The sequence below is a fragment of the Metabacillus bambusae genome, from assembly GCF_017497975.1.
Classification (GTDB): Bacteria; Bacillota; Bacilli; order Bacillales; family Bacillaceae; genus Metabacillus; species Metabacillus bambusae.
Genome location: NZ_JAGDEL010000021.1, coordinates 57,672 through 115,342, shown reverse-complemented (window position 1 = coordinate 115,342; position 57,671 = coordinate 57,672). Strand labels below are relative to the sequence as shown.

The window sequence follows — 57,671 nt, the reverse complement described above, 5'->3', positions numbered from 1 at the left end:
TACTGTCTTTCGTACAAACCTCTAAGGCTGGACGATATCCGTCGTTTTTACCTGTTTTAATAGTTTGTAGCATTAACCACGCGCTTTTCATTGCGTTGTCTGGACTGTAGTTAGCAGGAAAATGTAGCTCTCCATTCTCCTGAAATTGTTTCACCTTAGCTGCAACTACATCTACTGTGTCCTTCTTTACCATTGCTAATTGGTTTTGATTACTCATTAGATAGCCTCCTTATTCAATTGTCCTGGATACTCGACTCTAAGCTTCTTATCAGCCTCTGAAACAATTAAGCTAATAACCTGTGAATCAATGTCTATAAGAGAAGTAACAGCCTCACTGTTATCAACAAAGATCGGTGCAGATACCTTGTAATGCTCTGAAAGAGTATTAATAATATCTAGTCCGACATTGATACGTGCCGCATTGTTTAATCCACCAGAGTAAGGAACACCATTAAATGTTGTTTCACATATCTCTTCAAGACCACCGTTGATATTCGTTTTAAACAGATTGAATCGAGCATATTTGAACTTAGAATTAATTTTTCCCTCGAGCAAATTTACCTTTGTACGAATAAATTCCTCTGTAAGGAAAAGCTGTTGTTCGATCTCTTCAAATTCTTTAGCAAGCTCTTTTTCTTGATCTTTGAGCTCTAATACACGTTTTTCGACCATTTGAACCTGAGCAAACTTTGCTTTATCTTGTTCCAATTTTGCAATTTCTGTTTTAAAGCCGTTGATCGATTGCTTTACCGTCTCAGCTGCAGTAAATGAAGATTGTTGTAATTCACTAATTGATTGTTTAATTACTTCAATTTGCTTTTGCTTAGTCTGATATTCAGGTGATTGTGTGACATCAGATACAGTTGATTTGGTTGCTTCATAATCTTGTTGTACCTTTTGAAGTTCAAGTTCTTTTTCAGCGAATTCTTTATTACGCATTTCAAGAGCAACTTCTCGAGACTCGATTTCAGATTTAACATTTTTAAGCTCATCTGCCATTTGCTTACCTTGGGATTGAATACTCTCTAATTTCTTACTTTTTTCAAGGTTAAAACGGCTAATTGATTCCTCAATTTGTTCAGTTGGTAAGTCTTGTCCACATGTAGGGCATGAAGTTTGATGTTGTTCAAATGTCTCAGTGTTTACCTTTCCCCATTTACTTCTAAGATCAGATACCTGAGATTCTTTTGAGTTGGCCATATTACGAAATGAATCAAGTTCTCTTTGTTGAAGCTGGCTATTATGCTTTAAAGAGTCTAGCTGACCCTTAACCTCATATACTTGCTTTTGTATTTCATTAGTCTTGCTATAATTTGCTTGTTGATGCTCATTTTTTATATCAAGCAATTCCATTTCAGCTTCACGTAATTGCTTTTGTTTCTCGGTTACTTCTGAACCGTTTTGAATACCAAGCAATTCTTGTTCTTTATCATTCTCTTGATTTTTAAGGAAAGTAATCTCATCATGAATTTCCTGTTCATTTAGTTCTGATATATCTGGTATTGTTCGTTGAACCTCATCGATTCTGATTGGAATACGGTCAAGTTCTTTATTGATCTCGGCACGTTTAGCAGCAATGACTTTTCTATGATCCTCGATGCTTCGATTACCTAAGATATTAGGAAGCTTAGACAATTTCACATTACTAGCAATTACTTCAGCATCTGTTATATCACCACAGATTTCTAAAAGGATTTCACGACGTTTTTGCCAATGTAATTGTTCATTGAAGTAGGATGGTGAAGTTAATAATTTAAAAATATCTTCTTCAACTAGATCTGCTACCTTATCAGCAAATTCCTTTTTCTTAGCTGGTACTCCATCGATGTAATAATTTGTAGTGTGGCCACTAAATTCTGATTGTGCAGCTCCACGTTTCTTGGTCCATTTCTCAGCAAATACTTTTCGTATAGCTAATTGCTTATCATCGATTAGAAATATTCCTTCAACCTCATGCTCTAGACCATGAAGGCTTTTACCGTTACTAAGTGTTTTGATTTGAAAATCTTTACGATTTTGGCTGTCTTTATCAAACAAGAGCCAAATGAATGCATCGAATAATGTGGTTTTTCCAGTGGCATTATCACCGTAAACTTTTACATTTTCTCCTTGTAAATCTAATGTAAAGCTTGGAACTCCTTTGAAGTTTTTAAGTTCTAGCTTCCATAATTTAATTTGTTGCATGCTATTTACCTCCGTTTTGTAAGTTTTTTAATGAAGCGAGCAGATTAAATTGCTCTTTAGACCTGAATTGGAATACTGGTATACCACTAGGTTTAATAGTGATCTGTCCACCAACTAGGGATAAACGACGTTGATCAGATTCATTGAATGGTACTTCGATCATTTTCCTTCAACCTCCATTTGAATTATTTAGAGGAATCCATTAGAATAAATGTAAGTTTTCATATTCATGGATTCCCAAAAGCTCACTCTACCCAGTGGGCTTTTTTGATGCTCATTCGCATCATTCAGCCTTAGCAGGGAAGCACCAGGGGGACGATGAACCTCCGTTGCTAAGACTCAATGACGAGAACGAGAGTTCTTGCCATCACTCGAAATGAGTGGTAAAATAAATTTATTCAAACATTAATTTTGGCAGTGGGCTTCGGAAGAGCTTGCTGCTATTTTTTTTGTTCATTTCTTTCTCTTGCACCTAACATAAAACCGAACATCAAAGCGACTAAAACAAGTACTGACATTCCTAAAAACAAAGTCTGATCATTAATCATTGCTTCACAAACCTCCTTTGGATTAGCTTCAACTTATGTTGGGTCCACATTTTCATCCAGGAAATACCGTATTCCTTACAAAGTACTGCAACGTAATGTGTTAATGCTGTTATTGCATCGATACATTCTTGAATAGCTGTTTCGATTGCCTTGATATCTCTTTGATCAATACTCTGTGGGTTAACGGTTATTTTTTTATTTGCTTCTGAAACAGCTTCTAATGCCTCTTTTAATTCTTCTTTTGTTTTTAACGAGACACTCGTTCTATGTAGATCAACTGCTTCACCATTTAACTTTGCAATCCCCCAACTTGTGTATTCGTGTGCTGCCTGTATGGCTGGAAAAGGATTGTTGTGTTTTTCTGCATAGTACTTAGTGAGTTCTGGTTGTACCTGGTACCGACCGTTTTCTTGTTGTGATATGGATTCACGGGAACCGAAATAATCATCAAAAGTAATTTCTAATTGAGTGCTTCCAATCTCTTCTCTAGCTGATTTAACTTCTTGTGCAGCTCTACCAATTTTCATATTTACGCACCCCCCTTCTACCACCTAGATAGGTATAATTTGCTAATCTATTAATATGAGTTAAGAAACCTTAGAGTTTTCTTTTCTAATACGATCGAATATGTAGGCTTGACCTTTTGGTGTAACTCGCATCGTTAACCAAGCATGAGTCCCTCCTGCATTTTCTTTTACGCCTTGTGAAATTTCGAAGTATCCGCGATCAAGGTATTCTTGGTAAGGTTCATTTTTATTAGCGAAAATAAGCTTCCACTCTCTTAATTTTTGATAGAGTCGTCTTTCACCAATAACAATTCCTTGCTTAGTTGCAAGTTTTGCTACTTCTCTGACAAGAAGTGCTTTTTCACTGGCCATACATGTTATTGCGTAATTTACTAAAGGCTGTTGTTTCTCTAATTTTGTTTCTGCAAGCATCCTAGCTTCTTGTTCCTGTTTAAGGTTGGTAGCCAGTCGGATTAGGAAGTCAGGACTTGTAATTGCTTTTTCTATTGTTTGTGGGGTCATGTAAGCTCCATGCTTTCTAATAGAAGGAAGTACGTCTTGCTTAACCCATTTTTTGAACATTTTCGCTTCCGTCTTTCGACTCGCGAAGATTAATTCATATAGGCCTGATTCATTGATGATATTTGCTTGGCCCTGACGACCTAGATTGAATCTAGCCCGTTCATTTTCTTCTAACCTTTTTAGTGCATCAGAAGGATTTTTGATGTCTAGAATGTCGCATATGTCTTTTGCTACAAACCAAGGTTCATCATTTTGAATTACCATTCTTAATTCTTGACCTTGGAAATCAAAAATACGTTGTAATTCGTTCATTTGATCAGCTCCTTAACAGCTCGTCCCTCAAAAAGAGGTAAAGCCAAAAATATTACTTAACTCTTATCTGTATCTTTTTGTTTTGGGTGAAATACGGCTCCAGAGCTTTTTTGAAAGCTTCCTCGATTTTCATCGTGCCGTATGTTTCTTTTCCAATTTTTAGAGGACTTTCTTTCTTGCTCATGGTTATCACCTCAACTAAAACTATGCAAAGTGGACAGTAGGACTGACCTAAAGATTGTGTTTATACAGTAAATTAAGAAGTTCTTGAGCAGCTTCTTCTTTTGAGTAATCAGCATCACTATTCAAATCATTAGCGATTCTTAAGATATCGGTTCTTAATTCTGATTGACGGAGTAATTCATCGATGTTGTTCACGACGTACCTACTGGCAGGATTTTCCTCTTCCGTGTCGAACGTTGTTGTTGAATGGAAGGAGGTGTGAAAATGAATGAAAAATCCTTTGAAATGATCTCTGACCATGCATTTCGAAAAGTTTCTCCAAAATATGAAGAAGAAATCAAAGTTGACACTTCAAAAATAGTTTCAGATGCAGACTTCTTCAATTATGTCGATAAACGAATTGAATCTGCGCGTGCTCACAACGAGCGTTATACCGATGAACTTGTAAAAGGAATAATCAGCTTTTACGAAAACAAGATGCAAGATTAATAAGCTACACCATGTTGTCGCTTTCTTTTCTGAGATTTAGCTACCATTAATTCAGCTGCTCTTTGTCAATCGATTTCAGGTTTGGACGTCGTTGCCGCGGCGACCTGCTTTTCTAAATCAGCAACACGTTTTTCAAGTTCGATTACTTTTTGTTCTAGGTTCACTTTGATCACCTCCTAATGTTAAATCACCTTGATACGTTTTGTATCAATAGATACCTGAAAAAGATCGGGAAAAAGTTTTCTGTCCTGAACACCGTATAGTTGTTCAAACTTTAACATCGTTTCCCTACCTGGATTACGTAGACCCTTTTCGATTTTCCTTACATATACTTCAGATATATCAAGCATTTCAGCGACTTGCTTTTGTGTAAATTTTCTTTTAAGTCGTTCATCGACAAGCCTTTGTCTCAATTGCACTCACCCCACTTTTGATACGTTTTGTATCACCTTATGACTTGATTATAAATGATACGTTTTGTATCGTCAACTATTTTTTGATACATTTTTTATCATTTATTTATTTAGATACAATTTGTATCTATAATGTAACTATAAAACTGTTACTAGGAAGGGATTCCCCTATGCTTGGAGAAAGATTAAAAAAACTTCGAGGAAAAGTTCCTCAAGAAGAAGCAGCTAAAAAAATTGGTATTTCAAGAGCTCGTTTATCCCATTATGAAACTGGAAGAAGCGAGCCTGATTCAGAGATGCTAGGTAAATTAGCTGACTTTTATAATGTAACGACAGACTATTTGATTACTGGAAAAGAAGGTTCTTCTATCAAATACGATATTAAAGATGAAATCCTTATATCTCCAGACGATTTGAAAGTTTTGGAAGAAATCAAGAAACATCCAACTCTCTTCCATGACCTTTCAACTAATCCACAAAAGAAAATTAAACAACTTATTAAAATGTGGGAATTTATCAAAAAAGACCTTGAGGATGATGATGAAGACGATGATATTATTGAGGATTAGTAAGTAATTCTCAATAATTTTTTACATACATTATAGTAAATATTAACTAATACTATTTAAGTAAAGATTAACTATTTATTTTTAAGGGGATGCTATTTTGAAAATCGAAGAGGGAAAAAGGAATTTTGACCTACAAAAATTACTGAAATCCAAAGTAACTTGGGTCATTGCTGGTGCAATTGCAATCATCTTTATATCATATAATGTCGGTTATAGTTTAGCTAAGGTACCTTTAAGTGAAAAGAAAGTTACGTATGATGAGTTGTTAAATGAGATCGAAGGTAAAGAAGAAGAACTACAAGAAAAAAAAGCTAAGGTTGAAGAACAGCGTCAAAAACTCTTAGGACTAATTGAGGAAACAACTAAAAATGAAGCGATTCTTGCCGAAGCTAAGGATTTTGAAACAAATAAAACTAAATTAGAAGATGAGATTAATAGTCTAAGTGACCAAGTGAATACAAAGAAAAGTGAAATTGAAACTTTAAATACTGATATCAAATCTAAGGAAACTGAGCTAGCAAGTGTAACTGGTCAAATTAAAGAAAAAGAAGATGCGCCTAAGCAATTAAGTGCAGGAAATTTCATTGTTGGTACTGATATACCTACAAGTAGGTATAAAGCAGTTCCTGTTGGTAATAGTGGGAATTTTGTTGTTTATAGTTCATACGGTGATTTGAAGGTCAACACAATTCTTGGTGGTGATTATGGTGAAAAAGAATATGTATTCTTTGCAGAAGAAGGAGATCAAATTGAACTAGCGGCACCAGCAAAGTTTATTCCTATTGAATAATAGTACCAGTCGCCCTCTAAGGCGATTTGTTTAGACCCTGGACTGTGAATTATTTGCAATTAAGTAAGTGGACACCTAATTCATAAAACGATTTTACTATTGAAAGCAGTGAATCTAATGCAACTAAGTCAATTACTACCTATAGAGACAACTGATATGTGGGAAGAACGAGCTAATAAAGTCCTATCCCACTTTCCTTTCAAATATGCAGATGAAATAGATATGTATGAAATTTGCAGAAGATTTGGTATTAAGATTAAACCGTTGGACAAGCACTATTTCGATGATGACGACTGGAACGAGTTGTATCACGGTGACCTAAAGGCATTTACTGTGCCTAAACCAAAGGGCCGACGTGGTACCATCTACCTTCGTCCTGGTCTTGATCATATCGAAAAACGGATAATCTTAGCCGAAGAGTTTTGTCATTGCTATTCTCATCATATTTCACAGGTTGCTGCTGACGGTGCTCTTGTTGCTAAAACGGAAGCCCAGGCTAAAAGGATGTCAGCTTATCTTCTCATGCCATCTCGTTTCATTGAAAACATTTATGCTGCAGCTGCAGAAGAAGCTGTTTTCATTTCGGACATTGCCGATCATTTCGTCGTTACTGAAGAGTTTGCTCGCTATAGGTTGGAATTGATTTATCATCACCGCGTTGATGGGGTTGGTCCGGTAAGGAATAAGGTTGGGAGTATTGAATGGTTGGAATAAGGAGAATATTATGGAAATTTTTTCACTTTTATCAAAATTAGATATTAAAATTCTTTCTATCCTTTTAGCATTTATATTATTAATTTATTTATCTTCTTTCATTAAATCAACAAAGATAGAAAAATTACTTATTAAAAAGGAACTCGCATTATTAAGTAATATATCAGTATTTCTTCTTAGTTTCACCAGTTTTTTTATCGGATCATTCTTAGTAAGTTTGGATAATGATTTAATTTCTGGATTTAGCCTTTTTGTTATATGTATTGGCCTAATTGGAGCAGCCCTTGTATTAATACTTAATGTAAAACAACTAAGGATTTTGTACCTTAGTTTCATTATAAGTTTTCCTTTTAAATTTATAGGTATTTTGTTGGTAGGAGTAAGCTTTCTCTTAATCTATGGATATATTCTTTTTTTAGTTATCTTATCATCAACATATATTGCTGAATTTTTTCAGGTGCTTGAAATTAAACCAATAAAAATAATTCAAGGTACTGAGAAATTTCCAACACTGAATCTCATTCAGATTTCTATGTTTATTTTCCCACTTTTTATGTCATTCTATTGGTTGGTATATTTATCTGTATTTAAGCTCTCCCTAAAGGTTTTTCATGAAGAAATCAAAATTAATATTGTACTTAAAGATGGTACGAAAATAAATAATTGGTATTTCTATAGAACAACATACGGAAATAACATTTTAATTGGTGAAGAACCTGATGTTACTTCTGAAAAAAAGGCAATAATTCCAAAGGAGAATATTAATTTCATTCAATTTACTTCTAACCGAAGATTACTTGGTGTAAATAGTGACGATGTAAAATCAAATAATTCGATATAGAAATAGGAGTTAATTATGTTAGAGCATATAAATGTAAAACAATTTAGAAAGTTCAGAGATCTATATATTGAAATCCCATCAAGATTAACATTAATTTCTGGTGCAAATGGTATCGGTAAGTCCACATTGCTAGGTTTAATAGCTAATGGTTCTGGAACGAAAGTTTTTAAGACACTAGGTAATAAAGATTTTCACCCAGAATTTAAAGATTATTTTATTTTAAGTAAGGATGAACATAAAGATACTAGGAAATCCGAAGACTTTTATGAAGTTACACTTAAATACCTATATAAAGATACCGAAGTCTTTAAAAGAGTTCGTACTTCACATCCCAATGAAAAACATCTAAAACTTGTTCCTAGGACTGTAAATTTTGATGGGATTCAAAATGAAGCAATTGCTAAAGATATCAAGCAAAAAACTGGTATTTCTGAATCGGCTAGAATACCATTACCAACTTATTTTGTAAGCGTAAGTAGATTATTCCCCTTCGGTGAATCACAATCTACAAACGATGATCTTACTAAGGTATCAAACAGGAAGAATATACATGATCAAAATGAACTGATTAAAAGTTATATTGATATGTATAATAAAGTTTTACCACGTTCAATTAATAGAGACTCAAATGAACTCTACGAAACTTCTAAGCCCAAAATTAATTACTCAGGATTTTATGTTAAACCAAACTTTTCTAATATCTTAACTCAGTCCATTGGACAAGACAGTTTAAGTGGGATTATTAATGCACTATTGTCGTTCCAAAACATTTCTTCAAATCCAGATTATATTGGGGGTATTCTTTGTATTGACGAATTAGATGCGTCGCTTCATCCCGACGCACAAAGAAAACTGCTAAGATTACTTAAGGAACAAGCTGACAAATTAAATTTACAAATTATATTTACTAGTCACTCGCTTACTATTATTAAAGAAATGTTGAAACTTGAACAAAGAGATTCAGATAAATATTCTGTTTTATATTTTAAAAATAACCTAAGGCCCTTTTATAGAGGTGGAGACACATATAGTTCTATAAAAGCTGACCTTTTTTCAGAGATTCATTATTCAATGCCAAAAGTAAAGGTTTATTTAGAAGACGATGAAGCTGAATTTGCATTAAAACAAATAATTAAAATATACCAAGAAGTTAAACAGGACACTCAAGATATTCTTTCAAAATGTGAACTAATCTCATCACAAATCGGTTGTAGTACTCTAATTAACCTCCCTGAAAAAGACAGCTACTTTAGAGATACTATAATTGTTTTAGACGGTGATGCCAAGTATAATAAGCAGCCTGAGGTAGGTAGATTTTTAGAAACAGAACCCACAGGTTTTAATGTATTAAATAATATCCATAAAAATGTATTATTTTTACCTGATGAATTTAGCCCTGAAGCAACTTTATTTAGGGCTCTATATAAGATGGCTAAATACGAAGAAGAACATTACGATTTTTGGTATTCAGTTGAAAATAATGTGAATTTGGGTAATTATCATGCACAAAATATCTTAAATGAACTTGATGAAATGATCATAAATAATCAATTAAACAGAGATAGATTTAAACAATGGTTTAAGTCACATAGGTCTTTCTTTGAGCAATCAGGCATCTATAATTATTACTATTTTGAAATTAGGGCTTCCACTGAAATTAAGGCCTTTGTTGAGACATTTATAAACCAAGTAGATATAAAATTAGCGCAATTAAAAAGTCGAGGTTTTTAACTGGCCAAAAAACACTCTTCTATTCTATAATCATTTAATAGGAGTGATGATTATGTCCAATTATTCTCCACTTAGATATCCAGGTGGTAAATATAAGACTTATAGATATATAAAACCATTAATATTAAAAAATAAATGTACAACATATATTGAACCATTTGCTGGAGGGGCAGCTGTAGCACTTAGCTTATTAATTGAAGGTATAGTCCGCAGAGTTATAATAAATGACTATGACAGATCAATATACGCTCTCTGGTATTCTATACTTAATTACCCTGATGAGCTTATACAACTAATAATAAATACAGATATTACAATGGATGAATGGTACCAACAAAAAGAGATACAAAACAATAAGTTAAATGCTCCTATTTTAGAATTGGGATTTTCTACATTATTCTTGAACCGTACAAATAGATCAGGAATTATAAAAGCTGGTGTAATCGGCGGTAAAAACCAAAACAGTGAATATCAGATGGACTGTAGATTCCCAAAAAACAAGCTTATAAATAAAATAAAATTAATTTCTCATCATAAAGATCAGATTGAGATTCATAATTTAGATGCATTAGACTTTATTGATAATATTATTAAAAGAACGAGGAATTCATTTACATTTTTTGATCCTCCATATTTTAAACAAGGTCCTAACCTATACACGAATTTTTATAAATTTAAAGATCACATGGAATTATCAGAAAAGATTCAAAAAGAATTAAAAAATAGAAAATGGATAGTTACATATGATCACGAAATTGAAATAAAACAAATGTATAAAAAATTGCCATATATTGAATATTATTTAAATTATACTGCTCAAAATAAAACTAAAGGTATTGAATACATGTTTTACTCTAAGTGTACGAACATAGGTGAGCCTGACAATTATTTAAATACTTTTTATCCCTTATTTGATTTAGCACATTAAAAGGATGACACTAATTAACTAGTGTCATCCTTTTGCATTAGGTATACATCGCATTCGAGATATGGTTCCGAACCGTTTTTTCGCTTATGAAGAGCTCGCTAGCAATCTCCTTTGTTGTCTTATCTTGAACTAACAATTCGAATACTTCTCTCTCTCTTTTCGTGAGTAATGGCTTTGATTGAAACTCTTTCTCTTTCAAGTATTGTAACCCTCCTTGCTAAGGTGAGAGCTGATCAAACAGATGGGTATATATTTAGTCAACATATACTATGTGTTACCGAGGGCCACTGTGACAGAAAGATGAAGGAAAAGATCGAAAACAACGTCTATTTTTTACAAATTTTCTGGTTCTTCTAATTGGAGCATTCTCTTTTTTTCCTCTTCAGACCATGGAACACTTTTGCCCGAATGCTTTGAAATCTGTACGACAGTTCCTCGCCCTACAAAAAGACTCTCCCTGTTTTGATTTATTCCTAAGTAATGCAAATCAACAGATGATGTTCCAATTCGATTTATTTTCACACATAAAGTGATTTCTTCATCAAAAAATCCTTGTTGTATGAAATCACATTGTATATCGGCAACAACCGGAATTTTTTCTCCATTTGAACTCATCCAGGCTTGCATTATGCCAATTTTTTTAAAAAATTCGATCCTCCCATCTTCAAAGTATGTAAAAGGAGCCGTATTGTTCATATGTCCAAACATATCTGTTTCAGAAAATCTTATTTTTATTCGATGGGAAAAAGAAAAACTGTTTCTGTACGATTCGTCAAAACGGTCAATATATGAAATACTTTTCAAAATGTTCCTTCCTTTCACAACACATATTTCTAATGCCAATAAATATTGTTTATCGTTCAGCTAGCCAATAATGATAATGCCTTACCTTACAGAAAAAGGACTGACTTAAAAAGTCAGTCCTTTTTCATATAAAACAATTAACCTTGGTCACTACCAAAGAAATTACGGAATGATTGTATCGCTGTATCACGATTCAATGCTGCGATTGATGTTGTCAAAGGAATCCCCTTTGGACATGACTGTACGCAGTTTTGTGAATTTCCACAGTTCGCTAAACCACCATCACCCATAATTGCCTCAAGGCGCTCTGATTTATTCATCTCACCAGTTGGATGAGCATTAAACAAACGGACTTGTGATAAAGGAGCAGGACCAATGAAATTAGATTTACTATTTACATTTGGGCAAGCCTCTAAGCACACACCACATGTCATACATTTTGATAATTCATATGCCCATTGACGTTTTTTCTCAGGCATACGTGGTCCAGGACCTAAATCGTACGTACCATCAACCGGAATCCAAGCTTTAACCTTCTTAAGCGAATCAAACATGCGCTTCCGATCAACTTGTAGATCACGTACTACAGGGAATGTACGCATTGGTTCTAGGCGGATTGGCTGTTCAAGCTGATCAACTAGTGCTGAACAAGATTGACGGGGCTTTCCGTTGATTACCATTGAACAAGCTCCACATACTTCCTCCAAGCAGTTCATATCCCAGTTGATAGGAGTTGTTTCTTTCCCTTGAGCATTTACAGGATTTCTACGAATTTCCATAAGCGCTGAGATAACGTTCATATTCGGGCGATATGGAATTTCAAATTTTTCCTGATAAGGCGCTGCTTCTGGTGATTCTTGACGGGTTATAATAAATTGAACTACTTTATTCTCGCTCATTTTTTATCCCCCTCTTTGCTTTTTGAATAATCACGTTTACGTGGTTTAATTAATGATACGTCAACATCATCATAGTTAAATTCAGGAGCTGTACGATCTCCAGTATGTGTAGCCATGGTTGTTTTTAAGAAGTCCTCATCATTACGCTCAGGGAATTCTGGCTTATAATGTGCGCCACGACTTTCGTTACGATTGTAGGCACCAAGTGTTATAACACGTGATAATTGAAGCATGTTTTTCAATTGACGAGTGAATGCTGCACCCTGATTGCTCCACTTAGCTGTGTCGTTAATATTAATTTTATCGAAGCGTTCGATGAGCTCTTGTAATTTCTCATCAGTTTTAAGTAGCTTATCATTGTGTCTAACAACAGTAACATTATCTGTCATCCATTCTCCTAATTCCTTATGAAGAACGTAAGCATTTTCATTACCATCTAAGTTCATGATATTATTCCACTTTTCTTCTTCTCGCTTCACGTGTCCATCAAATACAGATGATGAAAGATCCTCTGCACTCTTTTCAAGACCTTTAATATACTTCACTGCATTAGGACCTGCAACCATACCACCATAAACTGCTGATAGTAATGAGTTTGCACCTAAACGGTTTGCTCCGTGCATAGAGTAATCACACTCACCAGCTGCAAATAATCCAGGGATATTTGTCATTTGGTCATAATCAACCCATAATCCACCCATAGAATAGTGCACAGCAGGGAAAATTTTCATCGGAACTTTACGCGGATCTTCACCCATGAATTTTTCATAGATTTCAATAATACCACCTAGTTTAATATCAAGCTCTTTTGGATCTTTATGAGATAAATCTAGATACACCATGTTTTCGCCGTTTATACCTAGCTTCTGTTCCACACAAACGTCGAAGATTTCACGTGTTGCAATATCACGTGGAACTAGATTACCATATGCAGGATATTTTTCTTCAAGGAAATACCATGGTTTTCCATCTTTATACGTCCAAACTCGTCCACCTTCTCCACGCGCTGATTCACTCATAAGTCGGAGCTTATCATCACCAGGGATTGCCGTTGGATGAATTTGAATAAATTCACCATTAGCATAGGTAACACCTTGTTGATAGACAATGGATGCAGCAGAACCAGTGTTAATGATTGAATTCGTTGATTTACCAAAAATAATACCAGGTCCACCTGTTGCCATAATAACAGCATCAGCACGGAATGATTCAATTTGCATAGAAGTAAGGTTTTGACCTGTGATTCCACGGCAAACACCGTCGTCATCAATTACAGCACCTAAAAACTCCCAGCCTTCATATTTTGTAACAAGACCAGCAACTTCGTAGCGTCTAACCTGTTCGTCTAGTGCATATAGTAACTGCTGTCCAGTTGTTGCACCAGCAAATGCTGTCCGATGGTACTGAGTGCCACCAAAACGTCTGAAATCTAGTAATCCTTCTGGAGTACGGTTAAACATAACACCCAATCGGTCAAATAGGTGAATGATTGAAGGAGCTGCATCTGCCAATGCTTTAACTGGCGGTTGATTCGCTAAGAAGTCTCCACCGTATACAGTGTCATCAAAATGCTCCCAAGGTGAATCTCCTTCACCTTTTGTATTTACAGCACCGTTAATTCCACCCTGTGCACATACAGAATGTGAACGTTTTACAGGTACTAATGAAAATAAATCTACTTGAACGCCAGCTTCAGCGGCTTTCATAGTAGCCATCAAACCGGCTAATCCGCCTCCGACAACGATAATTTTACTTTTACTCATTAAGCCCACTCCTTTTAATAGCTATTGCTGGATTAGACGAATGCAAATATTGCCCGAACTCCTACGATTGATAACGCTAAAAAGATCGCAAGCGTTACATAGGTAGAAATCACTTGTGAGCGTGGAGTAACGGTAATTCCCCAGCTAACCGCAAATGACCATAATCCGTTAGCAAAATGGAATACGGTTGAAATAACTCCAATTAAATAGAATGCTAGCATAAAAGGACTGCTTAAAATTGAAGCCATCATGTCATAGTTTACCTGTGCCCCAAGTGCAGCTGCTATTCTCGTTTCCCAAACGTGCCAAGCAATAAAAATGAATGTAATTATACCTGTTACACGCTGTAGCATAAATAGCCAGTTACGAAGGAAACCATAATTACTTACATTGTTTTTAGCTGTAAAAGCAATGTAAACTCCGTAAATAGCATGGTATAAAATTGGTAGAAAGATAATTACCACTTCTAATACATAGCGAAAAGGAAGCATCTCCATAAAATGAGCTGCCTTGTTAAATGCCTCTGCACCTCTTGTTGCAAAGTGATTGACAACAAGATGCTGAATTAAAAAGAGGCCTACAGGAATTACCCCCAATAATGAGTGCAGTCTACGATTCACAAACTCTCTGTTTCCAGCCATTAAACTTACCCCCTAGTTTCAATATTGCGCCCAGTTTTTTTAACTCAACTTTTTCATTTTTCACCTAATTATCTTTTCCTGATAAAGTTAAACTTTAATCAATAGAGGTCACCATTGATTGTATGTAAAACATAATGGGCTTTAAAAGGCAGACAAAAATTAATTTCTGCCACCTTACTCAAGATAAAATGTGACAAATACATTTTACTCCCATAACGTATGAGCGTCAAGAAAACGTGTTCATAAATTTTAATTTTTCGACAAATCCTACTTTCCTTTAATTTTATTTTATCAATATAGTGCCAAATTCAACATTACCTTTTATTTATTTAACTATCATTACTGATAAATATGAATATTAATAACACATTGCCCCTACTATTTATTAAAATTTAACCCTCTTTTACTTAATATTACATGTTTTTCACTACACTTCTTGTTATATAATAAACCATAGAAAGAGGGGAATACCGTGAATAAACAATTAGTACTCGTTAATATCGAAGAATTAAAGGATATCCAAGCACCAGCATTCGGTTTAGAAATACTAAGAGAGGTCTTGATCCCAGATATTCTTGGGTCTGATCATCCTCAAATGCTGTATTGGGCTGGAAAAGGATTAGCTCGTAGATACCCTGTTGAATCTATTGAAGAAATTTCCACATTTTTTGAAGCTGCCGGATGGGGAAATCTCACTTTACTACAGAACAAAAAGAATGAGATGGAATTCGAGCTAGGTGGAGAGCTCATTTCAATCAGACTAAAAAAGACAAATGAATGTACCTTTCAGTTAGAAGCTGGTTTTATTGCTGAACAGCTACAATCGATGAACAAGTACATAACCGAAACATACGAACAAGTAAAAAAACGCGCTAATAAAGTGGTTTTTACAGCGCAATGGGACCAAAAAGACCAAATACTAGATGAACCTTCTCTAGGAAAACGCCGTGCACGGAAAAGTTAAAACTACGAAGGGTGACTCAATCCATTTAGTCACCCTTCGTAGTTTTTTATTATTATACCTTTGTAACCTCTTTAGAAAGTTCGAATGCACTGTGAAGAATATCAACCGCGGTCACCATATCCTCGGCGGATAAAACTGTTGAAACTTTTATTTCAGATGTGCTAACCATTTTAACTTCGATTCCTTCGTTAGCTAATACTTCGAACATTTCTGCAGCAACACCTGGGTTTGACACCATACCAGAACCTACAATGGATACTTTTGCTAGACCAGATTCAGATTCAATTTTTTCATAATTCAACACAGACTTATGTTGCTCAAGGATTGAAATTGTTTCCTCAAGATCACCTGTTTTGACAGAAAATGAGATCGATGTTTTATTATCACTTGTTGTACTTTGAATGATTATATCAACATTTAAGCCCTGCTTAGCTAATGTTGAGAAAATAGTAGAAAGTGTCGTCAATTCATTTCTTAGCCCTAAAACTGAGACTCTTGTTACTTGATCTTCAAATGCAATCCCTCTCACAACTAAGTTTTGCTCCATTTTTGTTTCCTCCTCAATGATCGTACCTCGTTCATTTTCCATGCTTGAACGAACTTCTAACGGAATGCTGTAATTTTTCGCAAATTCTACTGCACGTGGATGTAAAACACCTGCTCCTAAATTAGCTAGCTCTAGCATTTCATCATAAGAAATTGCTTCAAGCTTACGAGCGCCTTTTATATATCTTGGATCTGTTGTATACACACCAGTTACATCGGTATATATATCACATTTATCAGCTTTTAAGGCTGCTGCAAGAGCAACTGCTGTCGTATCTGAGCCACCTCTGCCAAGAGTTGTTATTTGTTGGTCGTCTGAAAAGCCCTGAAAGCCTGCAACAACGACAATTTTACCATCACTTAATTCTTTCTTTATAGAGTCAGGGTTTATATTTGTAATTCTAGCGTTGCCGTGTCTTGCTTCTGTTTGAATTCCTGCTTGCCAACCAGTAAATGAAATAGCATCGTGTCCCTTTTCCTTTAATGCCATCGCTAACAATGATATTGTCACTTGTTCACCGGTTGTAAGAAGCATATCCATCTCCCGCTTACTAGGTTTATCAGTAATTTGTCCTGCTAGACCAACAAGCTGATCGGTTGACTTCCCCATTGCTGACACAACGACAACTATTTGATTCCCGTTTTCTTTTTCTTGAATGACACGGTTTGCTACATTTAGAATTCTTTCAACAGTACCTACTGATGTACCACCAAATTTTTGAACGATAATACCCAAATTAATCTCACCCTTCTGTTAATTTTCAATGATCGAACCTTGTCTGCTAGAAGGTTAGAGCAACTATTCAATTAGTAACTTTTGTGCTTTGCAAGATGTTTCGTACTGATTGGATAGCTTCGAATGCAAATAAAAAAGCAATGAGACGAAAAACATCCCATTGCTTACTAAACGAAAAAAAAATTCGTTTCTTACAATGAGATAGCTCTCCAAGAAATAGATTTCTTGACAATTTTACATCTCTTAAATGTAAAACCAGCAACTAAAGCAAATGGTGCTTTACTCACTTCGGCGAACATTCCTTTCACCAGCTATCATTGGAGACCATACTCCTCAAACAGGCTACTCTTAAAGTTCGCACCTCTACCATCATTTAACAAACTAACGATCAATTATGAAATTATTTAAAATTTTACCAAACTTTTAAGAAAAGCGCAAGAGACTTATTCAGTTCAGACAAATAAGCTACATATATTGCCTTCACTATTACTCGAGTAGTAATCACCAAATAGAGAACATGTACTTTAAAATTAATAAATTTTAATTTTTTAAGTGATCAAAGATTTGCTTGGCAATATTTTCAGGCATGCCTGCTTCTCTAAATTGTTCAACACTAGCTTCTTTCATCTTCTTTAATGACCCGAAGTGTTTAAGAAGCGATTTCTTTCTTTGAGCACCTACACCAGGAATATCATCTAAAATCGATTGGAGTGCATTTTTACCACGTAATTGACGATGGAAGGTAATCGCAAAACGATGGACCTCATCCTGAATTCTTTGTAAAAGATAAAATTCCTGACTATTTCTCTCAAGTTGGATAAATGCAGGGGGGGAACCGATTATTAGTTCAGAGGTTCGATGTTTATCATCCTTTACAAGACCTGCAACAGGAATATCTAATGCTAATTCATTTTCCAATACATCTTGGGCAGCAGCTAAATGTCCTTTTCCTCCATCAATGATTACTAAATCTGGTAATGGAAGGTCATCCTTCAGAACGCGACTATAACGTCTTCTAACCACTTCTCTCATCGATTCATAGTCATCAGGACCTTGAACACTTTTAATTTTATATTTACGGTAATGTTTTTTTGCAGGTTTTCCATCTTCAAACACAACCATTGCAGATACAGGGTCTGTACCTTGGATATTTGAGTTATCAAAGGCTTCTATACGAAGTGGTGTTTGAATCCCAAGCTTATCTCCAAGATTTTCAACAGCTTTTATTGTTCTTTCTTCGTCCCTTTCGATCAATGAAAATTTTTCATTTAACGCGATTTTTGCGTTTTTATGTGCTAATAAAATTAAATCTTTCTTTTTGCCACGTTTAGGTTGAAGAGTAGTTACGTCTAAAAGCTTTTCAACTAAATCAAACTCAATGCTATCAGGTAATAAAATTTCTTTTGGTACAAAATGATTTGCTTTTGAATAAAATTGTCCTAAAAACGTTAAAAATTCCTGTTCGGGGCTATCGTAAATTGGAAACATTGATACATCTCTTTCGATTAGCTTTCCTTGGCGAATAAAAAAGACTTGTACACACATCCAACCTTTATCATATGCATATCCAAATACGTCACGATCGACATGGTCATTTAATGTCATTTTTTGCTTTTCCATGGTAGCTTCAATATGGAGAATCTGATCTCGAAATTCTTTTGCACGCTCAAATTCTAATTCCTCTGATGCTTTCATCATTCTATCAGATAGTTCTTCTTTTATCTTTTTATATCCACCATTTAAAAACTTTGTAATTTCCTCTACCATGTGACGATTCGTTTCGACTGATACATCATTTACACATGGTGCTAGGCATTGTCCCATGTGATAATAAAGACACACTCGATCAGGTAATGTGGAACATTTTCTAAGCGGATATAATCGATCCAGGAGCTTAATTGTTTCACGAGCAGATTGAACATTAGGGTATGGTCCAAAGTATTTGCCTTTGTCCTTTTTAACCTGTCTTGTAACGAGTAAACGTGGATGACGCTCGCTCGTAATTTTAATAAATGGATAAGTTTTATCATCCTTTAACATCACATTATATTTTGGATCATACTTTTTAATAAGATTTAATTCTAGTATTAATGCTTCTAAGTTGGACGATGTCACGATATATTCAAAATCAACAATTTCATTTACTAATCGTAATGTTTTTCCGTCATGCGAACCTGTAAAATAGGATCGTACTCTTGTTTTTAATACCTTCGCCTTACCTACATAAATTACTATCCCTTGGCGATCCTTCATAATATAGCAACCAGGCTGATCAGGAAGAAGTGCAAGCTTTTCCTTTATTTGATCCTTCATAGCAAACACTCCTTACTAAATGTTAAAAGTTAAAGTTACTCTCTTAAATAGGCAGTAATCCCCCACATTAATGAGTAGCATTAAAATAGCGGATTACTGTCCATTATAAACTAAACTAATTTTACCATGTCTCCATACTTTCGTCCCATGTTAAATAGTCGTATTACATACAATCATTTCCTGAGCAATTAGTGTTTCATAATTTAGAAAGTGAATAATTAGTAAAACTTAGCTTATCACCTTAGGAGAAACAATACATTCTAATAAATGGATACTTTAAGGGTATAAAAAAAGGACTGACAAAAGTCAATCCAAAATTTTATACATGTTTGTTTAATACTTCAGCAAGTGCTTCTTTTGGTTGATATCCTACAGCTTTATCAACAACTTCACCATCTTTAAGTACGAGTAATGTTGGGATACTCATAACGCCGAATTTACCAGCAGTTTCTTGGTTTTCGTCAACGTCAACTTTAACAATTTTAACTTTGTCGCCCATATCTGAATCAAGTTCTTCTAGAACTGGAGCTATCATTTTACAAGGTCCGCACCATGGTGCCCAAAAATCGACTAGTACGACACCTTCGTTTGTTTCATTTGAAAATGTTTGATCTGTTACATTTGTTATTGCCATTGTAATTCCTCCTAATTTGTAGGGTTAAATATGTTTAAAGTATAGCACTCACTTTTAAAGTAAGCTAACAATATGCTTCACTAATACTTTTCCCAATGTTTCTATAACAAAACATGGTTTGTTTTCTCATGAAAATTTTAGCTATGTAATGGATATTAAAAAGAAAAAGCACGCATGTTCAGCGTGCTTTAGAAATTAAGCATGTATTTTTAGCTTTTTAAACTCCTCCGTTAAAAGTGGTACTACCTCAAATAGGTCACCTACGATACCGTAGTCAGCAACTTTAAAAATATTTGCTTCAGGATCTTTATTAATTGCAACAATAACTTTAGAGTTTGACATACCAGCTAAGTGTTGGATTGCTCCTGAGATACCACATGCAATGTATAAATCTGGTGTTACAACCTTACCTGTTTGGCCGATTTGTAACGAATAATCACAGTATTCCGCATCACAAGCCCCACGGGATGCTCCAACCGCACCACCTAAAACATTTGCTAATTCTTTTAGAGGTTCAAAGCCATTTTCACTTTTCACCCCACGGCCACCAGCAATAACAACCTTGGCTTCTGATAAATCAACTCCTTCAGAAGCTTTCCGTACAACTTCCTTTACGATTGTCCGTAAATCTTTAATTGTTACGGATAATGCGGTTATATCTCCACTTCTTGCTTCATCTTTTGCTAGTGGAGTAATATTATTAGGTCGAATCGTGGCAAAAATAATTCCTCCAGTAACAATTTTTTTCTCAAATGCTTTTCCTGAATAGATTGGACGAGTAAATACAACATTTCCACCTGTCACTTCAATTGCCGTGGTATCAGAAATTAATCCTGAGTTTAATTTTGCGGCAATTTTAGGAGATAAATCTTTCCCAAGTGCGGTGTGACCAAACACGATTCCTTCTGGTCTTTCTTCTTGAATAACAGCCAATACTGCTTGGGAGTATCCATCTGGTGTATATATGTTAAGCTTTGCATCCTCTACCGTCACAACTCGATCTGCACCATAATGAATCAATTGTGATGATAATGAACTGATGTTCTCACCCACTAATACCGCAACAACTTCTCCCCCTTCAGAAATTGTTTTTCCTGCTGCAATTGCTTCAAATGAAACATTACGTAAAGCTTGATCACGAACCTCACCTAATACAAGTACTTTTCTAGCCATGATTATTTCCCCCTGTTCAAATAATTGTCCGCTTTCTCCCAGTTAAACAACCTTTGCTTCGTTCCGAAGAAGTGAAACTAATTCTTTAACCTGATCATCAAGATCTCCTTGCAACACTTTTCCGGCCTCTTTTTTCGGAGGTAAGTAGATTTCAATTGTTTTCGTTTTTGCTTCTACATCATCTTCATCTAAATCAAGATCATCTAATTCAAGCTCATCAAGTGGTTTTTTCTTAGCTTTCATAATACCTGGTAATGAAGGATAACGCGGTTCATTTAAGCCCTGTTGCGCTGTGACCAATAACGGTAAAGTTGCTTCAATAACCTCTGAATCCCCTTCAACATCACGAACAATTGTTGCTTTAGCACCATCAATATCAAGTTTTGTAATCGTTGTCACATAAGCAATATCTAATAATTCCGCTAGACGAGGTCCTACCTGCCCTGATCCACCATCAATTGCCACATTTCCACCTATGATGATGTCTACATCTTGCTCCTTAAAATATTCTGCCAGTATTTTAGAAGTAGTATATTGATCTCCATCTTCTAAATCATCTTCCGTATTAATTAATACTGCTTTATCACAGCCCATTGCTAAAGCGGTACGTAATTCTTTTTCAGACTCTTCCCCACCAATTGTGACAACGGTAACCTCTCCGCCATTTTTATCACGTAATTGAATTGCTTCTTCAATTGCATATTCATCATAAGGATTAATGATAAATTCTGCACCGTCCTCATTAATTTGACCATTTTGAATAGCGATTTTTTCTTCCGTATCAAATGTTCTTTTCATCATTACAAAGATATTCATTTCCCATTCCCCCATGTTTCGCTAAGTATTTTTATTATGAAGGTAAGCTGTTAAACAAACTTAACTCAGTTATTTGTATAAAAATAATTGAGTACCAAAAAAATGTCTGTTCCACCTATCTTTCTCAATTTCCCCTTCATTTTTGATAGTGGAGTAAGTACGGACTTATTTGCCTGTAAAAGTTGGCTTTCTTTTTTCGATAAATGCTGAAATCCCCTCTTTTGCATCAGCACTTTCAAAAATCTCACCAAACCATCCTGCCTCCTGCTGAATACCAGCCTCATAAGCCGGTGTCTTTGCGGCATTTAGAAGTGAAATAACAGCTTTTACAGTAAGTGGACTTTTTTGTGCAAACTTAGCTGCTAGCTTTCTCGCTTCCTCTATTATCGATTCTTCCGGATACGAGTGGTTTGCTAGTCCGAGCTGCACTGCTTCTGCCCCTGAGATCGGTTCACTTGTTAGCATCATTTCTAATGCACGCCCTGTTCCAACATACTTTGGTAATCTTTGTGTCCCACCAAAACCAGGAATAATACCAAGCTGTAATTCAGGTAAACCCAATTTTGCGTCCTCTGTAACAAGCCTAAGATGGCAAGACATCGCAAGTTCTAAGCCGCCACCTAATGCAGCACCATGAATAGCAGCAATAACGGGCTTATTAAATGTTTCAATTCGCTCAAACAATTGCTGCCCCCGCTCAGCTAATGAAGAAAATTCTTTGCTTGAAGGAACACCAACGAATTCCTTAATATCTGCCCCTGCTGAGAAAAATCTTCCTTCACCATGTAAAACAATCACTCTGACATCCTCATCTGTTTCCAGTTGATCAAGTAAGGTTGAAAGCTCCTTTAAAACATTTGAAGATAATGCGTTTGCTGGTGCATGATTAATTGAAATATCAGCGATGAAATTTTCCTTCTTAAGCGTTAAAAAGTCCATTTAATTACCCCCTCGTAACATTTTTTCTCTATGAAGGAAACGGGAAGACCCGCTTTGCCTAGTTTTATTAATAAGATTAGTATTAAAAATGACCAGGAAAGCAAAACTGTACAATGAGCTTGCTTCACCCCTAGCATTCATACACCTAAGGGTTTGATATAATGTATGTTTAGATATCGGTGAAAAAGTACTTTCGTAAGTAAAGGTTTTTTCTCCTCTATTCGAAAAAGTTTACTTTTACCTATAGTCTTTCATTAGATTTAGTAAATCCATAAACAAATAAATCATGAACCTGTTTTGCTTGTTTTGTTAAGTCGTATTTTTGATCATTCATTACCCATGTTGTGACGGTTTCATCAATAGTTCCAAAAATCATTTGTCTTGCTAGACGTTGATCTAAGCTTTCTCTAAATTCTCCGGTTTCCTTGCCTGCTGTGATAATTTTATCAACTACATTGAAATAACCTTTTAACACTTCGTTAATTCTTAGACGTAATTCTTTATTCGATTGTCTAAGCTCTAGCTGTGTAACAATGGCTAAATGATGATCTTCAGCAAGCAATGAAAAATGTGTCTCAATTAATGTAAATAACTTTTCTGCAGCTGTTTCCACAGAGCGGATTTCTTCTTCTATTTTTTCAATGAAGACTCCCATTTTTTCTTGAAAAAGCGAAACAAGTATATCTTCTTTGTTTTTGAAGTATAAATAGATTGTCCCATCGGCAACACCCGCTTGTTTTGCAATCTTTGAAACCTGTGCTTGATGATAGCCATTTTCAGCAATTACAATAACTGCTGCATCTATTATTTGTTTATATTTTGGTTTTTTCTGTTTCAATGTCGACTCCCCTTCTGAGAATGAATGAATAGTCATTCATGTTTCAATCTTAATTTTTCCTCTTCATTATGTCAAGCCTCATTTCATCATTTTTCTTCTTTTTCATTGTAAGACTAGAGGTGGACTCAATAGGAGTCCACCTGCCAACTCTTTGCTTAAAATTAATAAGGACAAAAATATCATTTCGCATCTTTCAATTTTTCCTTTTCTTCCTCTATTAATGCACGTCTCAAAATTTTTCCTACCGCTGTTTTTGGTAACTCATCTCTAAACTCATAAATACGAGGTACTTTGTACGCTGCTAGGTGCTTCCGTGCATATTCATTAAATTCCTCTATTGTTGCATCTTGATGCTCCTTTAACACAATATAAGCCTTTACCGTTTCACCTCGATAAGGATCTGGAATACCTGCAACAACGACTTCTTGAACTTTTTCATGTTCATATAGGACTTCTTCTATTTCACGTGGATAAATATTATATCCACCAGCAATGATCATATCCTTTTTACGATCGACAACGTAGAAAAACCCTTCATCATCCATATAACCAATATCACCTGTAAGCAACCAACCATTTTTAAGGATAGCTTCGGTTTCCTCTTTATTATTCCAGTATCCCTTCATTACTTGAGGTCCACGAATGATTATTTCCCCTAACTCATTTGTATCAGCGACACCGCCATTTTCATACGAAAATATCGCTGCATCAGTATTTGGCCATGGAACACCAATACTACCAGTTTTTCTTTTATCCCATAAAAAGTTTGCATGTGTTACCGGAGAAGCTTCTGACAAACCGTATCCTTCTACTAGACGTCCACCTGTCACTCTCTCAAATTGCTCTTGGACTTCAACTGGAAGTGGTGCTGAACCACTAATACAGCAATCAATTGATGAAAGATCATATTTTTGAATGTCAGGATGATTTAATAAAGCTATATAAATGGTTGGAGCACCTGGAAAAAGAGTAGGTTTTAATTTCACAATCGTTTTTAATGTATCTGTTGCATCAAATTTCGGTAAGAGAATCATTTTAAATGCCTGCATTACAGATAAATTCATTACTATTGTCATTCCATAAACATGGAAAAATGGAACGATTCCTAATAATGATTCTTCTCCTCTTCTACATTTATACAACCAGGATGCACACATTTGTGTATTCGCAACAATATTTTTATGCGAGAGCATGACTCCCTTCGGAAAGCCCGTTGTCCCTCCCGTATATTGAAGTAAGGCAATATCCTCTGAGGGGTTAATATCCGGTAAATCTATATTTGGCTCAGCTAAAGACATAATCTGCTTAAATAAATGTGTATCACCTTGATGCTCAACTTTTACAACTATTTGATTTTGCTTCTTTTGCACAAAAGGGTATAAAAGATTTTTAGGAAATGGTAAAAAATCTTTTATACTTGTAACAATTATATGCTTTAATTTTGTTAACGCTTTCATTTTAGAAGCTTTCGGATATAGTAAATCAAGGGTTAGCATAAATGTAGACTTACTATCCTTTAACTGATATTCAAGTTCTCTCTCCATATAAAGTGGATTTGTTTGAACTACGATCCCTCCTGCAAATAGCACACCATAATATGAAATAACAGCTTGTGGACAGTTTGGTAACATAATGGACACACGATCGCCTTTTTGTAAGCCAAGCGATTGTAAATAGTTAGCTAGCTTGAGGGATTGATTATAAAGTTCAGAATAAGAAAGTTCTTTCCCCAGGAAATGAATGGCTGTTTTTGTTGGGAATTCATCTGCGGCCTGCTGTAAATATTCGTATAGCGGTTTTTCATCAATGGTTATTTCGTGAGGGACTTCTGTTGGATAATGATGTAGCCAAGGTTTTTGAATTTCCATCTTCTTCTCCTCCTACTTAGACTATACTTTTTAGAATGAACCAGCTATATGGATGTGCGACACTCTGTTTTTTTAGAGGGGGGTAGACTAGAAATCTATAAATAGGAATGTATTCATTTGGAGTATTTGTTCGGAGTCACTCTTCCCCTATACCTTCATATAAGAAAGTATAGCAGATTTTCTTATTTTCAGAAATATAAAATATTTTCAAATAATATTTGACAAGCCTTTATGTATTAAAAAGTGATATTTCCTTATATAAACTGGGTGAAATTTGCAAACGAAAAAAGTCTGACAAATTACATGCCAGACTACATAAGTTTATTTATATTTACAATTTAGCTTTTGGATGCTTTTTTCGAATGGTATATTAAAAAAACACTAAATAAATAATCCCGATCAAAATAAACAACCCACATAACCCAAACAAAACTTTAGCTAAAGTCTCCAACTCACACTCTCCTTATATCCCTGCTCCAATGACAAACGATAAACCCACTGATATAACTAGTGAGATAAAGCCAACCGCACGATTGTCCTTTTGTATTTCTTCATCAATTCTGAACTTTGGTGTCATAAACTCATAAATAAAGTAGCCTAAAAGCAGGAGAATAAACCCAAAAAGTCCAGATCCCATCATTTCCAATAAGCTATCATGTTGGTTAATTGAAAATCTAAAAATATTTGCAATACCAAAGATTTTTCCGCCTGTTGCCATTGCTACAGCCATATTTCCATTTTGAATTTCTTCCCAATTTTTATATCTTGTCACAAGTTCAAATATCGTTAAAAACACAATAATACAAAGTACTACAACACTATAGTAAGCAGCAATTTGGACTAATTCATTTTCCCAGAATCCTTTCATCACATCTTCTCCCCGCTATTTGAGTTCGACAATGGTTACTCCAGACCCACCTTCACCTGCTTCTCCAAATCGGGTGTTTTTAACACTTCGATGGCTTTTGAGTAATTCTTTTACACCTGTCCTAAGAGCTCCTGTACCTTTACCATGAATAATAGATACTCTAGGGTAACCAGCTAATACAGCATCGTCTAGGTATTTTTCTACTCTAAGTAGTGCATTTTCAAAGCGTTCACCACGTAAATCTAATTCAAGAGAAACATGATAATCCTTTCCTTTCACTGTTGCTAAAGGTCTTTCATGCACCTCTTGTTTTGGTCTCTTTATATATTGAAGATCTTTTTCTTTTACTTTCATTTTCATGATGCCCATTTGAACCTGCCACTCATTATCACTTACTTTTTCAATTAAATGACCTTTTTGGTCAAAGCTTATCACTTTTACTTCATCCCCAGGTAAAAAGGATTGCTTTGCTGGTTCTCTCTTTTCAACTTTTTTGCTTTTCTCAAATGCTGGAATTACATCCTCCAAGCGTTTTCTTGCATCAATGAGCTCATGCTCTTTTACTTGTGCATTGTGATCTTTTCTTAACTTCCTTAATTCATGGATAATCTTTTCTGCTTCTTGGCGTGCTTCCTCAACCTTTTCTTCAGCTTTGCGTTCTGCTTTTTCATACAAAGCATCACGTTCCTGATTAAACTCAATAATTTGTTGTTGGAGCTCTTTATGAAGCTGTTCAGCTTCCTTGCGAATTTTTTCCGCTTCGATCAACTCATGCTCAGCTGATTTTTTACTAGTTTCTAATGAAGCAATCATCGTATCTACCTCATTACGTTCATCACTCATTTGCGCCCTTGCCATATTTATGACATGTTCTTGCAAGCCCAGTCTCTTTGAAATTTCAAATGCATTACTCCGACCAGGTACACCAATTAATAGCTTATAAGTAGGACTTAATGTTGTAATATCAAACTCAACGCTTGCATTGATAACACCAGTTCGATTATATCCATATGCCTTAAGCTCAGGATAATGAGTGGTCGCAACAACCCGTGCTCCTCTGTTATATACTTCATCAAGGATTGAAATAGCTAGTGCTGCACCTTCCTGAGGATCGGTACCTGCTCCAAGTTCATCAAAAAGCACTAAGCTTTTTTCATCAACCTTATCAAGAATATCAACAATATTAACCATATGCGATGAAAACGTACTCAAGCTCTGCTCGATTGATTGTTCATCACCAATATCAGCATAAACAGCATCGAACACAGCGATTTCAGAACCATCAAGAACTGGAATTTGCAAGCCAGCCTGTGCCATTAATGTACATAGACCCAACGTTTTTAACGCAACTGTTTTACCACCTGTATTTGGACCTGTGATCACGATTGTTGTAAAGTCTGTTCCAAGCTCAATATCGTTTGGAACAACCTCATCTTCGGGTAAAAGTGGATGCCGTGCCTTAAACATTCGTACAACACCCTTGTTATTGACAGCAGGCTTAATTCCTTTAATTTGTTTTGCATATCTTGCCTTCGTAAACATGAAATCCATTTCTGCTAAGCAATAAACATTTTGTAAAATATCTTGACTATTCTCAGCAACCTCTTCAGATAAAAGCCTTAAAATCCGTTCAATTTCAACCTTTTCCTTAACTTTTGCTTGTTGTAGGATGTTATTCATATCAACGATCACCTGTGGTTCAATAAAAAGTGTAGCACCTGAGCTTGATTGATCATGTACAATTCCCCCATATGAACCACGATATTCCTGTTTAACTGGTAAAACAAAGCGATCATTTCTTATCGTAATAATGGCATCAGAAAGCATTTTTGTAGCAGAAGATGAACGAATCATTGATTCCAACTTATCTCTAACTCTTGCTTCTGTTGTGCGAAGCTGCTGACGAATGCCCTTTAATGTGTCACTTGCACTATCTAAAACATAACCATTATCATCGATACATTGTGAGATGCTTTTTTCAAGGTCTATTAAAAGAACAATTTTTTCAGCAAGCTGTGGTAAGTGGTGTAATTCAATATCTTCTTCAACCATTTTTTCAATAAAGCGTTTCATATTTCGCCCAGCATAAAGTGTTCCGGCCACTTCGATTAATTCAGAAGCACTTAGTAAACCTCCGATTTTTGCACGCTTAACGGTTGCTCTAACATCCACTAATCCACCAAGTGGTGCATTGCCTTTTAAGCGTAACACCTTTGAAGCCTCATCTGTCTGCTCTTGAGCTGTTATCACTTCTTCATAATGACTTGAGGGTATTAACGCTTTTGCTTTTTCTTTCCCTAATGAGGAAGATGCATGCTTAACAAGCTGCACTTTAACTTTTTCAAATTCTAATACATGAAATACTTTCTGCTGCAAACCTTAAACCTCCTAATTAGAAAAGCGCAAGCGCCTTGTTCAGCCCCGGGCAATAAGACGCAATTGAATAGAAGACGTTCTTTGTCTTCAATTCATTTGTGGCTTATGACCTGGAGGGGCTAGGCGCTGGAGCTAGACACCAAAACTAAGTATAAAATTTTATGCTTTCTTAACTGTTTAGAAAAGCGCAAACGCCTTGATCATGCAAATCGTTTTCTAACTGAATTATTCTTTATGATGCCTATTTAAAAATGCTCGTAGCTTATCAATTTCCCAAGTATTTATCACATTGTCACTTTCAATCCAGCCTTTTTTCGCAGTCGATACGCCAATTATCATATGCTCAAGCATTTCTTTATTATGCGCGTCTGTATTGATAACAAGCTTTACACCTGCTTCTTGTGCCTTTCTGACATGTTCAGCACTTAAATCTAGTCGATTAGGATTGGCATTTAACTCTAAGGCAGTATCGGTTTCTTTTGCTAATTGTATTAGCATATCCACATCTACATCATAGCCCTTTCGCTTTCCAATTAGACGACCTGTTGGATGAGCAATAATGTCAACATGCTGATTTTCCAATGCGGTTTTTAAACGATTCATAATCACTTCTTGTGACCCAGAAAAGCTTGAATGAATCGATGCAATAACAAGATCCATCTCACTTAATAGCTCATCATCATAATCTAATGTAGCATCTGGCAAAATATCCATCTCTACTCCTGCAAGGATGGTAATATCATCATATTCATCATTTAACGCATGAATTTCTGCTCGCTGTGCTCGTAACCGCTCGGGTGTTAATCCATTTGCTACCTTTAAGTATTGAGAGTGATCTGTAATCGCAATATAGCTATAACCTTTTTTGCGACACTCCTCTACCATTTCCCGAATTGTAAAAGCACCATCACTCCAGGTTGAGTGCATATGCAAATCACCTTTTATATCGTCTAATCGTATGAGCTTCATTTTATTATTGAATACATCTACCTCTGAACCATCCTCGCGTATCTCTGGATCATAATGTGGGAGATTAAAATACTCATAAAATTCAGCTTCAGTTGCAAACGTTTTGATTTCGTTCGTTTCAGTATTTTCCACACCGTATTCACTTATTTTTTCCCCTCGCTCTTTCGCCAGCTGTCTCATTCTAACATTATGATCCTTAGAACCGGTAAAATGATGTAGGGTGGTTGCAAATTCAGCAGGCTTTACTAAGCGAAAGTCCACACTCACTTCATAGTCATAGCTTAATTGGACCGAAACCTTTGTATCACCACTTGCAATAACATCAGTTAAAAAAGGCATCGCTAAAAGCTGATCTCTAACCATTTCTGGCTCATTTGTCGAAATGATGAAATCTAAGTCCTTAATCGTTTCTTTCATCCTGCGAAGACTACCAGCTTTTGAAAACTTTTCTATGCCTTTACACTGCTCTAAGTATGCCTCTATTTCTTCTGCTATTGGAAGCATGAACGCTAATGAAAGACGCTCAGGACGACTCCCCATTTCTGCAATCGCTGCTAAAATCTTTTCTTCAGATTTTTTCCCAAAGCCAGCTAATGCTTGAATTTTATTTTCCTCGCAAGCCTGTTTCAATGCTTCAACACTATCTATATGTAATTCCTTGTATAGCTTAGCAATTTTTTTTCCACCTAAACCAGGTAGTTTTAACATTGGTAATAGTCCAGCTGGTACCTCTTCATTTAGTTCATCCAGCATTTCTGACTTTCCGGTTTCTACATATTCCTTTATAACTGCTGATGTCCCTTTGCCGATACCAGAAATCTTTGTAAAATCATCAATTAAAGCTAAACTTCTGTCATCAGTCTCTAATGCATTCGCTGCTTTTCGAAACGCTGATATTTTAAACGGATTTTCTCCCTTTAGTTCCATTAGTATTGCTATATTCTCCAATAAACGAATTACGTCCTTTTTATGAATATCCATTTTTTCACCTCTACTATTAATTGCATGTTAATAAAAATGATACAAATAATTAAACGAAAAGTACAATTTTTTAAAAGCATTCATAAAGTAAAGGCTCTGTTAAAGCTCACTGTTGATTTTAGCACTTTGTTGATTGGAGCGGAGGGTGTGAGACTCCTGTGGGAGCGCGAGTCTAAGGGAGACTTACGCAGGTGCAAAGCACCGAGGAGGCTCCCGGACAGCCCGCGGAAACGAACGCCTGCAGCGGAAATCAACAACAACCAAGTTTAACAGGGCCAAAGTAAAAGAAAAAAACTTCTCTAAGTAAGCAGAGAAGTTATGACATGTACTGAATCCATAGTTCATTTACTTTATTAGAAAAATACGGAGTATGATTTACAATTAGATCAGCAAGCATTGATTGGTCTAATACTACCTGAAGTTGTTGTATTGGAATAAGTGCTCCTATAAATAGGAAAATAAATAACAACAGGTATGATTCTAGAAAACCTAAAATTGACCCTGCCCATCTATTTAATTGTTTTAAAATTGGTAATAAAGCAACAAAATCTAACATAGAACCAATTATTTGCATAACTATCTTTGTACCTATAAATAATATAACGAACGCAACTGCACGATAATATGCACCCTCTAAATTATCACCGTTTATCAATGAAAGGATTGCCGGACCCTCATTTGTCACAGGATACGGAACCCATAGCTTTAATTTCGGTGCAAGATCATCGAAATACTGGTATGCTACAATATATGCGACGATAAATCCCGTCAAATGAACAAATTGCAGGATAAAACCGCGTTTTAGGCCAACTAGTATTCCGAATAATAGAATAATAAATAATACTAAATCTAGCATTTGTATGCTTCAATCCTTTTCTATGATTTGTTTCTCTAGTTTTTCATAATCTTCTTTTAACTTTAAATAGTCATGAACTATATTTACTGCTGTTAATACAGCAAGTTTATTTATATCAAGAGAAGGGTTCTTACTATTAATCTCTCGCATTTTATCATCAACAATTGAAGCAACTGCACGAATATGACTTGTGCTCTCTGTACCTACAATTGAAAATCGTTGACCATATATATCTACTATCGTTTTCGATTTAGGGCGATTTGACAACGATAAATCCTCCATTTCTTGCAAATCCTATTCACTATCATAACATGAGACTAAAGGATATGGGAAGAAGTTCAATTTTTACAAACACTTTGTATAAATATGTAAAGCGAAAGGATGTCTCCATTGGCAAATTCAGTAATTAAGGTAAATTTAGCTACTATAAAACAAATGGAAGCTCATTATGTAGCTAATAAAACGGACAAAATACCACCTGGTGCCGTTTTTTCTGCAAAAGCAAACGGCTGTACCATTACAGCTTATAAATCTGGAAAGGTTTTATTTCAAGGTGGGACAGCAGAAGCTGAGGCTTCAAGATGGGGAACTCGAACTCAAACTATGAAGAAACCTGCACTATCTTCTTCTAGCAAAACTCCAACCGAATTTAAACCACCTACCAATATTTCAAGTTTATCGATTATTGGTTCTGATGAAGTTGGGACCGGCGACTTTTTTGGTCCAATTACAGTTGTTGCTGCTTATGTTAAAAAAGAACAAATCCCTTTACTACAAGAGCTCGGAGTTAAAGATTCTAAAAATCTTAAAGATCCGCAAATTATAGCGATTGCTAAGGATCTAATTAATACAATTCCATACAGCCTACTCGTGCTTCATAACGAAAAATACAATGAGCTTCAACAGCAAGGCATGACACAGGGAAAAATGAAAGCCTTATTACATAATCAAGCGATCAACAAACTCCTTGAGAAAATAGCTCCTGAAAAACCTGATGGATTATTAATTGATCAATTTGTTGATCCACTCATTTATTTTAAACACCTGCAGGGAAAAAAAGTTGTAAAAGAGAACATTTATTTCTCAACAAAAGCTGAAGGCGTACACTTGGCAGTTGCCGCTGCATCGATTATTGCAAGATATTCCTTTGTAAAAGAATTTGAGCGTTTATCTGAAAAAGTCGGAGTTACGATTCCAAAAGGAGCAGGAGCACAGGTTGATGTAGCAGCTGCTAAGATTATAAAAAAAAGCGGAAGTCAGTTTTTATCTACTATCACTAAAAAACATTTTGCTAATACTGAAAAAGCAATGAAGTTAGCGAAAAAATAAGAACAAAAGCGCAAGCGCCTTGTTCAGCCTCGGGCAAATAAGATGATTTAGAATAGAAGGCGTTCTTTGCCTTCAATTCTAAATTAGCTTATGACCTCGAGGGGCTAGGCGCTGGAGCTGGATGTCAAAGCGCTTATCCGCAGTACAAGAATTTTATTATTTCCTTAGTAAGAACAAAAGGGTAAGCACAGGTTATGTGCTTACCCTTTTTTCAATACTTTTACCCACGTAGTGTTGCTCCAACTTTCTCTTCTACTGCCTTTAACACTTTATCATGCGCTTTTGTTACATCTTCATCTGTTAGCGTGCGCTCAGGGTCGAAATAGCGTAGGGAGAATGCGACAGATTTCTTGCCTTCTTCAAGACGATCACCTTCATATAGATCAAAAACAGATACACTTTTTAGCATTTTACCACCTGCTTCAGCAATAATCTGTTCAATCTCTCCTGCAACAACATCCTTATTAACAACAAGAGCGATGTCTCTTGTGATTGAAGGGTAACGAGGAATGACTTCAAAACGTGTTTCAGCTACGTCAACTGTTAAAAGATCTACTAGAGATAGCTCAAATACATATGTTTCGGTTAAATCTAATTGTTTTTGAACAGTTGGATGTACCTGACCAATGAACCCAACAAGCTTTTCACCTAAGAATAGCTCAGCAGTTCGTCCTGGATGCATCCCTTCACGTTTTGCTTGTTTATATTGGATTTGTTTTGTTAAACCAAGAAGATCAACAAGTCCATCAACAATTCCTTTTACAACATAGAAATCTACAGGTTTCTTTTCTGCTTGCCATGAATGTGAATGCCATAATCCTGTAACAGCAGCAGATAAACGTTCTTTCTCAAGCGGTTGAAGATCTTTACCTTGCGTGAGGAAGACTGATCCAATTTCATAAAGTGACACTTGATCGATTTGTCTTGCTAGGTTGTATTTTAACGTATCTAATAAATGAGGAAGGAGGCTTAAACGTAAAACACTGCGTTCTTCGCTCATTGGTAACGCAAGCTTTGTTAGTTCAGAAACTTCAAGTGCATACTTTGCTGCTTTCTCTTCACTTGTTAATGAATAGGTGATTGCTTGATTTAAACCAGCACCTTCTAAGTAACGACGGACTTTACGACGCTTTTCTTGATAATCTGTTAGTTTACCTGGAAATGCTTGCCCGACAGGTAAAGTTGTTGGAATGTTGTCATAACCATAAAGTCTTGCTACTTCTTCTACTAAATCCTCTTCAATTGTAATATCACCACGACGAGTAGGAACAGTTACAGTGATTGTTGAATTATCAAGCTCTACACCGAATTGCAGACGCTCAAATATCGTCTTCATTTCTTCAGCTGAGATATTCATTCCAAGTACACGATTTACTTTCTCAACAGTTGTTTGAACTACAACTGGTTCGAATGTTGCAGATTGTACCGCAACAGTACCTTCTAACACCTCTCCACCTGCATATAGGGAGATTAACTCAGCCGCACGCTCAGCTGCTGGAAGAACACGATTTGGATCAACACCCTTTTCATAGCGAGCACTTGCTTCACTTCTTAGTCCGTGTTCTTTTGATGCAGTACGGATTGTTTGCCCGTTAAATAATGCAGATTCTAGTAAAACAGTTTTTGTATCAGATTGTACTTCAGAATTCGCTCCACCCATAACACCGGCAAGAGCAACTGGCTTGGTTCCATTTGTTATCACTAAATGCTCTGCAGTTAATGTGCGCTCTTGGTCATCTAATGTCACAATCTTCTCACCATCTTTTGCACGACGGACAAGAATTTCCTTTGAGCCTAAGCGGTCATAATCAAATGCATGCAATGGCTGACCATATTCTAACAATACAAAGTTTGTAATATCGACTACATTATTATGAGGACGAATACCTGCAGCCATTAATCGTGTTTGCATCCATAATGGTGATGGTGCAATTGTTACATTTTTAATAACCTTTGCTGTATATACTGGGTTATCTTCTGTTGCTTCAACTTTTACTGTCACTGCATTCGATGCTTTATCCGCTGTGCTTTCATAAGAAATCTCAGGGTATTTTACATCACGGTTTAATATGGCAGCAACCTCATGTGCTACGCCAAGCATACTTAGTGCATCTGCACGGTTTGGTGTTAAGCCTAATTCAAGGACAGCATCATCAAGGTTTAGTTGACCAAGTGCGTCAACACCAACTTCTACATCACTAGGGAAGACAAAAATACCCTCAGAGTATTCTTTCGCTACTAACTTTGATTCAAAGCCAAGCTCCTGTAATGAGCAAATCATCCCATTTGATACTTCTCCTCGAAGCTTTGCTTTTTTTATTTTAAAATTCCCTGGTAAAACAGCACCTACAGTTGCAACAGCAACCTTTTGTCCTTTATCAACATTCTTTGCACCACATATAATTTGAACAATTTCACCGTTTCCTAGATCCACTTGACATTTATTCAGTTTATCAGCATCTGGATGCTGCTCTTTTTCAACGACATGACCGATAACAACACCCTTCATGCCCTCGTTTAAAACGTCAACACCCTCTACTTCAATTCCACTCCGTGTAATCTTTTCAGCTAATTCATCAGGAGTGATTCCTGTTAAATCAACATATTCTGCTAACCATTTATATGAAACAAACATGTTAAAAGCCTCCCTATTAAGCTCGTTTAAATTGTTTTAAGAAACGTACATCATCTGTATAGAAGTGACGGATATCGTCAATACCGTACTTTAACATCGCAATTCGCTCTGGTCCCATACCGAATGCAAAGCCACTATATTTCTTTGAATCAAATCCAGCCATTTCCAATACATTTGGATGTACCATCCCAGCACCTAATATTTCGATCCAGCCAGTACCTTTACAAACATTACAGCCTTTTCCGCCACAAGAGAAACAAGAAACATCAACCTCAACAGATGGCTCTGTGAATGGGAAGAAGCTTGGACGCAAACGAATTTCACGCTCTTCACCGAACATTTTTTTCGCAAAAACTTCTAGTGTACCTTTCAGGTCGCTCATGCTAATATTTTCATCTACAACAAGACCTTCAATTTGGGTAAATTGATGGGAGTGTGTAGCATCATCATTATCACGACGATACACCTTACCAGGACAAATAATTTTTACAGGTCCTTTACCTTCATGTTTTTGCATCGTTCTTGCCTGAACAGGAGATGTATGTGTACGTAAAAGCAATTCTTCTGTAATATAGAAAGAATCCTGCATATCACGGGCTGGATGCCCTTTAGGAAGGTTTAAAGCCTCAAAGTTAAAATAATCTGTTTCTACTTCAGGACCTTCAGCAATTTGATACCCCATACCAAGGAATAGATCTTCGATTTCTTCGACTACAGCAGTTAAGGGATGATGATTTCCAACTCTTACTGGGCTACCTGGTAATGTAACATCAATTGTCTCTTTTGCTAGCTTTTGTTCAACAGCTAGTTGCTCTAAATGTTCCTGTTTACCTGAAATTGAAGTAGCGATCGTTTCACGTACTTCATTTGCAAGTGCTCCCATGACAGGCCGTTCTTCTGCTGAAAGCTTCCCCATTCCTCGTAAAACCTCTGTAATCGGGCCTTTTTTTCCTAAGTAAGCGACACGAATATCGTTTAATGCTTTTAAATCCTGCGCTTGTTCTACCTTTTCAAGCGCTTCTTGTTGAAGCTGTTTTAATTGCTCCTGCATTTTAATTCCTCCTTTATTTAAAAAGCTTTTAACAGTTTTTTGCAAAATAAAAAACCCGCCCCTAAAAGGGACGAGTTTGAATTCGCGTTACCACCCTTGTTAACTGTATAGACAAAATCCACATACAGCTCACTTCATTTCCATAACGGTAAGAACCGGAGCACCTTTACGTTCTAGAGGTCAGATGTGGGAGGTTAAAGGTTGGAAAAACCTTTCCCGCTCTTTACTCTTTGCCCTATTACGGTCCAAGTGTCAACTCAAGAGGTGAATTCATTTACTTCAATCCTAAAAATGCTTGCAGTCTAAGGGCATTTTTTCCCTGGATGGACGAACTGTAAATTACTAGTCTCTGTCATCGTTTCATTCATATGTAATTTCTATCTTATTATAATCAAAACGAAAAGTTCCCGCAACCTATCCTTTTAAATGATAAAGAAGGATTCCTGTTGCAATCGCAACATTTAATGATTCTGCTTCTCCATATATCGGAATATACAAATTCTTACTCGTTTTTTTCAATAATTCATTGTTAACACCACTACCCTCGTTGCCAATAATAAGACAAAATTGCTCAGATGGTGAAGCTTCACGATAGCTTACTCCATTTTGCAGGGAAGTCCCATAGGTTGGAATCTGCTTTTCGTTGTAAATTTCTAGCCACTCCAGTAAATTCCCTTTTACAATTGGTAGATGAAAAATTGATCCTTGACTAGAACGAATGCACTTTGAATTGTAGTGATCAACTGTACCTTCACCTAAAATAATTCCGTCAATGCCAGCAGCATCTGCCGTGCGAATAATGGTTCCTAAATTACCTGGGTCTTGAACACTATCAACAAGAAGAATTCTTTTCCAAGCCTCTGCTGAATGTTGTGATTGGAATTCACAAATTGCCGCAACACCTTGAGGAGCTTCCGTATCACTTATTGCTTTCATTATTTCCTTTGTGATAAGTGTTATATTCAGTTGATCGACATTCCAATGTGTAGGAAGTGTTACATCTTCTGAAACAATAAGATCTTTTATAATTTCTTTTGTTTTTAATGCTTCCTCGACTAAATGTAAACCTTCAATGATATACGTTCCTGTTGCTTCACGTTCTTTTTTAGTATGTAGTTTTCGCCATTGCTTTACTTTTTGATTTTTAACTGATTCTATACGATCCACAGTAAATCTCCTTTTACTAACTTTCCTTATACAATCATACATAATTCTTTGCTGATTAACAAACGTTAATCATAAGCTGTTAAAAAGAACAAAGGAGTGTGTGTAAATGAACTTAAATTTACGTCATGCAGTCATTTCAAACGTTACTGGAAATAGCCAAGATCAATTAGAGGATACAATTGTTGATGCGATTCAAAGTGGTGAAGAAAAAATGCTTCCAGGCCTTGGAGTTCTTTTTGAGGTTATTTGGCAAAATGCCAATGAACAAGATAAGCAAGAGATGTTAACAACGTTAGAGCAAGGATTAAAGAAATAAGAACAAAAGCGAAAGCGCCTTGATCAGCCCCGACAAGCATAAGATGATTTAGAATAGAAGGCGTTCTTTGCCTTCAATTCTAAATTAGCTTATGACCTCGAGGGGCTAGGCGCTGGAGCTGGATGTCGTGCGCTTATGTTCAATAATTTTATAATTCCTAAGCGATAAAAAATGCTGGGTTAAATTCCCCAGCATTTTTTCATTTTTATTCAAATGTAATTTTATCTACTGTTTCACGATCCAAGCGTTTTATTACTTCTGTTATCAATTTAACCGCGTTTTCATAATCATCACGATGAAGCATAGCTGCATGTGAATGAATGTAACGAGTAGCAATTGTAATCGAAAGTGCTGGTACACCATTTGCAGAAATGTGAATAGCCCCTGAATCTGTCCCTCCGCCAGCAATGGCATCAAATTGATAGGGAATATCTAGTTCGTCTGCTGTATCTGTTACTAAATCGCGTAAACCTTTATGTGATACCATCGATGCATCATAAAGGATTATTTGTGGACCATCGCCCATTTTACTTGCCGCTTCTTTTTCAGAAATACCAGGAGTATCTCCAGCGATACCGACGTCCACCCCAAATGCAATATCTGGCTGAATAAGGTTAGCAGATGTACGTGCCCCACGTAAACCAACTTCCTCTTGAACTGTACCTACTCCATACACAACGTTTGGATGATCTGTTCCACGTAATTGTTTAAGGACGTCAATCGCAATCGCACAGCCAATTCGATTATCCCAGGCTTTTGCAAGTAGCATTTTTTCATTTTTCATAACGGTAAATTCAAAATAAGGAACAACTTGATCACCTGGCATTACACCAAATTCCTTTGCCTCTTCTCGGCTTGATGCACCAATATCAATAAACATATCCTTAATATCAACTGGTTTTTTACGAGCTTCTGCAGGAAGAATATGTGGCGGCTTGGAACCAATGATTCCTGTCACGTCACCTTTTTTCGTTACAATTGTTACTCGCTGAGCCAACATGACCTGTGACCACCAGCCACCTACTGTTTGAAAACGAAGAAACCCTTTGTCATCAATTTGCGTGACCATAAAACCAACTTCATCTAAATGGCCTGCAATCATAATTTTAGGACCGTTTTCATTACCAACCTTTTTTGCAACCAAGCTACCTAAATTATCTGTAAACACTTCATCAGAATAATCTTTTATGTATTTTTTCATGACGTCACGAACTTCACGCTCATTACCAGGAATCCCTCTTGCATCTGTTAAATCCTTAAGCATTGTTAATGTTTCATCTAGCTTTGTCATTAATTAGCCTCCTTCAATTAACAATATCTTCATTATTATACAATAAAGGCTAAATGAAACGAAATAATGACAGTCAAAGGAATTTAATAACCTTGTTGCTGTCTTTCATGATTAACTTCATTTTTAGAAATATACGCCTTTTCTACCTGCTCATTTGAAAAGCCTAGAATCTTACCTAAGTACAAATATTCCTCAAACATTTTTTTGTACTGACTAATGGATTGGTTATTTTTAAATGCAGTTATTGTCTCATAAACGATTAAAAATTGCTCTGTCAAACTACGTTCATCCTGCTTGTCCTCTATGCTCAATGCTGTGTTAACCTTGATTTCTATTCCTAGTGATAGGATAAAATGGACACCGTCTACATATTCTTCTAATATGACATCAATCGCTGCAGGTGGCTTCAAACTCCAGAACTTAAAGCATCTTGTCTCATTAGCAAGCTCCCCTACTTCTACTAATAGGGCAAGAATTTTCCTTTCAATTAGAGCTTCATTTTGTAGCTGGTGCTGTGATTCAATTTTAGTATCTAATTGTTGCTGCATTTTAAATAAATTTATTAGATTCATACAATTATGCCTCCGTTCCTAAGATTTGTACTAAAAAAGTATAACAAATTTTAAAAAACTTGAAACCTTTTTCTATTCTGAGTCGTATATAAGGAAAATTGCCCTCAGGAGGGGTTTTACCATGATTGTGTTGTTATTGCGAATACTATTAATTGCGCTCATTCTTTTTCTCGTTTACACAGGATTTAAATATTTATTTAATCCTAAACGAAAGCTTGAGTTAGCAAATGAACAAAAACAATTTTACCTCTTAGATGATAAAGAAAATGTTCGTAAAAACTTTTTATTAACCTATAAGGGCGTTTTATTTGAGGGTGAAAAATATTTAGGCACTACGACCAATGCATTTGAGGTTGTTTCTATTTTCATATGGGCAAAGTCTACAAGCAAATTACAAGGATTAACCTTAGAGGATTTTTCTCATATCGAAGATCAAGTTAAGAAACAATACCCATATGCTAAGATTGATTGGAAGAGTCCAATTAAAGAGCTATTAATTAAGAAACGAGAACATTAAGAAAAGCGCAAGTGCCTTGCGCTGGAGCTAGACAACAAAACTAAGTACAAAAAACGAATACTATCTGTCTCTTAAGGTAGAAAAGCAAAAGGTACAGCGAGTTGCTGTACCTTTTGCTTTTGTACGCACTATCATTCATACCTTTTCTCTCACAAAGAAATCATTCCATTTAATCAAAACCTGCTTTTCTCTGAAAAAATAGACAAGTACAACTAGCATGACTAAAATGACTGCCAAAATTATAGGTGATAATGATTGAATGGCAGCACCTAAAAATGTAAAACATAGGGCAGAAGGAATATGAGTCAAAAATGAAAGCTTCGTGTAACCTCGAAAAGTTTTTGTTTTGTCTAAAATACATAACGAAATAAGTGAAAAATTAACAAATGGAATCATACGCAGGATAATGATCTGACCAATTGATAAATTTGTATATGTTCCTAACCATTTGACCTTCATTTTCACAAATCGTTGCAATAAAGTCGGAAATCCTTTTGAAAATAAATAAAAAATGATACTTGAACCTGTAAGACCGATCACCGAAAATATGGATCCTAATTCAGCTCCAAATAATACTCCACCAGCAATACAAACAACCGCTATAGGAATCAACAGAAATTGCCTAAAAAGATGGAACAAAATAAAGAAAAAAGGTGCAAAATATCCAGTTGTTTGTATAGCTGTCAACACAGATGATGTTGCGAGTTCAATCGTCATCACCACTTTCTTGTTGTCATCTCCCGAGGTTAGTAGTGTTCGATTACATTTTACGAGAATTTATTCACTTTATGCTAATTGATTTATAAAATAGATAAAAAGAATTAGCTGCAAAATAGCAATGACTGGAAATCCAATTTTAAACGAAGTATGCTTTGTTTTATGACGATATACTCTCATTCCAGCAAAACCACCTAGTGCACCACCGACAATTGCTAACCACCACAATGTTGCTTCTTTAATTCTCCATTCTCCTCGCTTAGCTCGAATTTTATCAACTCTCATCAAAATAAAACTAATTACATTTAATAAAAGACAATAGATGATTATGTATTTCACAATTTCGCTCTCCTATTCATGAATACTGTAGATGATACATTATATTTACTATATCATGTATCTAACAAAAAAAGAGCTGACCCATTAATGAGTCAACCCTTTCGAACGTTCAATTATTTGTTAAGTTGTGCTTTAGCAGCGTCTGCTAATTGAGCAAATGCTTTTTCGTCAGCAATAGCTAAATCAGCAAGCATTTTACGGTTTACTTCGATACCAGCAAGCTTTAAACCATGCATTAAACGGCTGTAAGAAAGACCATTTACGCGTGCAGCTGCATTAATACGAGTAATCCAAAGCTTACGGAAGTCGCGTTTTTTCTGACGACGGTCACGGTAAGCATACATTAATGATTTCATTACTTGTTGATTTGCAACTTTGTATAATGTATGTTTAGATCCGAAATAACCTTTAGCTAATTTTAATACCTTTTTACGACGTTTACGTGAAACGATACCGCCTTTTACTCTTGGCATGTAAATTCCCTCCTATATTACGGTGTTTCCGATTATTTGATGTTGTCTAATAAATGACGAATACGTTTGAAATCGCCTTTGCTTACTACAGTTGATTTACGTAATTTACGTTTTGCTTTTGTAGATTTGTTAGCGAATAAGTGACTAGTGTAAGCATGTGAACGTTTAAGTTTACCAGATCCGGTCTTTTTGAAACGCTTTGCAGCTCCACGGTGAGTTTTCATTTTTGGCATAAGGTATTCCTCCTTAAGTAATTATTGCTTTTCATTTTTCGGCGCTAAAACTAGGAACATGCTACGTCCATCCATTTTAGGATGTGATTCAATTGTACTTAAATCAGCACACTCGCTTGAGAATCGATCAAGCACCTTTTGACCAATTCCTTTATGTGTAATTGCACGTCCTTTAAAGCGGATAGAAGCTTTTACTTTATCGCCTTTTTCTAAGAACTTGCGTGCATTTCGAAGCTTAGTGTTAAAGTCATGCTCATCAATTGTTGGGCTCAAACGAACCTCTTTTAAATTGATGATCTTTTGATTTTTACGCGCCTCTTTGTCTTTCTTTTGCTGTTCAAAACGGAATTTTCCGTAATCCATGATGCGGCATACAGGAGGCTTTGCATTTGGTGCTACTAAAACTAAATCAAGATTAGCTCTTGTAGCAATTTCTAAAGCCTCTTGACGAGATTTAATTCCAAGCTGATCTCCATTGGCACCGATCAGTCGAACCTCACGTGCGCGGATTCCGTCATTTACCATCATATCTTTGCTAATAATTAGCCACCTCCAAGGTTTATTAAAACTGAATAGTAGTTTTTCAAATCCGAATTTTTGTAGAACTGGTTTTTTTATTTTCTAAAAATAAAAAAGTGTGGATGTCTCAGACACCCACACTACGATTGTATACATAAATGATCATCGTAACCTGCCAACTACAAACGGATGTGTCAATCAGGTGAGAAGCGGGTGCCTCTACTTGTTTAAATAAAAGACTATTCAATTACCTTGTATATTATAACATCTTAACAAAGATATTGCAAGTAAGATATATATGTTTTAACAACATATGTTATTCTATCAAATGCTTTACTTTGTTGCAACAGTTTTTTTACATAAAAGCGAAAATGAACCTACCCTGCTACGACAAGCTCAAGTCGTTCATGTATTGAAGAGTTAGCTAGAAGGACTAAACTATTCATATTAATTAAGAATAGTTTAGTCCTTGAACAGAGATCTATCGGATTACTTCTTGCTTAATATCCTGTAGAAACTGATCAAACGAAACAGTTTCTGATTTTTGTTCACCATATTTACGGACATTTACTGCTTTTTCTGCTATCTCATTATCACCTACTACAAGCATATAAGGAATTTTTTGCATTTGTGACTCACGGATTTTATATCCGATTTTCTCATCACGCGCATCTAGTTCAACTCGTAAACCGGCATCTTGCAACTGTTCTTGTATCTGCTTTGCATAATCAAGATGAATTGCAGGTGAAACAGGAATCACTTGAACCTGTACTGGTGCTAACCAAGTTGGAAATGCTCCTTTATACTCTTCAATTAAAAAGGCTACAAAACGTTCCATCGTTGAAACGACACCACGGTGGATAACAACCGGTCGATGCTGTTTACCATCTTCACCAACATAAGATAAGTTAAAACGTTCAGGAAGTAAGAAATCCAATTGAACAGTTGAAAGTGTTTCATCTTTTCCAAGTGCTGTTCTAACCTGAACATCAAGCTTAGGACCGTAAAACGCAGCTTCACCTTCTGCTTCAAAATAGTCATGACCTAGTTCATCCATTGCATCTTTTAACATGCTCTGAGCTTTTTCCCACATGCTGTCATCATCAAAATACTTTTCTTTGTCCTCTGGATCACGATAAGACAATCTAAACGAATACTTATCAATACCGAAGTCTTTATAAACAGCTTCAATTAATCGGACAACTCGAATGAATTCTTCCTTAATTTGATCAGGACGAACGAAAATATGTGCATCATTTAAAGTCATTCCACGTACACGCTGCAGGCCAGTTAATGCTCCTGACATTTCATATCGGTGCATCAGACCAAGCTCTGCAATTCGTATTGGTAACTCACGATAGCTGTGAATATCATTTTTGTACACCATCATATGATGTGGGCAGTTCATTGGACGAAGAACTAAATCTTCATTATCCATTTCCATTTTAGGAAACATATCCTCTTGGTAGTGCTCCCAGTGACCAGATGTTTTATATAGTTCTACACTACCCAAAACAGGAGTATATACGTGTTGATAGCCCAAACGCTCTTCTTTATCAACAATATAGCGCTCAACGATACGACGTATTGTTGCACCTTTTGGCAACCAAAGCGGTAAACCTTGACCCACCTTTTGAGAGGAAGTAAACAAACCTAATTCCTTCCCTAATTTACGATGATCACGTTCTTTCGCTTCTTCAAGAATTCGAAGATGCTCATCTAAATCACTCTTCTTGAAGAAAGCTGTTCCATAAATACGTTGAAGCATCTTATTGTTGCTATCCCCACGCCAGTAAGCACCTGCAACACTTAGTAGCTTAAATTCTTTAATTTTACCTGTTGATGGCAAATGCACCCCACGGCATAAATCAAAAAATTCGCCTTGTTCATAAATGGAAACAGCTTCACCCTCAGGAATTACGTCAAGAAGCTCTAACTTTAACGGATCCTGTAACTCCTCAAAACGGCGTTTTGCTTCTTCTCGACTAACTTCTGTACGAACGATTTCGATATTTTCATTCACAATTTTTTTCATTTCTTTTTCGATAGCTGGTAAATCTTCAGGTGTGATTGCAAGTTCCATATCAATATCATAATAAAAACCATTTTCAATAACTGGCCCAATTCCAAGCTTAATTGACTGATCTTTATATAGGCGCTTTATTGCTTGTGCCATTAAATGTGCTGTTGAATGGCGCATAATTTCTAATGCTTCATTACTATCCTGAGTCACAATTTCAATCGTACCATCCTTAAGTATCGGTGTACGTAAATCAATTAATTGTCCATCGAGCTTCCCAGCAAGAGATTTCTTTTTTAAACCAGGGCTAATGGATGCCGCAATATCCTCAGTAGTAGTTCCTTTTCCAAACTCCTTCACAGCTCCGTCTGGAAACGCAATTTTTATAACGTCTGACATCCTTGTTCACTCCTTATATAAAAGCGGAAACGCCTGGTTCAGGCGTTGGAGCTAGACACGGCACTAAGAAGTCCGTCGCTTATTGTCACTAAATTTGCTCCAAAATAAATAAACTCGTCCCCTAAAAAAGGGACGAGTTAAACTCTAGTCAATGGATCGTGGTTCCACCCTTATTCCCAATACCTACAAATCCGATTATTACAAATAAATAATCGCACAAAAAATTACTCTTTCACACATTTCAATATGTACCTTTGTGAAAGACTGTAGGTTTGGCTTAACATCGATAACGGGAAGTCCGTCAGTTATTACTAAGAGTACTTTTCACAACTGAAGTTTAAAGGTGGTAAGATTGATTTTCGTGTTAGGAAGGTTTCAGCACTCCTTCCCTCTCTGGAAACCGTAAAAACAAGCTCATGTCCTTATCATTACTGATACTTTTGCAATTAATCGTATTATAATGTGTTTTTTTGTGAAAATCAAGATTGGTTTTCGTACAAAATCACTTATTGATGTGTCGCAAATTGAAAATCACTAAGCTTATGTATGTTCACTCTTTCTTGAAAAACATTTTGAAACGTTTGAACCATTCCATCAAATGGATCATTAGTGTAAAGGTAGATCCATTTTGGAGCAATTGATACAAGCGGTGCTAAGAGCTTAGAATCAATATACATCTGATGTTTATTAACAAAGGTATGATCTATATAGGACTTTAACTCCTGTTCAGAAACTTCTTGTTTGTCTGGAGTATAAACAAAATATCCATTATCATGGACGATTGAAATACTATCCATCCGACTTTCTCTCTTTAAGAGAAAGTCACGTAAACTCTGAATGAAATTTTGATATTCTTGTTCAAGTTTATATTCCTCAATCGCTATCTCAACATAATCTCTTAATCTTGCAGTATATTCATGCAAACGAAACTTCTGAAAGGAAGTAAACGAAAAATACAAATCAGGACGTAAAAACCTTTCAAGAGCATCTTCTAAAATAACATGACGTGGTAATAAATGTTGAACTCTAGGTATTTCTGTTCGTTCTCCCTCAATAATCGAATGTGCGATATGTATAATTTGTTGCTGTTCCTCTTCCTCTAGAAAAAAATAATTCTCCTCTAGTAAAGTTAACATAATTTGGTGCTCTTTATGATCAATAACAAATTGAACTAGCCCAGGGATGACTAACTTTTCTAAGGTAATATCCCATGATTTCGGGATGATTTTTATACATTGTTGATTTATTAAATATAGTTCTGTTTCATATTCTTTACATAAAGTACGAAAAATCGAAAAGATCCATTTTGCCTCTTTCGGAGACCCAAATAAAATCTCAAGCATGTTTGTCCCCCCTATTTGCCAATACCTGATTCTATGTATATGGGGGAACACTACTAAATAGAAGTAAAGTAAACAAGAATATGGGACTGTAACCCAATTGAAAAACTTTAAAGACAAACTATTTATAAACACATAAATTTGATCTAAAGATAGTTCAAGGAATTTCTTGCCCCTTTTCTTAATATAAGGCTGTTTTCGCAAACTTTGTTGATATTTACCAAGTAATGCGGTGTAGTTGATTTCCTCTCAAATCAACCTTTATCAGTTTTCGTTTTAAAAGCAACAATCTATTAGAAAAGAGCCTAATATAAAAAAGTACCTCACCTAATTGTAGGCACAGGTACTCAAACAGAAACTATCCTCGTCTATTTCGTCCAATTAACTCAATAGGTATGGCCATATGTTTAATCCGCTCCATAATTCTCGCTGCTTTAACTGGCTCTTCTTCACCACGTTGCGAAAAGGCTAGATGGTGTTGAAGCTGTTTCAGATTAAAATTTGACGAAAAAAACGTTGGTAAGTTTTCAAGCATTCGAAATTGTAAAATCGTCCCTAGTATATCGTCTCTCATCCAACTTGACATCGATTCCGCCCCAATATCATCTAGCATTAAGACTGGTATCTTTTTAACAACATCTAATTTTTCATCTAAAGATGAATTTTGAAATGAACCTTTCAGCTCTCTCATAAATTCTGGTACATACACAAGCATGGATGATATTTTATGAGCTGCAAGTTCATTTGCAATCGCACCTAAAATATATGTTTTACCGACACCGAAAGATCCATATAAATATAAGCCTTTTGGACGTTTACCATTATTGTATTGTTCAACAAAATCCTGAGCTAAACTTATTGCCTTAAAGCGGCTCGCTTCATCCATTTCAACATCAATTTGATCAAACTGAGCTTCTAAAATATCCTTTGGTATATACATGCTTTTAATAAGTGACTCATGTTTTTTCCGTTCATCATGCGCTTCCTTCGTTGGACATTTGTCATATTGAAGATCAATGATTCGTCCTTGAATCACTAAGCGTGGATGATAACCCTCCAGAAGATTTTTGCATTCTGATAAGGATGGACATTGCTCACAGTTTTTACTTTGATTCATAAACTCAAAAAGCTTTCCAAGACTTCTTTCAACCATACCATCTTCAATCTCTGAAGCGTGATTTGTTATAAAGGCTTGTATTTCAGGGTGATTTAACACCTGTTTTTTTAAGTCGTTAAATCTATCGTTAAAGTCAGGTCTGCTTGTAAGATTCTTAAAAGAATTCTTCATGTGCTCCATTTATTTTCACCCCCATTTAGGTTGAACTAGTCATTTGTTTTATTATCCTTGTATTTTTTTATTCGATCAAATAATTTCTTTTTTTCCAACTCAAATTGTTCACGATCAAGTTTTAATTGACCATCTGTTTGCTTTTGTTCATCATTGTTTTGCTCAATGTTTTCATCTTCATTTAACCATGAAGGCAGCATTTCTTTACGAATAGGAGCCTTTTTATAGGTTGATGCTTTTTTCGTTGTTTTTTCCTCAGCCCATTGTTGGTATTGTCTGTGTTCGTGCTTCGCTAGTTCCATTGCAGCCTTCACTGTCGAGATTTGTTTTCTTATCCAATGACTTGCAATCTTTTGTACATAGGCTCTAGTAAGCTTCATATCCGTTTTTAACATAACATAATAAATAAGTACATTCACGACTCCTGGCTCAAGCTTTTGCTGAAGCATTACTTCTTCGATAATTTGTAAATCACCAGCACTTGGTGGAACCCCTCCAGAAACATCAGTTAAAAACTGTCTTGGAGAGATGGTTTCTAATTGATAAATAAGTTCTTCTTCTTGTGTAAGTTGTTTTTTCTCTGTGACTGTTCGCAAAGGAAGTGGTTGAATCTTATCTAGCAATCCAGGTAATTCATCACCATGTTGAAATTGATACCAATCTCTTGCAGATTTCCTGAGTAGCTCGATGTCAATATTATCATCCTGATCAATACTGTTCATTAAGACATTTTTCATATCTATAGCATTTATTCCGTACAAATAAGAAAGCTTTTTTATTACTTCGCGTACAGTGGGCGTAATCGCCTTTGTTGGAATAATTGCATCAGAAAGTCCTGTAATGAATAAGTCGAAGTCAAATACATCATCCGATAAATCCATCGTTGCACGTTTATTCGTTTGCATATACTCCCGATTAGAACCTAATGATAAATCTCCTAATGTTTCATGATTTACTCTGGCAATCATATCAGCGGATTGTCCAGAATCAAAGATATCATTAAAAGACCTCGTAATGTCCTTCATCCCTTCATCCATTTGCTGATCTGAAAAAAATCGTTTTAATTGTAAAAATTTATTTTTACCTACTCGATTGTAGAGATAAATATTTAACACACCATCTTGAAAAAACTCATCAGGTCGGAGTGGCGCTTGTAGTTCATATACATATCGTTTAAACTCGTCTGTTTCAATAACAAAGGTTTTTAATAACCCAAGTCCTTCAAGTTTTAAACGTTCTCGGTAAATATCACGTAAATTACTTTGCATGATCGTCAGTAAACTATGATGTGTCGTTTCCTCACCCCATAATCGACTTTGCTCTAGCTCTCCCCATAATGTCATATATAGGCTAAAGCATTTAGTACCAATTAACGGCTGATATAGTAAAGTTAAGATTTTTCTATCTAAGTCCTGTAGAACAGAGCGGCTTTTTACCGTATAACGATCAATTGCAAGTAATTCCTTCCAATGCTGCTGATCCATCCCCTTCAAACCTTCCATTTAAAAATGCGGAAGCGCCTTGCTCAGGAGGCGCTGTAACTGGACACTAAATCTAATGCACATTTTTTATAGCATTTGAGATACTGCCATTTCACTGAAAAAAGAGCTTGAAGAAATGTTTCTTCATTAGCTCTCTTTTACATACTTATCGTACTTTTTTTATTAAATCAGTTAATTCTTCAATAAAAACATTAATATCTTTGAATTGACGATAAACAGACGCAAATCGAACATAAGCTACCTCATCAATTCTGGCAAGCCTGTCCATCACCATTTCCCCTACAAGCTCGCTATTTACTTCTGAGACTCCTTGATTTCTTAGTTCTTTTTCGATTTCATGAACAATATCCTCTAATTTTTGCAAGGGTACGGGGCGCTTTTCACAGGCCTTGATTAGTCCTCTTAATATTTTATCCCGACTAAACTCTTCCCTTGTCCCTTCTTTTTTCACAACAATTAAAGGGAATTCCTCAACCTTTTCAAACGTAGTAAAACGGTATTGACATTCCTCACATTCACGACGTCTTCTTATCGATCTGAGGTCATCTACAGGTCTTGAGTCAAGAACCCTTGTACCATTATGCTGACACGAAGGACATTTCATATAACCAACTCCAATCAAAACGTCAAATTCATATGAATAAGGGTATTTATCACGTTCTTAACGGGCTGTAATACTCCTTGCCCATTTAATGAATACTCACTTTATCTTCCACTTTTTCCTGTACCAACTAACGTTTCTTTCTCATCAAGCTTTTTATAAAGTTGAAGGATAATTTTTTTACTGAACCCAAAGTCTGTTGGTAAAAAAGTATTAGTTGTTGCTGTAAAATCTACGGCTGTTTCATATGGACGAACAGAAATAACAGTTACGATTAAAAAACCTTTTCTCGGTTTGTCAATCGTTACACTCATTTCACCACGTTCTTCTGAAATCGAAGTTACCGTCATACCAGGTGTTTGTTCAATCAATGAATTTACTGATTGTAAAGCATTTTTATATGTAGTTTTATAATAATGACTTTTCAAATCCGGATTATAATGTTTTTCACGTGTTTCTTGATGTGTACTAAAGAAATCTTTTAACTTATTTATAAAACTCATGCGCTCTATTCCCCTTTTGTTTATATTTTATCGGAAAGTGTCCAATGTTATTCTAACTCTATCATACTGAAAATTCCCGATAATAAAAAGAGGTGCGGATTAAATAATCAGCACCTCGGGTTATTTGTTTAATATTAAAGAGCTTTTGCTTGAGCTTGTTTTACTTGTACTGGTCCCATTCCTCTTGGAATTTCTATATTTTCACGAGTTTGTGCACCTAATGATTCTGCAATGTGATCTGCAGCAATATTAGGATCTAAATCACCGCACGTGTAAACATCAATACTTGCATAGCCATGCTCTGGAAAGCTGTGGATCGTTAAATGTGATTCTGAAATGATGACTACACCACTTACTCCTTGAGGAGCAAATTTGTGAAAAGCAACCTCTCTAATTTCAGCACCTGATTTTAACGCAGCATTTACGAATGTTTTTTCAATGTAATCCATATCATTTAACTTATCAAAATCGCAACCCCATAATTCTTGGATTACGTGTCTACCCATTGTTTCCATATTCATGGATCCCCCTTTAACTATTTTTTCACATGAATTCTTCGCTCAAGTGCTATATAACAACTACCACGGGGGAAAGTTAGTCCAGAGAGGTCCTAACCCTTTAAGTAGCCTTAACACCACGGCTTTTATAAGAAGTTCACGAAAAATAGTATACTTTGTTTATTTATGTTTTGCAACAAACTTTTTCAAAAAAGTTTGTTAATAGTTAAAGGGTGGAGTTTTAATGGGGTGATACACGATTTATTATTTCCTTTGCATTATTAATATCCCTAATAATAACGTTACATTTATACCTCTAATAAATTTGTCATTTTTTCAGCAACAAACTTCGCTAATTCTGTTACTCTACATGAATAACCCCATTCATTATCATACCAAGCTAACACCTTTACTTTATGACTTCCAATTACCATCGTAGATAATCCATCAATTATTGCAGAATAAGGGTTTGTATTAAAATCGATTGATACTAATGGTTCAGTTGTATAATCGAGTATGCCACTTAAAGAGCTATTAGCAGCTAGTTTAAACGCCATATTAATTTCTTCAACAGTTACCTTCTCCTCTACATCAACTACTAGATCCACTAACGATACATTTGGGGTTGGAACTCGTAATGCCATGCCGTGTAATTTCCCCTTTAGATGTGGCAATACCAATGATAACGCCTTTGCTGCGCCTGTAGTTGTTGGAATAATCGACTGGCCACAAGCTCTAGCTCTACGCAAATCCTTATGTGGATTATCTATGTTTTTTTGATCATTTGTATAGGCATGAACAGTTGTCATTAAGCCATTTTTAATTCGAAATGATTCGTCAAGAACTTTGATAACAGGTGCAAGGCAATTTGTTGTACATGAGGCATTTGAAATAATCGTATGGTTTTCAGGATCATATTGCTGCTCATTTACCCCCATAACAATTGTGACATCCTCATTTTTACCAGGTGCTGTTAGTATTACTTTTTTCGCTCCAGCTTCGATGTGTAACATCGCTTTTTCTTTTTGATTAAACTTTCCTGTTGCCTCAATAACAATATCAATCTCTAAACATTTCCAAGGTAACTCTTTAGGGTCACGTTCATTTATAAGTAAAACTTTGTTTCCGTTTACAATTAAATGATCATCTTGTGCAATCACTTCACCATCAAATTTACCGTGATTTGTGTCATATTTAATCAAATGCGCTAGTGTTTCGGCAGGATAACTTGCATTTATCGCCTTTATATTCAGATCTTCATTAATCGCTTTACGAAATACCATTCTCCCAATACGACCAAAACCATTTATCGCAATATTGGCTCTCATCATATTTCCCCTCTCGTTTTATATATGTCATACTAATTGTTTATTTATTTTAATTTAGTATAACACATTTATTTTCAATTGCGATATATATTATTACATTTTTTAAATTTAGGCTTGTTTCATTTATATTTATGACATTTGAAAAACTTGGCTTGTAACCAAGTTTTTTCGATAGCAGAACAAAAGCGCAAGCGCCTTGAACAGCCTCAGGCAAATAAGACGCTTAAGAATAGAAGGTGTTATTTACCTTCAATTCTTAAGTGGCTGTAGACCCAAGATGGGCTAGGCGCTGGAGCTGGATGCCAAGCGCTTATCCACAGTACTAGAATTTTATAATTTCCTAGACAACAAAAAAAGAGACCAATTTAATTAGTCTCCTGATTTCTTATCAACTTACTGATCAACCCGTGTACTTGTGCTCTCGTCTCTTCTATTGAACCCTGATTATGAATGGTTTCATCAGCAAGCTTAACTTTTTCCTTTAGAGGAAGCTGTGAGCCTATTCTCATCTTAGCTTCCTCTTCACTATAACTATTTCTTTTCATTAATCGCTTCAATTGAGTTTCTTCATCAACATACACTACTATTGTTTTATCCACCATATACGTTAATTTACTTTCAAATAATAAAGGAATATCTAACACAACTATTTTTGCTTGATGTGCTTTTTCTTCCTCAGTTTGTTTTAACATTTCCTCTCGAACAGCAGGATGGACAATTTGATTTAATTGCTGACGTTTATTTTCCTCAGAAAAAATTAGCGCTCCCAGCTTTTCGCGATTAATTGTTTTATCTTCATGTAAAATATCCTGGCCAAACGTTTTAACAATTTGCTCATATGCAGGCTTTCCGATCTCAACTACCTCTCTGGCAATTCGGTCAGCGTCTATCACTCGGATTCCTTGTTTGCGTATCATATTCGATACTGTACTTTTTCCACTAGCAATTCCACCTGTTAAACCAATTACGACTGTCACAATGACTTGCCCCCATTATTTATCTTAAGGTCATAAAACCCCTCTGATGGATGTGTTACATTATAGTTTCCATATCCCTATCATAATTAGAATGATCCCCGGTAGGCAAGAAAATTTATCCATCCAAGCAAATTTCGAAAAAATATTCCCTGATTTAATCCCAACAAAAACAAATAATGAGCTCATGCAAGCTACTAAAATACTCATAATAACTGGCGAGTATCCTAATAAAGCAGCACCAATCCCAGCACCAAATGCATCTAATGATAATGCAACACCGAGTAAAAATGCTTCCACTCCAGTGATCGTTCCTGACTTATCAATATCTGCTGACATGGGTTTTCTAAGGATATTGATGACAATTCCAAGAGTTTTTATCTCAAAGTTAATTAATGTTTTTTCCGACTCCATCTCATCCTCAGTCGTTTCCTTTTCAGGTCTAAAAAATTGATATAACACCCATGCACCTATTAGGACCAAAATAAATCCACCAAGCTTTTCTGTCACATACATCGGAAAAATTCTAGTCAGCAAATCACCAACTATCATTGCAACTAACAATGTTGCTGCAGAACAGCAAGCAATAATAAATATTGACTTAAAAGGGATTCTCATTTTTCTCATACCATACGTAAAACCTACAGAAAAGCTATCTAAGCTTACTGCGAGCGCTAATAATAATAGTGATGCAAATTGAAACATAAAAGCCTAGCCCCTTCCTTCTGATTGCTAACATAGTGTATGATAGTCGCCTAGTTAATGTTAAAGATCGATGAAAAATTTTATTTTAGTTTTGCTGACTCCTTGTATTCTCGATACAGCTTCGGAAAGTAAATCACTGGATTTTAAATTATTGGAAAGCTTAGGGACTTCGAAAAGTAATAAATATTGAGGAAACAGAACGATAGCTTTGATGTTGACTTACGAATATGGAGTGTGAAGTTCACTTCTACTAAAGCTCTGAAGTTGGATGTCAGAGTGTTATCCACAGTACAATAATTTTATTTTTCTAAACAAAAAAAAGGTAAAAAACACATAAAGTGCTCTTTACCTTTTGCATTACTTTTGACATTTTTCACAAAAATGTGTTCCTCTTCCACCAACAACTGTTTTTGTTAAAATTGTTCCACATTTTTTACAAGGTTCATTTGTTCTTCCATAAACAAATAATTGAAGTTGGAACATGCCGATTTCACCTTGAGTATTTACATAGGATCGGACAGTGCTTCCTCCTTTTTCGACAGCTTCTCCAAGTGTTGCAATGATTTCTTTATGTAAAAGCTTGCATTCTTCTAATTTTATTTGATTAGCAATGCGCTCTGGGTTTATCCCAGCCCGAAATAATGCTTCATCAACATATATATTTCCAAGACCAACCACAACGGTTTGATCTAATAATGCAGCTTTAACTTTGCGTGTCGTTTTGTTTAAACGTTCACGTAAATAATCTACTGTAAAGCTTTTAGAAAAAGGTTCAGGTCCTAGCTGAGAAAGTGGAAGCTCATTATCTTCTTCACCCTTTGAAAATAAGTGCATAGTACCAAACTTTCTTACATCTCGGTAGCGTAATTCTGTGCCATCTACAAAGGAAAAAATAACATGTGTATGCTGATCATACTCCTCTTCTGGATTATACAATCCAAATCGACCTTCCATTCGTAGATGAGAGACAAGCACATAATCGTCAAGGATAAATTTTAAAAATTTCCCTCTACGGTTTACATCTTGGATTGTTTGTCCAACTAAGGCATCCTGAAATTGTTCACTTTCTTCAGGTTTTTTAATTATTTTTGGCCAATGAATCGTTACCTTTTGTATCTTTTTTTCTTGTACTAGCTGAAGCAATGTACGACGTACAGTTTCAACCTCTGGTAGCTCTGGCATTCCATCACTTCCTTTTTATTCGGTTTAACGGTAGCTCTAATTAAAGTGGCCTCCAAAGCAGGCCACTTAATAGGGGTTATTCTTTATATGGTTTATTTCGCATCATACCAAGAAGCACCATAAGAGTAATCCACCTTTAATGGAACATTTAACTCTACAGCATTCTCCATGACTTCAGGGACAATTTTTTCAAGAATTGAAATTTCCTCTTTTGGTGCCTCAAAAATAAGTTCATCGTGTACTTGTAATAATAATTTCGCTTGAACATTTTCTTGTTTTAATCGATCAGCCATATCGATCATTGCCTTCTTAATAATATCTGCAGCACTTCCCTGAATTGGAGTATTCATCGCTGTACGTTCTGCAAAGCTCCGTAAATTAAAGTTACGGCTTGTGATTTCTGGAATGTATCTTCTTCTATGAAGAAGAGTTTTCACATAGCCTTTTTCCCGGGCATCAGCGACAATGTCATCCATATATTCTTGAACACCAACAAAAGTCTCCAAATAACGTTTAATAAATTCTCCTGCTTCCTTACGAGTGATTCCTAGGTTTTGCGAAAGTCCGTAATCACTAATTCCGTAGACAATCCCAAAATTTACTGCCTTTGCTTGCCTTCTCATATTCGATGTAACATCTTCTTGGGCAACATGAAAAACATCCATTGCCGTTTTCGTGTGAATATCTAAATCATTACGGAATGCTTCTACTAAGTTTTTATCATTTGCAATATGAGCTAAAACCCTTAATTCAATTTGTGAGTAGTCAGCCGCAAACATGACCCAATCTTTTTTTGATGGAACAAACGCTTGGCGAATTTTCCGACCTTCCTCAAGTCTAATTGGGATATTTTGCAGATTTGGATCAATTGAACTAAGTCTTCCCGTTGTTGTTAACACTTGATTAAAACGGGTATGGATTTTATGTGTGTCTTCATGTACAACCTTTAATAAGCCTTCAATATAGGTTGATTGTAATTTTCCAAGCTGACGATAATGAAGAATTTCTCTTACTATTTCATGCTTTTCTTCAAGCTTTTCCAACACGTCTGCAGAGGTCGAAAAACCTGTCTTCGTTTTTTTTATCACTGGTAAACCTAATTTTTCGAACAAAATAACTCCTAGCTGTTTCGGTGAATTAATATTAAATGCTTCTCCAGCATGTTCATATATTTTCACCTCAAGGGATTTTAATTGTTCAGCTAAATTTTTACCCATATCTTTTAAACGATCAACATCTACTTTCACACCTGTCGCTTCCATTTCAGCAAGGATGACCGAAAGTGGTAGCTCTAAATCATAAAATAATGATGATTGATCATTTTTCTCCAGTTGATCAACTAACTTTTCTTTTAAAGCGAAGATTGCTTGTCCTTTTCGAACAATATGATCACTAAGCTTTTCTTCATCAGGGATTGCTCGCTTTGCTCCCTTACCGTACACTAACTCGTCTGATTGAACAATTGATAAACCATTAGTTCTCGCAACACTTGCGACATCATCGAAAGTTTCAGAAGGATTTAATAAATAAGCAGCGATAAGTACATCAAAGTCTACACCTTTTAAAGTGATCCCTTTCCAGTTAAGCGCAACACTCGTTTTCTTTCCATCATAAACAATCTTTTGTTTAGTTTCATCCGCAGCCCATTTTTTAAATAGCTCAGATGATAATGCAACTTCAACAGGGATGTAATATTGACCGTTCTCATTAGTTATGGAAAATCCGATAATATCTGCGTTATGATAGCTTTCTTCAAGAACCTCTACATATAACGCTGCTTCGTCAGTCAGCACATCACTTGTAAGTTCAGAGACTTTTTCAAAGCTAATGTCTTCAACAACCACTTCTTCTTGTACGACTTCTTCACCAAGCTTTTCTAATAATGTGTTAAAACCTAGCTCTTTAAAGATGTCTGTAACCTTTTTACTATCAAAGCCTTCATAATGAACATCATCTACTGAAATTGTTATTGGTGCATCGCAATCAATTGTGGCAAGCTTTTTACTCATAAGCGCCTGATCACGATTTTCCTCTAACTTTTCTTTAAGCTTTTTACCACTCACTTGATCAATAGAATCTAACACATTTTCTAAAGTTTGAAATTCTTTCAATAGCTTAATGGCCGTTTTCTCGCCTACCCCTGGTACTCCTGGGATATTATCTGACGTATCACCCATTAAACCCTTCATATCAATGATTTGTTCTGGTGTTAAGCCGTATTTTTCATTAATAAAATTAGGTGTGTAGGAATCTACATCTGTAATTCCTTTTCGAGTGATATCAACAGTAATATTGTCTGTTACTAGCTGTGTTAAATCTTTATCACCTGAAATGACCTTAACTTCATAGCCGTCCTTTTCAGCCTGTTTAGAAAGCGTACCAATAATATCATCTGCTTCATAATTTTCAAGCTCATAACGTGATACCTGATAAGCATCAAGGAGCTCTCTTATGAAAGG

59 protein-coding genes, 1 riboswitch and 2 other annotated features (2 of these 62 cut by a window edge) are annotated in these 57,671 nt (G+C 35.7%); of the genes, 11 read left to right on the top strand and 48 right to left on the bottom strand.

Annotated features, from left to right (window positions below; translation table 11 throughout):
• From I7822_RS22055 to I7822_RS22030, 7 genes are all read right to left on the bottom strand, one after another.
• Positions 1-217: the start of a recombinase RecT gene (locus I7822_RS22055; RefSeq protein WP_207981226.1), read on the bottom strand. It extends 683 nt beyond the left edge of the window; the window shows 217 of its 900 coding nt (coding positions 1-217); its start codon is at positions 215-217; its stop codon lies off the left edge, out of view.
• A complete protein-coding gene (locus I7822_RS22050) occupies positions 217-2,184 on the bottom strand; it encodes an AAA family ATPase (RefSeq protein WP_207981225.1) in 1,968 nt (655 codons plus the stop codon). The genes I7822_RS22055 and I7822_RS22050 overlap by 1 nt, the downstream gene beginning before the upstream one ends.
• A gap of 1 nt (position 2,185) precedes the next feature.
• On the bottom strand, positions 2,186-2,347 hold the full coding sequence (locus I7822_RS22045) for a YjzJ family protein (protein ID WP_207981224.1): 162 nt from the start codon (positions 2,345-2,347) through the stop codon (positions 2,186-2,188).
• A gap of 381 nt (positions 2,348-2,728) precedes the next feature.
• Positions 2,729-3,259 carry an XRE family transcriptional regulator gene (locus tag I7822_RS22040; RefSeq protein WP_207981223.1) on the bottom strand — a complete coding sequence of 177 codons (531 nt, stop codon included), beginning with the start codon at positions 3,257-3,259 and terminating at the stop codon, positions 2,729-2,731.
• A gap of 60 nt (positions 3,260-3,319) precedes the next feature.
• Positions 3,320-4,072: a BRO family protein gene (locus I7822_RS22035; protein WP_207981222.1), complete on the bottom strand. Its 753-nt coding sequence runs from the start codon at positions 4,070-4,072 to the stop codon at positions 3,320-3,322.
• Positions 4,073-4,124: 52 nt separating this feature from the next.
• On the bottom strand, positions 4,125-4,256 hold the full coding sequence (locus I7822_RS30315; RefSeq protein WP_279382009.1) for a hypothetical protein: 132 nt from the start codon (positions 4,254-4,256) through the stop codon (positions 4,125-4,127).
• A gap of 47 nt (positions 4,257-4,303) precedes the next feature.
• A complete protein-coding gene (locus tag I7822_RS22030) occupies positions 4,304-4,450 on the bottom strand; it encodes a hypothetical protein (RefSeq protein WP_207981221.1) in 147 nt (48 codons plus the stop codon).
• A gap of 69 nt (positions 4,451-4,519) precedes the next feature.
• Between I7822_RS22030 and I7822_RS22025 the strand changes: the two genes are divergently transcribed.
• Entirely contained in the window at positions 4,520-4,744 is a 225-nt protein-coding gene (locus tag I7822_RS22025) for a hypothetical protein (protein ID WP_207981220.1), read from the top strand.
• Positions 4,745-4,926: 182 nt separating this feature from the next.
• On the opposite strand, the gene I7822_RS22020 is transcribed toward I7822_RS22025, so the two are convergent.
• Complete coding sequence (locus I7822_RS22020) at positions 4,927-5,157, bottom strand: helix-turn-helix transcriptional regulator (RefSeq protein WP_207981219.1); 231 nt, start codon at positions 5,155-5,157, stop codon at positions 4,927-4,929.
• 170 nt (positions 5,158-5,327) lie between these two features.
• On the opposite strand from I7822_RS22020, the gene I7822_RS30500 reads away from it, so the two are divergent.
• The 6 genes from I7822_RS30500 (at position 5,328) to I7822_RS21990 (ending at position 10,730) form a co-directional block, all read left to right on the top strand.
• Positions 5,328-5,726 carry a helix-turn-helix domain-containing protein gene (locus I7822_RS30500; RefSeq protein WP_207981218.1) on the top strand — a complete coding sequence of 133 codons (399 nt, stop codon included), beginning with the start codon at positions 5,328-5,330 and terminating at the stop codon, positions 5,724-5,726.
• 97 nt (positions 5,727-5,823) lie between these two features.
• Positions 5,824-6,516 carry a coiled-coil domain-containing 22 family protein gene (locus tag I7822_RS22010; RefSeq protein ID WP_207981217.1) on the top strand — a complete coding sequence of 231 codons (693 nt, stop codon included), beginning with the start codon at positions 5,824-5,826 and terminating at the stop codon, positions 6,514-6,516.
• A gap of 117 nt (positions 6,517-6,633) precedes the next feature.
• Positions 6,634-7,230, top strand: a complete 597-nt coding sequence (locus I7822_RS22005; RefSeq protein WP_207981216.1) for an ImmA/IrrE family metallo-endopeptidase — start codon at positions 6,634-6,636, stop codon at positions 7,228-7,230.
• 10 nt (positions 7,231-7,240) lie between these two features.
• Positions 7,241-8,071 carry a hypothetical protein gene (locus I7822_RS22000; protein ID WP_207981215.1) on the top strand — a complete coding sequence of 277 codons (831 nt, stop codon included), beginning with the start codon at positions 7,241-7,243 and terminating at the stop codon, positions 8,069-8,071.
• Positions 8,072-8,086: 15 nt separating this feature from the next.
• Positions 8,087-9,802, top strand: a complete 1,716-nt coding sequence (locus I7822_RS21995) for an AAA family ATPase (protein ID WP_207981214.1) — start codon at positions 8,087-8,089, stop codon at positions 9,800-9,802.
• A 52-nt stretch (positions 9,803-9,854) separates the two neighbouring features.
• Positions 9,855-10,730: a DNA adenine methylase gene (locus I7822_RS21990; protein WP_207981213.1), complete on the top strand. Its 876-nt coding sequence runs from the start codon at positions 9,855-9,857 to the stop codon at positions 10,728-10,730.
• Positions 10,731-10,767: 37 nt separating this feature from the next.
• Here the strand turns inward: I7822_RS21990 and I7822_RS21985 are convergent, their stop codons facing one another.
• From I7822_RS21985 to I7822_RS21965, 5 genes are all read right to left on the bottom strand, one after another.
• Positions 10,768-10,929, bottom strand: a complete 162-nt coding sequence (locus I7822_RS21985) for a helix-turn-helix domain-containing protein (RefSeq protein ID WP_207981212.1) — start codon at positions 10,927-10,929, stop codon at positions 10,768-10,770.
• Between the two features lie 134 nt (positions 10,930-11,063).
• Positions 11,064-11,534, bottom strand: a complete 471-nt coding sequence (locus tag I7822_RS21980; protein WP_207981211.1) for an acyl-CoA thioesterase — start codon at positions 11,532-11,534, stop codon at positions 11,064-11,066.
• A 137-nt stretch (positions 11,535-11,671) separates the two neighbouring features.
• Entirely contained in the window at positions 11,672-12,433 is a 762-nt protein-coding gene (gene sdhB / locus I7822_RS21975) for a succinate dehydrogenase iron-sulfur subunit (RefSeq protein ID WP_207981210.1), read from the bottom strand.
• Positions 12,430-14,196 carry a succinate dehydrogenase flavoprotein subunit gene (sdhA, locus tag I7822_RS21970; protein WP_066334174.1) on the bottom strand — a complete coding sequence of 589 codons (1,767 nt, stop codon included), beginning with the start codon at positions 14,194-14,196 and terminating at the stop codon, positions 12,430-12,432. Before sdhA ends, sdhB begins: the two co-directional genes overlap by 4 nt.
• A 32-nt stretch (positions 14,197-14,228) precedes the next feature.
• On the bottom strand, positions 14,229-14,837 hold the full coding sequence (locus I7822_RS21965) for a succinate dehydrogenase cytochrome b558 subunit (RefSeq protein ID WP_207981209.1): 609 nt from the start codon (positions 14,835-14,837) through the stop codon (positions 14,229-14,231).
• A 472-nt stretch (positions 14,838-15,309) separates the two neighbouring features.
• Here I7822_RS21965 and I7822_RS21960 point away from each other — a divergent pair, with 472 nt between their 5' ends.
• Positions 15,310-15,801: a YslB family protein gene (locus tag I7822_RS21960; RefSeq protein ID WP_207981208.1), complete on the top strand. Its 492-nt coding sequence runs from the start codon at positions 15,310-15,312 to the stop codon at positions 15,799-15,801.
• A gap of 52 nt (positions 15,802-15,853) precedes the next feature.
• On the opposite strand, the gene I7822_RS21955 is transcribed toward I7822_RS21960, so the two are convergent.
• The 13 genes from I7822_RS21955 to zapA form a co-directional block, all read right to left on the bottom strand.
• Positions 15,854-17,083 carry an aspartate kinase gene (locus I7822_RS21955; RefSeq protein ID WP_207981207.1) on the bottom strand — a complete coding sequence of 410 codons (1,230 nt, stop codon included), beginning with the start codon at positions 17,081-17,083 and terminating at the stop codon, positions 15,854-15,856.
• A 194-nt stretch (positions 17,084-17,277) separates the two neighbouring features.
• A riboswitch (Lysine riboswitch) is annotated at positions 17,278-17,457 on the bottom strand.
• A gap of 166 nt (positions 17,458-17,623) precedes the next feature.
• Entirely contained in the window at positions 17,624-19,396 is a 1,773-nt protein-coding gene (gene uvrC, locus I7822_RS21950) for an excinuclease ABC subunit UvrC (protein ID WP_207981206.1), read from the bottom strand.
• Positions 19,397-19,715: 319 nt separating this feature from the next.
• Positions 19,716-20,030, bottom strand: a complete 315-nt coding sequence (trxA, locus tag I7822_RS21945; protein WP_098795879.1) for a thioredoxin — start codon at positions 20,028-20,030, stop codon at positions 19,716-19,718.
• A 195-nt stretch (positions 20,031-20,225) separates the two neighbouring features.
• The gene (locus I7822_RS21940; protein WP_207981205.1) at positions 20,226-21,203 is read right to left on the bottom strand and encodes an electron transfer flavoprotein subunit alpha/FixB family protein; all 978 of its coding nucleotides are present in this window, start codon (positions 21,201-21,203) and stop codon (positions 20,226-20,228) included.
• Positions 21,204-21,245: 42 nt separating this feature from the next.
• A complete protein-coding gene (locus I7822_RS21935; protein ID WP_207981204.1) occupies positions 21,246-22,019 on the bottom strand; it encodes an electron transfer flavoprotein subunit beta/FixA family protein in 774 nt (257 codons plus the stop codon).
• Between the two features lie 165 nt (positions 22,020-22,184).
• Positions 22,185-22,958, bottom strand: a complete 774-nt coding sequence (locus I7822_RS21930) for an enoyl-CoA hydratase (protein WP_207981203.1) — start codon at positions 22,956-22,958, stop codon at positions 22,185-22,187.
• A 241-nt stretch (positions 22,959-23,199) separates the two neighbouring features.
• Complete coding sequence (gene fadR, locus I7822_RS21925; RefSeq protein ID WP_207981202.1) at positions 23,200-23,796, bottom strand: fatty acid metabolism transcriptional regulator FadR; 597 nt, start codon at positions 23,794-23,796, stop codon at positions 23,200-23,202.
• A 179-nt stretch (positions 23,797-23,975) separates the two neighbouring features.
• Entirely contained in the window at positions 23,976-25,658 is a 1,683-nt protein-coding gene (locus tag I7822_RS21920; RefSeq protein WP_372442202.1) for an AMP-binding protein, read from the bottom strand.
• A gap of 469 nt (positions 25,659-26,127) precedes the next feature.
• Entirely contained in the window at positions 26,128-26,532 is a 405-nt protein-coding gene (locus tag I7822_RS21915; protein ID WP_207981200.1) for a DUF350 domain-containing protein, read from the bottom strand.
• Positions 26,533-26,547: 15 nt separating this feature from the next.
• Positions 26,548-28,908 (bottom strand): endonuclease MutS2, encoded by a 2,361-nt coding sequence (locus I7822_RS21910; RefSeq protein WP_207981199.1) that lies wholly within the window; start codon positions 28,906-28,908, stop codon positions 26,548-26,550.
• Positions 28,909-29,133: 225 nt separating this feature from the next.
• Complete coding sequence (gene polX, locus I7822_RS21905; RefSeq protein ID WP_207981198.1) at positions 29,134-30,858, bottom strand: DNA polymerase/3'-5' exonuclease PolX; 1,725 nt, start codon at positions 30,856-30,858, stop codon at positions 29,134-29,136.
• Between the two features lie 316 nt (positions 30,859-31,174).
• Complete coding sequence (locus tag I7822_RS21900; RefSeq protein ID WP_066326911.1) at positions 31,175-31,714, bottom strand: CvpA family protein; 540 nt, start codon at positions 31,712-31,714, stop codon at positions 31,175-31,177.
• A gap of 9 nt (positions 31,715-31,723) precedes the next feature.
• Positions 31,724-31,996 carry a cell division protein ZapA gene (gene zapA, locus I7822_RS21895; RefSeq protein ID WP_372442200.1) on the bottom strand — a complete coding sequence of 91 codons (273 nt, stop codon included), beginning with the start codon at positions 31,994-31,996 and terminating at the stop codon, positions 31,724-31,726.
• A gap of 108 nt (positions 31,997-32,104) precedes the next feature.
• On the opposite strand from zapA, the gene rnhC reads away from it, so the two are divergent.
• Positions 32,105-33,043: a ribonuclease HIII gene (gene rnhC, locus I7822_RS21890; protein WP_207981196.1), complete on the top strand. Its 939-nt coding sequence runs from the start codon at positions 32,105-32,107 to the stop codon at positions 33,041-33,043.
• Positions 33,044-33,263: 220 nt separating this feature from the next.
• Here rnhC and pheT read toward each other — a convergent pair whose 3' ends face one another.
• From pheT to I7822_RS21875, 3 genes are all read right to left on the bottom strand, one after another.
• The gene (gene pheT, locus I7822_RS21885; RefSeq protein WP_207981195.1) at positions 33,264-35,678 is read right to left on the bottom strand and encodes a phenylalanine--tRNA ligase subunit beta; all 2,415 of its coding nucleotides are present in this window, start codon (positions 35,676-35,678) and stop codon (positions 33,264-33,266) included.
• A gap of 16 nt (positions 35,679-35,694) precedes the next feature.
• The gene (pheS, locus tag I7822_RS21880; RefSeq protein ID WP_207981194.1) at positions 35,695-36,729 is read right to left on the bottom strand and encodes a phenylalanine--tRNA ligase subunit alpha; all 1,035 of its coding nucleotides are present in this window, start codon (positions 36,727-36,729) and stop codon (positions 35,695-35,697) included.
• A 63-nt stretch (positions 36,730-36,792) separates the two neighbouring features.
• Positions 36,793-37,094 (bottom strand) — a binding site (T-box leader).
• A gap of 49 nt (positions 37,095-37,143) precedes the next feature.
• A complete protein-coding gene (locus tag I7822_RS21875) occupies positions 37,144-37,896 on the bottom strand; it encodes a TrmH family RNA methyltransferase (RefSeq protein ID WP_207981193.1) in 753 nt (250 codons plus the stop codon).
• Between the two features lie 106 nt (positions 37,897-38,002).
• On the opposite strand from I7822_RS21875, the gene sspI reads away from it, so the two are divergent.
• Positions 38,003-38,212 (top strand): small acid-soluble spore protein SspI, encoded by a 210-nt coding sequence (gene sspI / locus I7822_RS21870; RefSeq protein ID WP_207981192.1) that lies wholly within the window; start codon positions 38,003-38,005, stop codon positions 38,210-38,212.
• 205 nt (positions 38,213-38,417) lie between these two features.
• Here sspI and I7822_RS21865 read toward each other — a convergent pair whose 3' ends face one another.
• Together I7822_RS21865 and I7822_RS21860 are read right to left on the bottom strand one after the other, a co-directional pair.
• Positions 38,418-39,503, bottom strand: a complete 1,086-nt coding sequence (locus I7822_RS21865; RefSeq protein WP_207981191.1) for a M42 family metallopeptidase — start codon at positions 39,501-39,503, stop codon at positions 38,418-38,420.
• Between the two features lie 83 nt (positions 39,504-39,586).
• Positions 39,587-40,075 (bottom strand): dUTP diphosphatase, encoded by a 489-nt coding sequence (locus tag I7822_RS21860; RefSeq protein ID WP_207981190.1) that lies wholly within the window; start codon positions 40,073-40,075, stop codon positions 39,587-39,589.
• Positions 40,076-40,196: 121 nt separating this feature from the next.
• On the opposite strand from I7822_RS21860, the gene I7822_RS21855 reads away from it, so the two are divergent.
• Positions 40,197-40,592 (top strand): sigma-w pathway protein ysdB, encoded by a 396-nt coding sequence (locus tag I7822_RS21855; protein ID WP_207981189.1) that lies wholly within the window; start codon positions 40,197-40,199, stop codon positions 40,590-40,592.
• Between the two features lie 135 nt (positions 40,593-40,727).
• On the opposite strand, the gene I7822_RS21850 is transcribed toward I7822_RS21855, so the two are convergent.
• The 17 genes from I7822_RS21850 to polA all read right to left on the bottom strand — a co-directional run.
• Positions 40,728-41,315, bottom strand: coding sequence for a TVP38/TMEM64 family protein (locus I7822_RS21850; RefSeq protein ID WP_207981188.1), 588 nt, complete (start codon positions 41,313-41,315; stop codon positions 40,728-40,730).
• Positions 41,316-41,378: 63 nt separating this feature from the next.
• Entirely contained in the window at positions 41,379-41,648 is a 270-nt protein-coding gene (locus I7822_RS21845; protein WP_307847845.1) for a DUF1294 domain-containing protein, read from the bottom strand.
• A gap of 113 nt (positions 41,649-41,761) precedes the next feature.
• Positions 41,762-42,121: a 50S ribosomal protein L20 gene (gene rplT / locus I7822_RS21840; RefSeq protein WP_207981187.1), complete on the bottom strand. Its 360-nt coding sequence runs from the start codon at positions 42,119-42,121 to the stop codon at positions 41,762-41,764.
• 32 nt (positions 42,122-42,153) lie between these two features.
• Positions 42,154-42,354 (bottom strand): 50S ribosomal protein L35, encoded by a 201-nt coding sequence (gene rpmI / locus I7822_RS21835; RefSeq protein WP_066326889.1) that lies wholly within the window; start codon positions 42,352-42,354, stop codon positions 42,154-42,156.
• Positions 42,355-42,375: 21 nt separating this feature from the next.
• Positions 42,376-42,897, bottom strand: coding sequence for a translation initiation factor IF-3 (gene infC / locus I7822_RS21830; protein ID WP_168714488.1), 522 nt, complete (start codon positions 42,895-42,897; stop codon positions 42,376-42,378).
• Positions 42,898-42,977: 80 nt separating this feature from the next.
• Positions 42,978-43,104 (bottom strand) — a sequence feature (ribosomal protein L20 leader region).
• A gap of 250 nt (positions 43,105-43,354) precedes the next feature.
• Positions 43,355-45,292 (bottom strand): threonine--tRNA ligase, encoded by a 1,938-nt coding sequence (thrS, locus tag I7822_RS21825; RefSeq protein WP_207981186.1) that lies wholly within the window; start codon positions 45,290-45,292, stop codon positions 43,355-43,357.
• A gap of 506 nt (positions 45,293-45,798) precedes the next feature.
• Positions 45,799-46,635: a putative sporulation protein YtxC gene (gene ytxC, locus I7822_RS21820; RefSeq protein WP_207981185.1), complete on the bottom strand. Its 837-nt coding sequence runs from the start codon at positions 46,633-46,635 to the stop codon at positions 45,799-45,801.
• A 355-nt stretch (positions 46,636-46,990) separates the two neighbouring features.
• Positions 46,991-47,929 (bottom strand): primosomal protein DnaI, encoded by a 939-nt coding sequence (gene dnaI / locus I7822_RS21815; protein ID WP_207981184.1) that lies wholly within the window; start codon positions 47,927-47,929, stop codon positions 46,991-46,993.
• Between the two features lie 26 nt (positions 47,930-47,955).
• Positions 47,956-49,404: a replication initiation and membrane attachment family protein gene (locus I7822_RS21810; protein WP_207981183.1), complete on the bottom strand. Its 1,449-nt coding sequence runs from the start codon at positions 49,402-49,404 to the stop codon at positions 47,956-47,958.
• A gap of 163 nt (positions 49,405-49,567) precedes the next feature.
• Complete coding sequence (gene nrdR, locus I7822_RS21805; protein ID WP_066326877.1) at positions 49,568-50,026, bottom strand: transcriptional regulator NrdR; 459 nt, start codon at positions 50,024-50,026, stop codon at positions 49,568-49,570.
• A gap of 101 nt (positions 50,027-50,127) precedes the next feature.
• Entirely contained in the window at positions 50,128-50,526 is a 399-nt protein-coding gene (locus tag I7822_RS21800) for a cytosolic protein (RefSeq protein WP_207981182.1), read from the bottom strand.
• A 134-nt stretch (positions 50,527-50,660) separates the two neighbouring features.
• Positions 50,661-51,041 (bottom strand): adenosylmethionine decarboxylase, encoded by a 381-nt coding sequence (speD, locus tag I7822_RS21795; RefSeq protein ID WP_066326873.1) that lies wholly within the window; start codon positions 51,039-51,041, stop codon positions 50,661-50,663.
• 290 nt (positions 51,042-51,331) lie between these two features.
• Positions 51,332-52,351, bottom strand: a complete 1,020-nt coding sequence (locus tag I7822_RS21790) for a glyceraldehyde-3-phosphate dehydrogenase (RefSeq protein WP_207981233.1) — start codon at positions 52,349-52,351, stop codon at positions 51,332-51,334.
• A 365-nt stretch (positions 52,352-52,716) separates the two neighbouring features.
• A complete protein-coding gene (gene coaE / locus I7822_RS21785; RefSeq protein WP_207981181.1) occupies positions 52,717-53,328 on the bottom strand; it encodes a dephospho-CoA kinase in 612 nt (203 codons plus the stop codon).
• 60 nt (positions 53,329-53,388) lie between these two features.
• Positions 53,389-54,030, bottom strand: a complete 642-nt coding sequence (gene ytaF / locus I7822_RS21780; protein ID WP_207981180.1) for a sporulation membrane protein YtaF — start codon at positions 54,028-54,030, stop codon at positions 53,389-53,391.
• 357 nt (positions 54,031-54,387) lie between these two features.
• Positions 54,388-55,212, bottom strand: coding sequence for a DNA-formamidopyrimidine glycosylase (gene mutM / locus I7822_RS21775; protein ID WP_207981179.1), 825 nt, complete (start codon positions 55,210-55,212; stop codon positions 54,388-54,390).
• 92 nt (positions 55,213-55,304) lie between these two features.
• Positions 55,305-57,671, bottom strand: the 3' portion of a protein-coding gene (polA, locus tag I7822_RS21770; protein WP_207981178.1) for a DNA polymerase I. 264 nt of this gene lie beyond the right edge of the window; 2,367 of the gene's 2,631 nt are visible here — the last part of the coding sequence; its start codon lies off the right edge, out of view; the stop codon is at positions 55,305-55,307.

Bases quoted from the DNA above. Each gene is read 5' to 3' on its own strand.
- I7822_RS30315 (WP_279382009.1), bottom strand. From the start codon at position 4,256: ATGAGCAAGAAAGAAAGTCCTCTAAAAATTGGAAAAGAAACATACGGC.
- I7822_RS21915 (WP_207981200.1), bottom strand. From the start codon at position 26,532: ATGAAAGGATTCTGGGAAAATGAATTAGTCCAAATTGCTGCTTACTAT.
- sdhA (WP_066334174.1), bottom strand. From the start codon at position 14,196: ATGAGTAAAAGTAAAATTATCGTTGTCGGAGGCGGATTAGCCGGTTTG.
- I7822_RS21790 (WP_207981233.1), bottom strand. From the start codon at position 52,351: ATGAGAGCCAATATTGCGATAAATGGTTTTGGTCGTATTGGGAGAATG.
- polX (WP_207981198.1), bottom strand. From the start codon at position 30,858: ATGGATATTCATAAAAAGGACGTAATTCGTTTATTGGAGAATATAGCA.
- I7822_RS21810 (WP_207981183.1), bottom strand. From the start codon at position 49,404: ATGGATCAGCAGCATTGGAAGGAATTACTTGCAATTGATCGTTATACG.
- I7822_RS21930 (WP_207981203.1), bottom strand. From the start codon at position 22,958: ATGGACTTTTTAACGCTTAAGAAGGAAAATTTCATCGCTGATATTTCA.
- dnaI (WP_207981184.1), bottom strand. From the start codon at position 47,929: ATGGAGCACATGAAGAATTCTTTTAAGAATCTTACAAGCAGACCTGAC.
- I7822_RS22005 (WP_207981216.1), top strand. From the start codon at position 6,634: ATGCAACTAAGTCAATTACTACCTATAGAGACAACTGATATGTGGGAA.
- speD (WP_066326873.1), bottom strand. From the start codon at position 51,041: ATGGAAACAATGGGTAGACACGTAATCCAAGAATTATGGGGTTGCGAT.
- sdhB (WP_207981210.1), bottom strand. From the start codon at position 12,433: ATGAGCGAGAATAAAGTAGTTCAATTTATTATAACCCGTCAAGAATCA.
- I7822_RS30500 (WP_207981218.1), top strand. From the start codon at position 5,328: ATGCTTGGAGAAAGATTAAAAAAACTTCGAGGAAAAGTTCCTCAAGAA.
- ytaF (WP_207981180.1), bottom strand. From the start codon at position 54,030: ATGTTTCAATTTGCATCACTATTATTATTAGCGCTCGCAGTAAGCTTA.
- I7822_RS21900 (WP_066326911.1), bottom strand. From the start codon at position 31,714: ATGCTAGATTTAGTATTATTTATTATTCTATTATTCGGAATACTAGTT.
- rplT (WP_207981187.1), bottom strand. From the start codon at position 42,121: ATGCCAAGAGTAAAAGGCGGTATCGTTTCACGTAAACGTCGTAAAAAG.
- I7822_RS22050 (WP_207981225.1), bottom strand. From the start codon at position 2,184: ATGCAACAAATTAAATTATGGAAGCTAGAACTTAAAAACTTCAAAGGA.
- I7822_RS21800 (WP_207981182.1), bottom strand. From the start codon at position 50,526: ATGAGTTTTATAAATAAGTTAAAAGATTTCTTTAGTACACATCAAGAA.
- uvrC (WP_207981206.1), bottom strand. From the start codon at position 19,396: ATGAAGGATCAAATAAAGGAAAAGCTTGCACTTCTTCCTGATCAGCCT.
- zapA (WP_372442200.1), bottom strand. From the start codon at position 31,996: ATGGAGGATTTATCGTTGTCAAATCGCCCTAAATCGAAAACGATAGTA.
- ytxC (WP_207981185.1), bottom strand. From the start codon at position 46,635: ATGCTTGAGATTTTATTTGGGTCTCCGAAAGAGGCAAAATGGATCTTT.
- trxA (WP_098795879.1), bottom strand. From the start codon at position 20,030: ATGGCAATAACAAATGTAACAGATCAAACATTTTCAAATGAAACAAAC.
- I7822_RS22040 (WP_207981223.1), bottom strand. From the start codon at position 3,259: ATGAAAATTGGTAGAGCTGCACAAGAAGTTAAATCAGCTAGAGAAGAG.
- I7822_RS21865 (WP_207981191.1), bottom strand. From the start codon at position 39,503: ATGACAAAGCTAGATGAAACATTAACAATGCTTAAGGATTTAACAGAT.
- I7822_RS21860 (WP_207981190.1), bottom strand. From the start codon at position 40,075: ATGAATCTAATAAATTTATTTAAAATGCAGCAACAATTAGATACTAAA.
- I7822_RS21990 (WP_207981213.1), top strand. From the start codon at position 9,855: ATGTCCAATTATTCTCCACTTAGATATCCAGGTGGTAAATATAAGACT.
- I7822_RS21855 (WP_207981189.1), top strand. From the start codon at position 40,197: ATGATTGTGTTGTTATTGCGAATACTATTAATTGCGCTCATTCTTTTT.
- sspI (WP_207981192.1), top strand. From the start codon at position 38,003: ATGAACTTAAATTTACGTCATGCAGTCATTTCAAACGTTACTGGAAAT.
- rpmI (WP_066326889.1), bottom strand. From the start codon at position 42,354: ATGCCAAAAATGAAAACTCACCGTGGAGCTGCAAAGCGTTTCAAAAAG.
- thrS (WP_207981186.1), bottom strand. From the start codon at position 45,292: ATGTCAGACGTTATAAAAATTGCGTTTCCAGACGGAGCTGTGAAGGAG.
- nrdR (WP_066326877.1), bottom strand. From the start codon at position 50,026: ATGAAATGTCCTTCGTGTCAGCATAATGGTACAAGGGTTCTTGACTCA.
- pheS (WP_207981194.1), bottom strand. From the start codon at position 36,729: ATGCAGGAGCAATTAAAACAGCTTCAACAAGAAGCGCTTGAAAAGGTA.
- I7822_RS22045 (WP_207981224.1), bottom strand. From the start codon at position 2,347: ATGATCGAAGTACCATTCAATGAATCTGATCAACGTCGTTTATCCCTA.
- mutM (WP_207981179.1), bottom strand. From the start codon at position 55,212: ATGCCAGAGCTACCAGAGGTTGAAACTGTACGTCGTACATTGCTTCAG.
- I7822_RS21935 (WP_207981204.1), bottom strand. From the start codon at position 22,019: ATGAATATCTTTGTAATGATGAAAAGAACATTTGATACGGAAGAAAAA.
- I7822_RS21995 (WP_207981214.1), top strand. From the start codon at position 8,087: ATGTTAGAGCATATAAATGTAAAACAATTTAGAAAGTTCAGAGATCTA.
- I7822_RS21940 (WP_207981205.1), bottom strand. From the start codon at position 21,203: ATGGCTAGAAAAGTACTTGTATTAGGTGAGGTTCGTGATCAAGCTTTA.
- I7822_RS22035 (WP_207981222.1), bottom strand. From the start codon at position 4,072: ATGAACGAATTACAACGTATTTTTGATTTCCAAGGTCAAGAATTAAGA.
- I7822_RS22025 (WP_207981220.1), top strand. From the start codon at position 4,520: ATGAATGAAAAATCCTTTGAAATGATCTCTGACCATGCATTTCGAAAA.
- pheT (WP_207981195.1), bottom strand. From the start codon at position 35,678: ATGTTTGTTTCATATAAATGGTTAGCAGAATATGTTGATTTAACAGGA.
- I7822_RS22000 (WP_207981215.1), top strand. From the start codon at position 7,241: ATGGAAATTTTTTCACTTTTATCAAAATTAGATATTAAAATTCTTTCT.
- I7822_RS21965 (WP_207981209.1), bottom strand. From the start codon at position 14,837: ATGGCTGGAAACAGAGAGTTTGTGAATCGTAGACTGCACTCATTATTG.